53 protein-coding genes are annotated in these 49,248 nt (G+C 39.6%); 35 read left to right on the top strand and 18 right to left on the bottom strand.

Translation table 11 applies throughout. The features are described 5' to 3' along the window. Positions 1-196: 196 nt before the first annotated feature. Positions 197-961 (bottom strand): MBL fold metallo-hydrolase, encoded by a 765-nt coding sequence (locus tag DBR40_RS17755; RefSeq protein ID WP_199748378.1) that lies wholly within the window; start codon positions 959-961, stop codon positions 197-199. A 124-nt stretch (positions 962-1,085) separates the two neighbouring features. Here DBR40_RS17755 and DBR40_RS17750 point away from each other — a divergent pair, with 124 nt between their 5' ends. The 8 genes from DBR40_RS17750 to DBR40_RS17715 all read left to right on the top strand — a co-directional run bounded on the left by DBR40_RS17750 (position 1,086) and on the right by DBR40_RS17715 (position 8,850). After that, a complete protein-coding gene (locus tag DBR40_RS17750; protein WP_124561083.1) occupies positions 1,086-2,411 on the top strand; it encodes a sulfatase-like hydrolase/transferase in 1,326 nt (441 codons plus the stop codon). A 371-nt stretch (positions 2,412-2,782) separates the two neighbouring features. Then, complete coding sequence (gene recJ, locus DBR40_RS17745) at positions 2,783-4,483, top strand: single-stranded-DNA-specific exonuclease RecJ (RefSeq protein WP_124561082.1); 1,701 nt, start codon at positions 2,783-2,785, stop codon at positions 4,481-4,483. Between the two features lie 95 nt (positions 4,484-4,578). Continuing rightward, a complete protein-coding gene (lptB, locus tag DBR40_RS17740) occupies positions 4,579-5,319 on the top strand; it encodes an LPS export ABC transporter ATP-binding protein (RefSeq protein WP_124561081.1) in 741 nt (246 codons plus the stop codon). Positions 5,320-5,489: 170 nt separating this feature from the next. Beyond that, entirely contained in the window at positions 5,490-7,007 is a 1,518-nt protein-coding gene (locus DBR40_RS17735) for a GH3 auxin-responsive promoter family protein (protein WP_124561080.1), read from the top strand. 98 nt (positions 7,008-7,105) lie between these two features. Further along, positions 7,106-7,534 (top strand): YkvA family protein, encoded by a 429-nt coding sequence (locus DBR40_RS17730; protein ID WP_124561079.1) that lies wholly within the window; start codon positions 7,106-7,108, stop codon positions 7,532-7,534. After that, entirely contained in the window at positions 7,518-7,841 is a 324-nt protein-coding gene (locus DBR40_RS17725; protein ID WP_233603924.1) for a DUF2752 domain-containing protein, read from the top strand. The genes DBR40_RS17730 and DBR40_RS17725 overlap by 17 nt, the downstream gene beginning before the upstream one ends. A 10-nt stretch (positions 7,842-7,851) precedes the next feature. Further along, positions 7,852-8,337, top strand: coding sequence for a CCC motif membrane protein (locus DBR40_RS26895; protein WP_199748377.1), 486 nt, complete (start codon positions 7,852-7,854; stop codon positions 8,335-8,337). A gap of 102 nt (positions 8,338-8,439) precedes the next feature. Beyond that, on the top strand, positions 8,440-8,850 hold the full coding sequence (locus DBR40_RS17715) for a BrxA/BrxB family bacilliredoxin (protein ID WP_025145566.1): 411 nt from the start codon (positions 8,440-8,442) through the stop codon (positions 8,848-8,850). Between the two features lie 98 nt (positions 8,851-8,948). Here DBR40_RS17715 and cdaA read toward each other — a convergent pair whose 3' ends face one another. Then, positions 8,949-9,740, bottom strand: a complete 792-nt coding sequence (gene cdaA, locus DBR40_RS17710) for a diadenylate cyclase CdaA (RefSeq protein WP_124561077.1) — start codon at positions 9,738-9,740, stop codon at positions 8,949-8,951. 138 nt (positions 9,741-9,878) lie between these two features. After that, positions 9,879-10,730, bottom strand: coding sequence for a dihydropteroate synthase (folP, locus tag DBR40_RS17705; RefSeq protein ID WP_124561076.1), 852 nt, complete (start codon positions 10,728-10,730; stop codon positions 9,879-9,881). A 99-nt stretch (positions 10,731-10,829) separates the two neighbouring features. Here folP and DBR40_RS17700 point away from each other — a divergent pair, with 99 nt between their 5' ends. The 4 genes from DBR40_RS17700 to DBR40_RS17685 are packed head-to-tail and all read left to right on the top strand — an operon-like array spanning position 10,830 to position 14,215. Beyond that, positions 10,830-11,375 carry a DUF1599 domain-containing protein gene (locus DBR40_RS17700; protein ID WP_124561075.1) on the top strand — a complete coding sequence of 182 codons (546 nt, stop codon included), beginning with the start codon at positions 10,830-10,832 and terminating at the stop codon, positions 11,373-11,375. Positions 11,376-11,435: 60 nt separating this feature from the next. Beyond that, the gene (locus tag DBR40_RS17695; protein ID WP_124561074.1) at positions 11,436-12,587 is read left to right on the top strand and encodes a BT_3928 family protein; all 1,152 of its coding nucleotides are present in this window, start codon (positions 11,436-11,438) and stop codon (positions 12,585-12,587) included. A 2-nt stretch (positions 12,588-12,589) separates the two neighbouring features. Then, entirely contained in the window at positions 12,590-13,645 is a 1,056-nt protein-coding gene (locus DBR40_RS17690) for an ABC transporter permease (protein WP_124561073.1), read from the top strand. An 18-nt stretch (positions 13,646-13,663) separates the two neighbouring features. Continuing rightward, a complete protein-coding gene (locus tag DBR40_RS17685; protein ID WP_124561072.1) occupies positions 13,664-14,215 on the top strand; it encodes a shikimate kinase in 552 nt (183 codons plus the stop codon). Between the two features lie 70 nt (positions 14,216-14,285). Here DBR40_RS17685 and crtD read toward each other — a convergent pair whose 3' ends face one another. The 3 genes from crtD to DBR40_RS17670 are packed head-to-tail and all read right to left on the bottom strand — an operon-like array spanning position 14,286 to position 17,972. Then, the gene (gene crtD, locus DBR40_RS17680) at positions 14,286-15,761 is read right to left on the bottom strand and encodes a 1-hydroxycarotenoid 3,4-desaturase CrtD (protein WP_124561071.1); all 1,476 of its coding nucleotides are present in this window, start codon (positions 15,759-15,761) and stop codon (positions 14,286-14,288) included. A gap of 4 nt (positions 15,762-15,765) precedes the next feature. Then, on the bottom strand, positions 15,766-17,469 hold the full coding sequence (locus tag DBR40_RS17675) for a M28 family peptidase (protein ID WP_124561070.1): 1,704 nt from the start codon (positions 17,467-17,469) through the stop codon (positions 15,766-15,768). 44 nt (positions 17,470-17,513) lie between these two features. Continuing rightward, complete coding sequence (locus tag DBR40_RS17670) at positions 17,514-17,972, bottom strand: DoxX family protein (protein ID WP_039480698.1); 459 nt, start codon at positions 17,970-17,972, stop codon at positions 17,514-17,516. Between the two features lie 213 nt (positions 17,973-18,185). Here DBR40_RS17670 and DBR40_RS17665 point away from each other — a divergent pair, with 213 nt between their 5' ends. The 3 genes from DBR40_RS17665 (at position 18,186) to DBR40_RS17655 (ending at position 20,374) form a co-directional block, all read left to right on the top strand. Next, on the top strand, positions 18,186-18,296 hold the full coding sequence (locus DBR40_RS17665; RefSeq protein ID WP_025145553.1) for a hypothetical protein: 111 nt from the start codon (positions 18,186-18,188) through the stop codon (positions 18,294-18,296). Between the two features lie 167 nt (positions 18,297-18,463). Then, positions 18,464-19,873 (top strand): 23S rRNA (uracil(1939)-C(5))-methyltransferase RlmD, encoded by a 1,410-nt coding sequence (rlmD, locus tag DBR40_RS17660; protein WP_124561069.1) that lies wholly within the window; start codon positions 18,464-18,466, stop codon positions 19,871-19,873. Positions 19,874-19,966: 93 nt separating this feature from the next. Next, the gene (locus DBR40_RS17655) at positions 19,967-20,374 is read left to right on the top strand and encodes a hypothetical protein (protein ID WP_124561068.1); all 408 of its coding nucleotides are present in this window, start codon (positions 19,967-19,969) and stop codon (positions 20,372-20,374) included. A gap of 155 nt (positions 20,375-20,529) precedes the next feature. Here DBR40_RS17655 and DBR40_RS17650 read toward each other — a convergent pair whose 3' ends face one another. Further along, positions 20,530-21,234: a head GIN domain-containing protein gene (locus tag DBR40_RS17650; RefSeq protein WP_124561067.1), complete on the bottom strand. Its 705-nt coding sequence runs from the start codon at positions 21,232-21,234 to the stop codon at positions 20,530-20,532. A 188-nt stretch (positions 21,235-21,422) separates the two neighbouring features. Between DBR40_RS17650 and DBR40_RS17645 the strand changes: the two genes are divergently transcribed. The 9 genes from DBR40_RS17645 (at position 21,423) to DBR40_RS17605 (ending at position 28,390) form a co-directional block, all read left to right on the top strand. Continuing rightward, positions 21,423-21,932 (top strand): phosphoribosyltransferase family protein, encoded by a 510-nt coding sequence (locus DBR40_RS17645; RefSeq protein WP_124561066.1) that lies wholly within the window; start codon positions 21,423-21,425, stop codon positions 21,930-21,932. A 110-nt stretch (positions 21,933-22,042) separates the two neighbouring features. Next, positions 22,043-22,666 (top strand): 1-acyl-sn-glycerol-3-phosphate acyltransferase, encoded by a 624-nt coding sequence (locus tag DBR40_RS17640; RefSeq protein ID WP_124561065.1) that lies wholly within the window; start codon positions 22,043-22,045, stop codon positions 22,664-22,666. Further along, positions 22,663-23,760: a glycosyltransferase family 2 protein gene (locus DBR40_RS17635; protein ID WP_124561064.1), complete on the top strand. Its 1,098-nt coding sequence runs from the start codon at positions 22,663-22,665 to the stop codon at positions 23,758-23,760. The genes DBR40_RS17640 and DBR40_RS17635 overlap by 4 nt, the downstream gene beginning before the upstream one ends. Next, the gene (locus DBR40_RS17630) at positions 23,730-24,404 is read left to right on the top strand and encodes a carotenoid biosynthesis protein (RefSeq protein WP_124561063.1); all 675 of its coding nucleotides are present in this window, start codon (positions 23,730-23,732) and stop codon (positions 24,402-24,404) included. Before DBR40_RS17635 ends, DBR40_RS17630 begins: the two co-directional genes overlap by 31 nt. Before the next feature lie 12 nt (positions 24,405-24,416). After that, positions 24,417-25,265 (top strand): 4-hydroxy-3-methylbut-2-enyl diphosphate reductase, encoded by an 849-nt coding sequence (locus DBR40_RS17625; RefSeq protein WP_124561062.1) that lies wholly within the window; start codon positions 24,417-24,419, stop codon positions 25,263-25,265. Between the two features lie 34 nt (positions 25,266-25,299). After that, complete coding sequence (locus DBR40_RS17620; protein WP_124561061.1) at positions 25,300-25,833, top strand: cysteine hydrolase family protein; 534 nt, start codon at positions 25,300-25,302, stop codon at positions 25,831-25,833. 34 nt (positions 25,834-25,867) lie between these two features. Continuing rightward, the gene (locus DBR40_RS17615; protein WP_124561060.1) at positions 25,868-26,539 is read left to right on the top strand and encodes a fatty acid desaturase; all 672 of its coding nucleotides are present in this window, start codon (positions 25,868-25,870) and stop codon (positions 26,537-26,539) included. 327 nt (positions 26,540-26,866) lie between these two features. Further along, positions 26,867-27,877, top strand: coding sequence for a ferrochelatase (gene hemH / locus DBR40_RS17610; protein ID WP_124561059.1), 1,011 nt, complete (start codon positions 26,867-26,869; stop codon positions 27,875-27,877). A 6-nt stretch (positions 27,878-27,883) separates the two neighbouring features. Continuing rightward, on the top strand, positions 27,884-28,390 hold the full coding sequence (locus tag DBR40_RS17605) for a gluconokinase (protein WP_124561058.1): 507 nt from the start codon (positions 27,884-27,886) through the stop codon (positions 28,388-28,390). Here DBR40_RS17605 and DBR40_RS17600 read toward each other — a convergent pair. Next, on the bottom strand, positions 28,380-29,615 hold the full coding sequence (locus DBR40_RS17600) for a 3-deoxy-D-manno-octulosonic acid transferase (RefSeq protein ID WP_124561086.1): 1,236 nt from the start codon (positions 29,613-29,615) through the stop codon (positions 28,380-28,382). The genes DBR40_RS17605 and DBR40_RS17600 overlap by 11 nt on opposite strands. Before the next feature lie 150 nt (positions 29,616-29,765). Here DBR40_RS17600 and DBR40_RS17595 point away from each other — a divergent pair, with 150 nt between their 5' ends. Genes DBR40_RS17595 through DBR40_RS17575 form a run of 5 tightly spaced genes read left to right on the top strand, consistent with a single transcriptional unit; the run spans position 29,766 to position 34,404 of the window. Beyond that, positions 29,766-31,076, top strand: a complete 1,311-nt coding sequence (locus DBR40_RS17595) for a UDP-glucose dehydrogenase family protein (RefSeq protein WP_124561057.1) — start codon at positions 29,766-29,768, stop codon at positions 31,074-31,076. 1 nt (position 31,077) lies between these two features. Further along, positions 31,078-32,067 carry a UDP-glucuronic acid decarboxylase family protein gene (locus DBR40_RS17590; RefSeq protein WP_124561056.1) on the top strand — a complete coding sequence of 330 codons (990 nt, stop codon included), beginning with the start codon at positions 31,078-31,080 and terminating at the stop codon, positions 32,065-32,067. 1 nt (position 32,068) lies between these two features. Continuing rightward, a complete protein-coding gene (gene galE / locus DBR40_RS17585; protein WP_124561055.1) occupies positions 32,069-33,091 on the top strand; it encodes a UDP-glucose 4-epimerase GalE in 1,023 nt (340 codons plus the stop codon). Then, positions 33,092-33,649 (top strand): hypothetical protein, encoded by a 558-nt coding sequence (locus DBR40_RS17580; RefSeq protein WP_124561054.1) that lies wholly within the window; start codon positions 33,092-33,094, stop codon positions 33,647-33,649. A gap of 17 nt (positions 33,650-33,666) precedes the next feature. Continuing rightward, entirely contained in the window at positions 33,667-34,404 is a 738-nt protein-coding gene (locus DBR40_RS17575) for a tyrosine-protein phosphatase (protein WP_124561053.1), read from the top strand. A 121-nt stretch (positions 34,405-34,525) separates the two neighbouring features. On the opposite strand, the gene DBR40_RS17570 is transcribed toward DBR40_RS17575, so the two are convergent. Both DBR40_RS17570 and DBR40_RS17565 read right to left on the bottom strand, forming a co-directional pair. Further along, the gene (locus tag DBR40_RS17570) at positions 34,526-35,755 is read right to left on the bottom strand and encodes an ABC transporter permease (RefSeq protein WP_124561052.1); all 1,230 of its coding nucleotides are present in this window, start codon (positions 35,753-35,755) and stop codon (positions 34,526-34,528) included. 157 nt (positions 35,756-35,912) lie between these two features. Continuing rightward, a complete protein-coding gene (locus tag DBR40_RS17565) occupies positions 35,913-36,266 on the bottom strand; it encodes a HesB/IscA family protein (protein WP_124561051.1) in 354 nt (117 codons plus the stop codon). 93 nt (positions 36,267-36,359) lie between these two features. Here DBR40_RS17565 and DBR40_RS17560 point away from each other — a divergent pair, with 93 nt between their 5' ends. From DBR40_RS17560 to dnaA, 3 genes are all read left to right on the top strand, one after another. Next, a complete protein-coding gene (locus DBR40_RS17560; RefSeq protein WP_124561050.1) occupies positions 36,360-36,890 on the top strand; it encodes a hypothetical protein in 531 nt (176 codons plus the stop codon). Positions 36,891-37,056: 166 nt separating this feature from the next. After that, positions 37,057-38,604, top strand: coding sequence for a methylmalonyl-CoA mutase (locus tag DBR40_RS17555; protein WP_124561049.1), 1,548 nt, complete (start codon positions 37,057-37,059; stop codon positions 38,602-38,604). A gap of 509 nt (positions 38,605-39,113) precedes the next feature. After that, entirely contained in the window at positions 39,114-40,544 is a 1,431-nt protein-coding gene (dnaA, locus tag DBR40_RS17550) for a chromosomal replication initiator protein DnaA (RefSeq protein WP_124561048.1), read from the top strand. 111 nt (positions 40,545-40,655) lie between these two features. Here dnaA and DBR40_RS17545 read toward each other — a convergent pair whose 3' ends face one another. From DBR40_RS17545 to DBR40_RS17525, 5 genes are all read right to left on the bottom strand, one after another. Beyond that, positions 40,656-41,204: an NUDIX hydrolase gene (locus tag DBR40_RS17545; RefSeq protein ID WP_199748376.1), complete on the bottom strand. Its 549-nt coding sequence runs from the start codon at positions 41,202-41,204 to the stop codon at positions 40,656-40,658. Positions 41,205-41,252: 48 nt separating this feature from the next. Beyond that, positions 41,253-41,642, bottom strand: coding sequence for a hypothetical protein (locus DBR40_RS17540; protein ID WP_124561047.1), 390 nt, complete (start codon positions 41,640-41,642; stop codon positions 41,253-41,255). A 143-nt stretch (positions 41,643-41,785) separates the two neighbouring features. Continuing rightward, entirely contained in the window at positions 41,786-42,583 is a 798-nt protein-coding gene (locus tag DBR40_RS17535; protein WP_124561046.1) for a TPM domain-containing protein, read from the bottom strand. After that, on the bottom strand, positions 42,583-43,026 hold the full coding sequence (locus DBR40_RS17530) for a TPM domain-containing protein (RefSeq protein WP_124561045.1): 444 nt from the start codon (positions 43,024-43,026) through the stop codon (positions 42,583-42,585). Before DBR40_RS17530 ends, DBR40_RS17535 begins: the two co-directional genes overlap by 1 nt. A gap of 81 nt (positions 43,027-43,107) precedes the next feature. Beyond that, complete coding sequence (locus tag DBR40_RS17525; protein WP_029275651.1) at positions 43,108-43,689, bottom strand: LemA family protein; 582 nt, start codon at positions 43,687-43,689, stop codon at positions 43,108-43,110. A gap of 479 nt (positions 43,690-44,168) precedes the next feature. On the opposite strand from DBR40_RS17525, the gene DBR40_RS17520 reads away from it, so the two are divergent. Genes DBR40_RS17520 through DBR40_RS17510 form a run of 3 tightly spaced genes read left to right on the top strand, consistent with a single transcriptional unit; the run spans position 44,169 to position 46,606 of the window. Then, positions 44,169-45,710: an NAD(P)/FAD-dependent oxidoreductase gene (locus DBR40_RS17520; protein ID WP_124561044.1), complete on the top strand. Its 1,542-nt coding sequence runs from the start codon at positions 44,169-44,171 to the stop codon at positions 45,708-45,710. Positions 45,711-45,743: 33 nt separating this feature from the next. Then, on the top strand, positions 45,744-46,211 hold the full coding sequence (locus DBR40_RS17515) for a DinB family protein (protein WP_124561043.1): 468 nt from the start codon (positions 45,744-45,746) through the stop codon (positions 46,209-46,211). A gap of 35 nt (positions 46,212-46,246) precedes the next feature. Further along, the gene (locus DBR40_RS17510; protein WP_124561042.1) at positions 46,247-46,606 is read left to right on the top strand and encodes a CoA-binding protein; all 360 of its coding nucleotides are present in this window, start codon (positions 46,247-46,249) and stop codon (positions 46,604-46,606) included. Here the strand turns inward: DBR40_RS17510 and DBR40_RS17505 are convergent. The 3 genes from DBR40_RS17505 to DBR40_RS27135 form a co-directional block, all read right to left on the bottom strand. After that, the gene (locus DBR40_RS17505) at positions 46,603-47,712 is read right to left on the bottom strand and encodes an acyloxyacyl hydrolase (RefSeq protein ID WP_158674077.1); all 1,110 of its coding nucleotides are present in this window, start codon (positions 47,710-47,712) and stop codon (positions 46,603-46,605) included. The genes DBR40_RS17510 and DBR40_RS17505 overlap by 4 nt on opposite strands. A gap of 1 nt (position 47,713) precedes the next feature. Then, entirely contained in the window at positions 47,714-48,679 is a 966-nt protein-coding gene (locus DBR40_RS17500) for a lipid A deacylase LpxR family protein (protein ID WP_124561040.1), read from the bottom strand. A gap of 84 nt (positions 48,680-48,763) precedes the next feature. Beyond that, positions 48,764-48,898, bottom strand: coding sequence for a hypothetical protein (locus DBR40_RS27135; RefSeq protein ID WP_255420123.1), 135 nt, complete (start codon positions 48,896-48,898; stop codon positions 48,764-48,766). Between the last annotated feature and the right edge of the window lie 350 nt (positions 48,899-49,248).

Raw genomic sequence — 49,248 nt, 5'->3', positions numbered from 1 at the left:
CTTTTGGGTTCAGTCTATTGCCGGGGCTTTTTGTTTTACCACCAAAGACAGTGAGTTTTACACAGAGAATACTGTGGTATTATTGCTTTATGTGCTCTGTGCCTCTCTTTGTGTGCTTTGTGGTTAAAAAATAAGAGATTCTGGTCTGCGCCAGAATGACAGAACAGGAACTTTGCGATTAAAAATTAAGAAAATCTTACCTTATCTTAAATCCACCCTCTATTTCATCTACGAAGCCTGTTGCTGCACTTTTACTGTGGTAAAAAAGACACTCCCAGTTTTCTTCAGCTGCTCTTCTACCAAATTCTTTGCGGAGTTCCATTGCCTTACGACCATCGAAATCGTATTTCGCAATGAAGTTTTTAACCAGTTCTTCCGGTTCAGGTAGTACATCGCCTCCAAAAAATACCTTTTGTTTGCCTTCTGTTAAAAGAAAAATCTGGTGGTTAGGGCAGTGGGCACCCGTAAATTCGTAAGCAATGCTTTCATTAATTGCACCGTCGCCCTCTACAAAAGTTAACTGGGCATTGCGTTGTACAAATTCGAAAATATCAGCATGATACGAGGTTGATGTACTGCTAAATGCAGTTTCCCATTCACCACGGTTAATAATATGCTCCGCATCAGGGAAACTTAGCTCGGTTTTAGTACCCAACTGGTGGATCATACCACCCGAGTGATCGTAATGTAAATGCGACATTAAAACCTTAGTCACATCGGTAGGATCGAAGCCTGCATTTCTGATGTTTTTATGTAAAATGAGTTCGCCGTGATCGTCGCTAAACCCCAAACCCGTATCGAAAAGGACCAGGTCGTTTTTAAGTTCAACCAAAAAAGGTTGTACGTTGATAAACAGCGAGGCGGGTCTGTCTTTAAAATGGTGGATGGCAGGATCGAATGGCACAAATTTTTTTGTTGCATCAACTGAATAGGTGCCTTCGTAAAGGGTGTGGACTTGCAAAATGTAAATCTTTAATGTTTCTACAAAGGTAACAATCTAAATAACAGTATTTGTTTTAGTAAAAGCTTGGATACTTCCTTTTTTTGTAAAATATGATTGCTAAATTTCAGGCAAATTATTCTTTATGAGCATCCGTGTTTTGATTTTATTGCTGGTTTTTGGCTTTTCTAACCGTTTATTTGCCCAGCAGCGTCCAAATGTAATTATCGTGCTGGCCGATGATATGGGTTATGCTGATATTTCGTGCTACGGAAGCCCACTGATTAAAACGCCTTTTTTAGATGGGATGGCAGCAAAAGGAATAAAGGCAACCAATTTTGTAACTACTTCACCAACCTGTACCCCTTCGAGGGCATCGTTATTAACCGGAAGGTATTGCAGCCGGATGGATTTGCCGAGGCCAATAGGACCAGGTGAAAAAGCCGGAATGCCTGAAGACGAAATTACCATTGCACAAATGCTAAAACAATCGGGCTATGTAACTGCATTAGTTGGTAAATGGCACTTGGGCGATCATGGTGTTTCGTTGCCTAACAAAAAAGGTTTTGACGAGTTTTATGGTTTGTTATATAGTCACGATTACCGGGCACCTTATGTAAAAACCGATACCACCATTAAAATTTTCAGAAATACCAAACCCGAAATTTATAAACCGCACGATAGTATTTTAACCAGTTCTTACACACGCGAGTCGATTAATTTCATTAAGAAAAATGCAGCAGCTAAAAAGCCATTTTTTCTTTACCTGGCTCAGAATATGCCGCATTTACCGGTTGCCTTTGCTGCACAGAAAAGCCGCAAAACACCATCAGCAGGTGGTGAGCTGGGCGATGTGATTGAGGATATGGATGCTGGTTTGGCGCAAATCTGGAAACAGGTAGTAGCATCAGGACAGGCCGACAATACGATTTTTATTTTTACCAGCGATAATGGCCCATGGATTAATGCACCATCAAGAATGTACCAGGATGGTTTTACCAAATTTTACCATGTAGGTTCGGCTGGTGTTTTCAGGGGATCGAAAGGCATTTCTTACGAGGCTGGTCATCGGGTACCATTTATTGTATATTGGAAAGGCCATACGCTTACCGATACGCAATTAACAAAACCGATTTCGAATTTAGACGTTTTTCCTACGCTGGCCGATTGGACCAAAAGTAAACTTCCGCAACGGGTATATGATGGCGAATCTATTTCTGCTTTGCTAACCACTAAAAATTACAATAAGCCCCATCGTCCGATTTACTACCACAATTACGTTTTAGAAGGTGTAAAAGATGGAGATTGGAAATTGAGGATTACCAAAAACGATAATAAAGAACTAACGGAGTTGTATAATCTTTCATGGGATCCCGCTGAGCGTGTTAATCTGGCCGATGATGCGAAATATGCAGCTCAAAAAGAATATTTATTGAAACTTTACCAGGAATATCCGGGGAATTCGAAATAAGATATTATAATAATTTCTCCCGCAGATTTAAGGGATTGAAACACAGATATCATTAATGTAAGGCATTAATATTTTAAATCTGTGTTTTTTTGCGCCATCAGCGGGAAATAAGATACTGTGCTACTGTCTTTAAGTTTCTCCCACAGATTTAAGGGATTGAAGCACAGATATTATTGATGCAAGGCATTATTGTTTATAAATCTGCGTCTCTTTCTGTTTAATCAGTGGGAAATAATGAATCAGATAGTATTAGTTGCCGTACTCTTAAAGAGGTATCACACTACATTGGTGAGGTGAAAACTATTACTATGTAATGATTGCTGCCGTCGTATCCAATTAAAATGTATATTTACTGTTCGGAAACAGAATAAATGGAAAAAAGATGGGTGCTTGCGTCAAATTGTGATGATGCTACTATAACTACGATTGCAGAACAACTGAATATAGATCGCTCGTTGGCGCAGATATTGGTACAACGGAATATTTGCGATTTCGATCAGGCAAAAGATTTCTTCCGACCGGATTTAGACCATCTGCATAATCCTTTCATAATGAAGGATATGGATGCTGCAATATCCAGGATAGAAACTGCTCTGGCTACTCACGAAAAAATCCTGATTTATGGCGATTACGATGTAGATGGTACCACTTCGGTAGCATTAGCCTTCAGTTTCTTTTCTCAGTTAACTTCAAATATTGAATATTATATTCCAGATCGTTACCTGGAAGGGTATGGCATTTCTACTACTGGTATAGACTATGCCAGTGAAAATGGATTTACTTTAATTATTGCGCTTGATTGTGGGATAAAATCAATTGATAAAATTGATTATGCCAATACTTTAGGTATCGATTTTATTATTTGCGATCACCATTTACCTGGAGATGAATTACCTAAAGCCGTTGCTGTTTTAGATCCCAAACGATCAGATTGTGCATATCCTTTTAAAGAGCTTGCCGGCTGCGGTATTGGTTTCAAACTAGCGCAGGCATATGCACAAAAACACCAATTGCCTAAAGAAACGTATCTACGGTATCTAGATCTGGTGATGGTGAGTATCGCAGCGGATATTGTGCCCGTTGTTGGCGAGAACCGGATTTTAGCGCATTATGGTTTAAAAAAGTTAAACACCAATCCCTGCGAAGGCTTACGGGCTTTAATGGAAGTTTCGGGCAAGACCGAGAATTATACCATTACAGATGTTGTTTTTACGCTCGGGCCGCGGATTAATGCTGCGGGTAGGATCGATCATGCAAAACATGCAGTGGCTATGCTGCTTTGCCAGGTAGACGGAAATGCTTCAGAACAGAGCGAGCTGATTAATCTTAAAAATACAGAGCGTAAAACCTACGACCAGGACATTACCCGCGAAGCTCTGGCTTTAATTGGTGATAGTGAAATTCTGATTAACAAAAAAACCACTGTTGTATTTAATGAAAACTGGCACAAAGGTGTGATTGGGATTGTAGCCTCACGTTTAACTGAAAAATATTACCGTCCAACCATTGTGCTTACCAAATCAAACGGTCATGTTGCTGGTTCATGTCGTTCGGTAGTGGGTTTCGATTTATACGAAGCCTTGAGTGGCTGTGCAGACTTACTGGATCAGTACGGTGGTCATAAATTTGCAGCGGGTTTAACCATGCAGGAGCATAATGTTGGTGCTTTTGCGGATAAATTTGAAGAAATTGTATCAGCCAGCATTACTGAAGAGTTGCTAACCCCAATGATTAAGATCGATGCAGGAATAGAACTGGCACAGATTGATGGCAAATTTTACCGGGTTTTGGCACAAATGGGGCCATTTGGCCCCGAAAATATGGCGCCTATTTTTGTTACCCATGGGGTATACCTAGCACAACATGCCATGGCAGTTGGTGCAAATCACTTAAAAATTAATATAAAACAACAAAATTCGCCTATTTTTGAGGGCATCGCATTTGGGTTGGGAGAATTTCAAAACCTCCTGCAGCCAAGAGCTCCTTTCTCCATATGCTATACCATTGAAGAAAATGTATGGCGCGAGAAGAGGCGTTTGCAATTGAATATTAAAGGAATAAAAGTTAATTAAACAAAATCGTTATCCTGTCCCGATTTTATCATCGGGATCAGGATCTCTTGAGTGAGATGCTGAATCAAGTTCAGCAAGACGGAGTGGATCGATATATGATACTAAGAGCCGAAAATCTGGTTAAAAAATATAAACAGCGTACTGTTGTAAACAATGTTTCGTTCAATGTAAACCAAGGCGAGATTGTTGGTTTGCTGGGACCTAACGGAGCGGGTAAAACCACTTCCTTTTATATGATTGTAGGGTTAATTAAACCTAACGAAGGACGTATTTTTTTAGAAGAAGAAGATATTACCGAAGATCCAATGTACCGCAGGGCGCAGAAAGGAATTGGTTATCTGGCTCAGGAAGCTTCGGTTTTTAGGAAACTTACTGTAGAAGATAATATTCTTGCCATTTTGGAAATGAGCGACATGAGCAAGGAAGAACAGAAAGATAAACTCGAAGAGCTGATTAACGAGTTTAGCTTGCATAAAGTGCGCAAAAACCGTGGCGATTTATTGTCGGGAGGTGAGCGTCGCCGTACCGAAATTGCACGTGCTTTAGCAGCTAACCCCAATTTCATTTTACTCGATGAGCCCTTTGCTGGGGTAGACCCTATTGCGGTAGAAGAAATCCAGGGTATCGTGGCTAAGCTGAAACACAAAAATATCGGCATTCTGATAACCGACCACAACGTACAGGAAACCCTTTCTATTACTGACAGGGCTTACCTGCTTTTTGAAGGAAAAATTTTAGAGCAAGGCGTACCTGAGGTACTGGCCGAAAATGAAATGGTACGAAAAGTATATCTGGGATCGAATTTCGTATTAAAACGCAAGAAATTTGATGTTTAATCCACAGGTTGCTGATAGAATATTGTTAATCAAAACAAATTTTAATTTCGGGTGTTGCCTAAACTTTATGCTGAAACGAATTACTGTAAACCAGGGTGCTGTAAATAAAAGAATGTACATAGATGTAGAAACTTTTGATAAGATGATGTTCATTAATTTTAACCTTTAAGATGGCAATTGTAAATTCGATTTTTACCTGGTTAATGAAAAAGCGGATCCACCAGATCGAGCTTTTTATGAAATATCCACACGATGTTCAGGAAGAATGGTTCCACACGCTGGTTGATAGTGCCGAAAACACCGAATGGGGCAAACTGTACGATTACAAGACCATTTTAACCGTACAGCAATATCAGGAACGCGTTCCCATCCAAAATTACGATACTTTAAAGCCCTACATTGAGCGTATGTTGAATGGTGAGCAGAATATCCTTTGGCCGTCAGATATCAAGTGGTTTGCTAAATCATCAGGTACTACCAGCGACAGGAGCAAATTTATTCCTGTTTCGGAAGAAAGCCTTGAAGAATGCCATTTCAAAGGTGGTAAAGATATGCTTTCTATTTATTGCAATAACCGGCCCGATAACCAGATGTTTACCGGTAAGAGTTTGGTTTTAGGCGGAAGCCATCAGGTAAACCAATTAAACGAAGATTGCTTTTACGGCGATTTATCGGCTGTGCTGATTAAAAATCTGCCAATATGGGCTGAGTTTTACCGCACCCCAGATATGTCTATCGCTTTGATGGATAATTATGAAATAAAAATGGATAGGATGGCTGAGGCCACTATCAACGAAAATGTAACCAGTATTTCGGGAGTACCTACCTGGACCATCGTACTGGCCAAAAAAGTACTCGAACTAACAGGCAAAAGCAATTTACTAGAAGTTTGGCCCAATCTCGAAGTATATATTCACGGTGCGGTAAACTTTGCGCCTTACCGCGAACAGTTTAAACAACTCATCCCTTCTCCCGATATGTATTATCTGGAGACCTATAATGCCTCAGAAGGATTTTTTGGTATCCAGGATCAGGACGATTCAGATGAAATGCTGCTGATGCTGGATTATGGTATTTTCTACGAATTTGTGCCCATGGAGCATATTGGTGAAGAGAATCCTAAAGCATTGGTGCTGGGCGAAGTGGAGTTGCATAAAAACTATGCAATTGTAATTTCTACCAACGGAGGTTTATGGCGCTATATGATTGGCGACACCATTCAGTTTACCTCGCTGGCCCCCTACCGCATTAAAATTACTGGCCGTACCAAACACTTCATTAATGCGTTTGGCGAAGAGGTGATTATCGATAATGCCGAACAAGCCTTAACCAAAGCCTGCCAGGAAACCGGTGCCGAGATTAAAGATTATACTGCGGGACCAATTTATTTTAAAGGAGAGAAGGCAGGTGGTCACGAATGGATTATTGAGTTTGATAAACAACCTAACGATTTTGAAAAGTTTGTAGACATTATGGATCAAACGCTGCGCGAAGTAAATTCTGATTACGATGCCAAGCGCTTTAAGGATATGGCACTCTGCCGGCCTAAAGTACACAACGCACCGGTCCACACGTTCTACAACTGGTTAAAGGCAAAGGACAAGCTGGGTGGACAACACAAAGTACCGCGACTGGCTAACGAGAGGAAGTATGTTGATGATATTTTGGAGATGATGAAAAATGCTTAAATTCAATAAAAGATAAAAACATCTGGCATTTAGATTGTTTCATCAAATGAGCCGATACAATATGATGCTTTTGGCCGTTAATTTATAATACATCCAGCATGAAATTGAACAGGCAAAAAATATTAGATTTCTTTAAAAAATCTGAGGGCAAGGCAACGGTGATCTTGAATGATAAAACCAGGGCCAGCAAAACAATTAAGGATGCACTGGGCAAAGCTGTAACCAATAAAGGCGATTTAGAAGGCATTTGGGCTAAGCTGGTGCTGTTGTTTGCCGTTGCAAAAGATTATGTAAACGGTAGCTATACCGAAATTCCGAAACGATCGATCGTTGCCATTTTAGGTGGCCTGGTTTATTTTTTGTCGCCCGTTGATGTGATCCCGGATTTTGTACCCGCTTTAGGTTTTATTGATGATATATACATCTTAAACCTGGTGTACAGGCAGGTGCTTAAAGACCTCGAAAAGTATAAGGCCTGGAAAGATGCACAGGCAAAAATAATAGATGTATATGGCTCAACCAGATAAAAGTTTTTTAGATTGGTTAGGCGAACATCTTTTTAGCTGCCCTTTTAAAGCTTATTTTGGTGTCGATTGCCCTGGTTGTGGTTTACAGCGGTCGGTTGTTGCCTTGCTTAAAGGAAATTTCATCGATTCTTTTAAATTTTATCCCGCAACCCTTCCTTTAATTTTTGTATTGCTTTTTACACTTGTTCACCTAAAACTCGACTTTAAATTTGGTGCACAGTTGATTAAAATCGTTTTTGCAGGTGTTGCAGTAATTATCTTAATCAATTACATTTACAAAATATACAATCACCAACTACTAAGTTAAACACATACTCATGTCAGAAGAACAGGAAAACCCTCAGGAAAATAAACCTATCGATCTTTCAAAGAAAGAGGAACCGATTATAGAGCCAATAAATGAGGGGCCGGTAAGTCCACCACCATTTCAACAACCGCCGCCGTTTCAGCAGCCGCCTCCATTTGGGCAGTTTGGCGGAGGGTTTGGTCAGCAAAATTTACCTAATGCCACTGCGGCACTCGTTTTAGGTATTATTGCGCTACCAGCTTGCTGCTTTTATGGCATATTTGGGCTTATTTTCGGTGTTATTGCCTGGGTTTTAGGAGGTGGGGATGTTAAAAAATACCAGCTTAACCCTACACTTTATACCGAATCATCCTATAAAAATGCCAAAGCTGGAAAGATTTGCGGTATGATTGCTACAATTCTGAGTTTATTGTTTATTGTATTTGTTGTTTTAATTGTGGCAGGTGCCATTACGCATCCCGAAGCATACGACAGATTTTTTAAAGGACTAAATTAAGCGGCTATTTAATTTTACCTTAAAAATATAAACTGGATGGTGCATGCCATCTGATTTTCTTATTTTTGTAGCGTTCAAATTGTAAATCATAAACTCACGATAATGTATCCAGAATATTTAGTAGAACCAATGCGTAAGGAATTAACCAACGTAGGTTTTCAGGAATTAAAAAATGCAGCAGATGTAGATCAGGCCATTAAAGGCGAAGGAACTGTATTGGTTGTTGTAAACTCGGTTTGTGGTTGCGCGGCAGCAAATGCACGCCCGGCAGCGAGAGCAGCAGCAGCACACGAAAAACACCCCGATAAATTGGTTACCGTTTTTGCAGGTATGGAAAAAGAAGCTGTAGATCAGGCCAGAAACTATATGATGCCTTTCCCACCGTCATCGCCAGCTATGGCTTTGTTTAAAGATGGTAAATTGGTACACATGATCGAGCGCCATCAAATTGAAGGTAGACCAGCACAAATGATCGCTGATAACCTGATTGGTGCTTTCGAACAATATTGTTAAGAAAAGATTACGCAGATATTTAGATTACACTGATTAATGTTATACTAATCAGTGTAATCTCCTTAAATACCCAAAATCTGTGCTATAAATCGGTGTTGTTAAAAGTCTTTATTGAGCAGTTTCTCCAGCTCTCCGAACGAAACGTTCATTCTTACCCGACCTTGTTTAGCATACGAAATTTCTCCAGTCTCTTCCGAAATAATTACCGCAACAGCATCCGTAGTTTCAGAAACTCCAATACCTGCCCTGTGTCTTAAACCGAATTGCGAAGGCAACTGATCGTTATCAGTTAAAGGGAGGATACAACTCGCACTTTTAATCTTGTTTTCCGAAATAACCACAGCACCATCGTGCAGAGGGCTGTTTTTCTGGAAAATACTTTCGAGCAGGCGCTTAGATATTTTGGCATCGACCAGTTCACAGCTATTGGCAAAAAACTGTTCGTCGTAAAATTTAACAAACACAATCAGCGCGCCTGTCCTGGTTTTTTTCATGCTTTTGCAGGCATCAATAATCGGCTTTATTCGCGTTAAATTATTTCGCTCAATTTCTTTCCGGCCAAATAAATAACCCCACCAGGCCTTGTTTTTTTGTAGAAAGGCATTTTTACCAATGAGTAACAGAAAGCGCCTGATTTCGGGGTGAAAAATAACGATCAGGGCAATGATACCCACACTCATAAATTTCTCTATGATGGTGGTGAGCAGTTTCATGTTTAACGCATCTACTACCCGGTAAAAAATGGCAATGATGAGCATACCCACCAGCAGGTTTACGGCCAGGGTATTGCGGATCAGTGTATACACATAATAAATTAACAGTGCCACCAGCACAATATCTACCACATCGGTGATGGTAAATTTTACAAAGTCGAAATCCAATCCTTTCATTATGGGCAAGATAGTAAAACAGTTATAGAGAATTCGTCACCCTGAATTTATTTCAGGATCTCTAATTCATAAAGATACTGAACCAAGTTCAGTATGACGTTACGTTTATTTTTGTAATCAAAAAATAATAATCTAAGCTTAACCTAACATCCCCACCAACCTCACACACTCCACAGCTTCCTTAACATCATGTACCCTTAAAATCCCTGCGCCTTTTTGCAGTGCAATCGTGTTCAGTACCGAAGTTCCGTTTAAGGCTTCGGGTGCAGTAGTACCCAGTGTTTTATGAATCATTCCCTTGCGCGAGAAACCTACCAATATTGGCAGTTTAAAAATCTGGAAAGCCTCCATTTGGTTCAGCAATTCATAGTTATGGGCAATGGTTTTTCCGAAGCCAAAACCGGGGTCTATGATAACATCGTGGACATGCAACGCCTTCAGCTTGGCTAGTTTTTTAGCCAGGTAATCTACCACATCCAGGAGTACATTTTCGTAAACTGGGTTTTGTTGCATATTTTGTGGCGTTCCCTGCATGTGCATAATCATGTAAGGTACCTGCATTCTGGCAACCGTTTCGAACATCAGCTCATCCATATCACCCGAGGCGATATCGTTAACAATATGTGCACCCGCCAGTATAGTTGCTTCGGCTACTTTGGCTCTGAAAGTATCGATTGAAAAAATAGCTTCTGGAAATGCTGTCGATAGGCTGCTCACAACAGGCACGAGTCTATCTATCTCTTCTGCTTCCGAAATATCCTTCGCACCCGGTCTGGATGAATAACCACCAATATCGATAAATGTTGCGCCTTCGGTCAGGTGTTTTTCTGTTTTGGTTAAGGCCTCATCTATAGATTTTGTTCTGCTGTCGCTGTAAAAAGAATCGGGTGTGATGTTGAGAATTCCCATCACCTTCGGACTACTTAAATCAATAAGCTGACCTTTTATATTTAAGCTTTGTTTGGGCTCAAAAAAGTTTTTTTCTGCCATAATAAACCCTTTCGGGATTTGGGTTTCGCTTTAAAAATGTATCTTTAGCTTTTGTTTTTTCACGACAAAAATACACTAAAAACTAAATAAATATTGGCTTTGGCACAAACAAATACGGCTACAGAATTTGATGAGGTGATTGCAGTTTGCAGATCATTATTTTTAAAGAAAACGAAAGATTACGGCACGGCCTGGCGCATATTAAGACCAAGTTCGATCACCGATCAGATTTTTATCAAAGCTCAGCGCATTCGTACTTTAGAAGAAAAAAAAGTGAGCAAAGTGGGAGAGGGTGTCATATCCGAATACATTGGGATTGTTAACTATTGTGTTATTGCCATGATGCAGCTCGAACTTACAGATAACGATCCGAACGAAATGCCTTTCGAAACGGTTGAAAATTTGTTTGAAGAAAAAATTACTGAAACCAGGGATTTAATGTTTGCCAAAAACCACGATTATGGTGAGGCTTGGCGTGATATGCGTATCAGCTCGCTTACCGATCTGATTTTGATGAAAATTTTCAGGGTAAAACAAATCGAAGATAACGAAGGACAAACCCTGGCATCCGAAGGCGTAAAGGCAAATTACCAGGACATGCTGAACTACTCGGTTTTCGCCCTGATTAAACTGAGTGTTAAATAAATTTTTGCCACGAAATAGCCATTTAAATATTATAAAACGACTGAAAAACAGATTATACCGATGCAAAACGTACTTTTAAGATTCTCCAGATTTTTTGTTGGCGCTTTATTTATATTTTCTGGCTTAATCAAAGCCAACGATCCGCTTGGTTTTGGCTATAAATTGCAGGAGTATTTCGAAGTTTTTCACATGGGTTTCCTCAACGGAATGGCTACCGGTATAGCCATTTTATTGTGTACTCTCGAAATTGTTTTAGGCGCCTTGTTGCTGCTGGGTTTCTGGAGCAAAAAAGTAGTCTGGGGATTATTGTTGTTAATCATTTTCTTCACCCTGTTAACCTTTATTTCTGCCGCATTTAAAGTAGTAACAAGCTGCGGTTGTTTTGGCGATGCCATTCCGCTTACCCCTTGGCAATCGTTTACCAAAGATCTGATTTTGCTGGTGTTGATCATGATCATTTTCGCGAAAAAGGAATTAATTCAACCTTTATTTAAAAAGGAAGCCACTCAGCGCAATATCGCTTTAGCGGTAACGGTAGTTTCTTTAGGCTTTGGCTTATATACCTACAATGTGTTGCCTGTTATCGATTTCTTGCCTTATAAAGTTGGTGCGCATATTCCTTCATTAATGGTCATCCCTCCGGGAGAGAAGCCAGATGAGTTCGAAATCATGTACCACCTTAAAAATAAGAAAACCAATGCAGAGCAGGATATGAGTGATAAAGCTTATCTCAAAACCGAAATCTGGAAAGATAACAATTGGGAAATTATTGGTGAGCCTACGAAAAGGCTGGTAAAGAAAGGTTATGAGCCTAAAATCAAAGATTTAGTAATTACCGATGCTTCGGGAACCGATTATACTAAAGAATTGATTGAAAACCCTTATTACAGTTTGATTTTTGTGGCTTACGATTTGAAGAATACGAACGAAAGTGCAATTGGTAAATTAAATGCCATCGCGATAAATGCCACACAACAATTCAACATTCGTACGGTTTTGTTAACCTCCAATTCAGCACAGGATGCAGAAGTATTTATCAAAAAGAATAACCTGTTTTCGGAAGTTTTTTATGCTGATGCAGTACCGCTGAAAAGTATGGTAAGGGCTAATCCGGGTGTTTTGTTGTTGAAAAACGGAGTGGTTATCAATAAATGGCATTACCACAATGTGCCAACTTTTGACCAATTGAGCCGGAAATACTTCGATAAATAAACATGATTGGCTATGCACTAAAAAAACTGATGTACGGATTGCTGGTAATGGCCGGCGTTATACTCGTTGTTTTTGTGCTTTTTAATATCCTGCCCGGCGATCCTGCCCGAATGACGATGGGGCAGCGGGCTGATGTACAATCGCTCGAAGCGGTACGTAAAGAGTTTGGTTTAGACCGCTCAAAACCCGTTCAGTTTGTTTTATACCTGAATGATTTATCGCCGCTTAGTGTGCTCGGTAACGATAGTACCACGCAGCAGAAATATCATTACTCGAAATTAATCAGCTTTAATAAAAAGGCTTTGGTGGTTAAATGGCCTTATTTGCGCAGTTCATACCAAACCAGGCGCGATGTAACTGCAATTTTGGCTGAAACCGTTCCCAATACCTTTATACTGGCGCTTACAGCAATGATTTTTGCTACGCTGATAGGTGTGTTTTTAGGAGTGCTGTCGGCAGTTTATAAAGATTCGTGGATTGATAAATCAGCCAATGCATTTGCAATTTTGGGTATTTCGGCCCCTTCGTTTTTTGCGGGGATTATTATCGCCTGGCTTTTTGGTTTTGTGCTGAGCAATTACACTGGTTTGAAAATGAGTGGGAGTTTATATTCTTACGATCCTTTTAACGGGGAAGTGCTTACCTTGAGAAATTTATGGCTACCTATGATTACATTGGGCTTGAGGCCGCTGGCCATTATTGTGCAGCTTACCCGAAGTGCTATGCTCGATGTACTGGCACAGGATTACATCAGAACAGCAAGGGCAAAGGGCTTAAGCAGGAACAAAATTATTTACAAGCACGCCTTAAAAAATGCCTTAAATCCGGTAATAACCGCTATTTCTGGCTGGTTTGCTTCTTTACTTGCCGGTTCTTTTTTTGTAGAATATATTTTTGGCTACAACGGACTGGGCAGAACAACGGTAACGGCATTAGAAATGTCAGATTTCCCGGTAGTAATGGGATCGATATTATTTATTGCCTTTGTTTTCGTTGCAATTAATATATTGGTCGATATTTTGTACGCCTATATCGACCCGAGAGTGAAACTGGCGTAATGAAGAAATAAATATAGCATGAGTAATACGAACGATATAAACAGTGGAAATGTAACATCTCTTTCCGGGATCTTTTTTTTGGTAGGATACATGGGATGTGGTAAAAGTACCAAAGCCAAGCAACTGGCGCACCGTTTAAATTGTCCGGTAATTGATCTGGATGCTGAAATTGTTGCCAAAACAGGAAAAACAATTGCCGAATATTTCGGTGAGTTTGGCGAAAGTGGCTTTAGGGATTATGAAAGTGAGCTGCTTAAAACTTTCGATTATCCGGAAACCTGCGTGGTAGCCACAGGTGGTGGTTTACCCTGTTTCTTCGATAATATGGACTGGATGAATGCGCACGGCGAAACCGTTTATCTGCAAATGGAACCCGCTGCATTGGTATCGCGATTGCACAACCGCCAGAAACGACCTTTAATTAAAGATTTAGATGACGAACAGCTTTTAGTGTTTATAAAAGAAAAACTTCAGGAACGCGATCCATTTTATACCCAGGCAAAATTAATTGTTGACGCCTTTGATCTGGATGGCGAAAAACTGGAAGCGGCGTTACTAGCCAAGGTTTAACCCATCTTGCTACTTATCCATAAATAATACTTACTACTAAATACTTGATACTGCTTTAATTGATACTACTTTAATCAACACAATCACTCACAATTTTAGCCGATAGCAAAGCCAGGGGGATCCCTCCGCCGGGATGAACACTACCACCGCAAAAGAATAGATTTTTAACCTTCGAACTGAAATTAGGGTGTCTGAGAAAAGCAGCAAATTGATTGTTTGAGCTATTCCCGTACAATGAACCCTGATAAGAACCAGTTTTGCTTTCAATGCTCCGGGGATCTAAAACCTGTTCGCAAATAATATCTTTCTCAATGTTCCGGTTTAAAATACGGCTGATTTTTTGGATGATATTGGCTTTTGCTTCCTGTATAAGTTGATCCCAGTCTTGGCCATTATTCGCAGGGACATTAATCATGACAAACCAATTTTCGCTATCTAAAGGGGCATCAGTATGAAGGTGTTTACTGCTGATGTTGATGTAAACCGTTGGGTCGCAGCTAATGGTTTTATTCTTCCAGATGGCATTAAATTCTTTTTGGTAATCTGCAGCAAACAAGATATTGTGTAAGCCCAAATCGTTGTAATTGCCGTTCATGCCCCAATAAAAAATTAAAGCGGAGCTACTGCGTTCCTGGTTGAGTAGTTTTTTCGGGTGTAGTATGCCTTTAAGCAGGTTTTTATAGGTGAACCAGATATCCAGATTGGAGACCACTAGGTCAGCAGGGTGGATTTTATCCTTAACCATTATCCCTTTTATTTTCGGTTTACGGCTACCCGAATGCAGGATTTCTTCTGCCTTTTGGTTGTAATGAAATTGAACACCCAGTTCTTCTGCCAGTTTAACTAGACCACTTACAATACCATACATCCCATTTTTAGGGAGAAAGGCTCCAAAATGATACTCGAAATGTGGAATCACGTTTAAAGTTGCGGGAGCTTGATACGGGTCGGAACCATTGTAGGTAGCATAGCGGTTAAAGAGTTGTGCTATACGATGATCCTTAAAGAATTTGTTGTTGGCCTTTTGCTGCGTTCTGAAAGCATCAATTTGTCCAAACCTGAAAACTGATTTTAGCGTATCCCAATGGAGGTAACTTTTCAATTTGTGCAGGGTTCGTTCTAAAAACACTTTGTGGGTTACATCATAAATGGTAGCGCTTGTTTTTAAGAATTTTTCAACTTCCGATGCGGTAGATTGAGTTTTTGCTTCAATTTCTTGTGCAAATGTATTCAAATCAGCCTTTGCAGTCAACCTTAATCCGTCTTCGTAAAAGTAACGGCAAATTTCTTTTAACCGGATGTATTCAAAATAATCGTTTGGGTTCTTGCCAGCAAGTTGGAAAAGTTCATCCACATATTGCGGCATGGTAAACAGGCTGGGGCCAGCATCAAATCTAAAGCCACTCATGCTGATCTCTGCCAGTTTACCACCAGGTTCTGAGCCAGCTTCAAAAACACTTACCTCGTATCCTTTTACACTTAGGCGGATAGCTGATGCAATTCCCGCAATTCCGGCACCGATAACGATTGCTTTTGGTTTAGACATTAATCTATTTCAACTCCTCTAAATATACCTTCGTCTGTTTTTCAATCTCGCCTGTTGCAAATTTAATTGCCGAACCTACTCTTGTCGTTTGTGGTTTTACCGCCATTTTATTGATTGTAGCGAGCGCATCAGTGTACCACTTGCTCCAAACTTCAATAATATGCTTTTCTTCAGCTATGGGTTTACCTGTGGCTACTGCCTTTTTACTCAAATCGAATTCTGTTTTTAGGCGAATCAAAGCATCAGCTTTAACCTGAGTAACCGTAGCTGTGGCCGTATTTTCATCAGCAGAAATTAAGGTGTAGGCTGCAGTTAAACCGCTTATGCCTACATTTTTCATTTCCGTTGGTGAAACTTTATCAATCCTGTCGTTATCAGTGTGGTAAAAAACATCTGTAAAGTGCCACATTAACAAACCGGGGATTTTATTCTGCAAAAATGGAGTGTGGTCACTTCCACCCTCAAACGGATTGTAATTCACGGTCCAATTGGCAAATTTTCCCTGCGTTTTACAGATATCGAAAATGAAATCGTTAAAATAATGCGGAAAAAGATCTTTTTCGGCGACGTCGCCTGCTCCCCATTCGGTATGTTTATCAGTGCCTCTGGTCCAGATGGCCGATGGATCGGGCATTTTTTCTATTAAGAAAGAGCCGCCTGTCTTTTTGGTGTTTTCACCAACCATATCCAGACTCATTCCCCACATAATGCCCTTTGCGCGGGTAGTGTCTTCAGTAATGTATCTTCGGGTCGAAACAATCTCATCGCCCCACAAAAAAGTTAAACTGCGCTTAGGGTTTATTTTTTTTGTTCGGTACAATTCAGCTGTTAAGCGGGCCATTTCGGCTAAAGTGCCCACGCCACTGGCATTATCATTGGCTCCGGGTTCTTGTACGTGTGCGCTAAAAACAAAGCGTTCATCGGGACTAATACTTCCTCTCACATTGGCTACAATGGTTAATTCTTCTGATGGATAAATTTTGGTCTGGATATTTACTTTTAACTGTGTTACTCCTTTTAAACAAGCGGCCTTTAATTTTTCTTTGGCAGCATAGGATAAAAGTAATGTCCATACTTCACTATTCGCTTTCATACTGCCAAACTGAATGGAGGTTTGGTGGACTTCGGGTTGCGTGTATTTAGGCATAGCATACCCCAGTACTCCAATTGCCCCTGCTTTAGCTGCGGCCTGAAGCAAGCGTGAAGGGTGGCCTTCTGAAAAAAGGATTTTCCCTTTCAGATCCATTTTTTCAAGGTCAGCGGTATTTGCTTTGTCCAGATAAACCACCTGAGCAGTAACGCCGCCGGCTGGAGTTGAACTGCAATTGATTGGAATCATATTGCGGTTGGTTTCAAAAGAAATCAAAGGCTTTTCTTCGCCAACAATTGCAATGCTGGCATCAACAGGCTCCCAGGTATTGTTTTTCATCGCCCGTTTTTCGATGCGATAAGTTAAAGGTGTTTCAAATTCGTTTTGTTGCTGGGCCACAAAACCTGCTTTTTTCAATATACTTTCTACCTGATGAATGCTCGCATTGAACCCTGTATTACCGGGCACACGAAAGTACTTTTCTACAAAAGCAGTTGTTTCGTAAGCATTTTGTGCGTTGAAACCAGTACGGGTTAGTTTAAAATATTCATCTGTTGAGTTTTGTGCGTAAGTAGCCAGTCCCGCAAAAAGCAGTGTAAAAAGTATCTTCGTTTTCATAAGCGTTTATAAAAGCGAAAGATACTAAGAATATTTAAGCTAACTTAAGCGTAGCGCTTACCAGTTTTGCGTTTCATTTCCGCGTCAGCCGATAATGGTCCCGAGCCTACCACCCAAAACATAATGAGTAGGAATAAAACCAGTACCGAGAACCATAGTTCTGAGTTAGGAGAAGAGAAACCTGGAGTAAGATTAACGAAAAATACAGCAAACAGCAGAATCGGAATCTGGATGACCACAGCAAAGCGGGTTACCAGGCCCAGTGTAATTAAAACACCGCCAACCAGGTGAGCAAATGCTACCACATGTATGGCCATGCTGATTAACATACTGGAGAAACCAAAAATGTTGTTTTGTGTAATCATGTTTTGGAGCACAGAAGTGTCGCTAACAAAAGAAACACCTTTTCCAAAAATAACAAGGCCAAGGACAATGCGAAGATAATCCAGCCATTTCGAATGATGAACATCGCCCCAATGTTCAATTTTACGGATAACGTTCATAACGAACCTCCATTTTTATGTGAATGATACTTTAAGTTACGGAATTATATCTGATTATCAAATAAAGAATTGAAAATCAGCAGATGAGAAGTTGAAGGAAGAATAAATACAAGGTTTAACCTTTTGATGTAAAATTAACAAAAACTTAAACTATACTGTTTTGGTTTTCGGTCTGAATTTTGTATTATTGTTAAAGTTGAAAGGTTTTTTATCATGAGCAAAGAAATACTCGAATTTTCTGTACAGGTAGATGAAAAATTTGACCTGAAATTTAATTGGCTGGATGGTTTCTGGGGAGCCGCATTTAAATTTTTTGGAAAATAGTTTCTAATATCAAAAATATGCTGAATCAGTTATTATAAACTGAGCGGAAAAATATTGCCCGATCTTTCTTTCCAACTATTTATACTCATTCCAACTTTAGCTTTCAGTTTAGCTCTTTAACCTTTGGACTTTCCTCTTTCAGCTTTTAGCCTTATCTTTGCAAAATAATGAGTAGAAGAAAACCTGGTACGGTAACTATAGTTCCAAACGTACAAATAATCGATATTGCCGAAGAGGGAAAAGGTGTTGGTAAAGCCGATGAATTGGTGATTTTTGTTGATAAAGCAGTTCCCGGCGATGTGGTGGATGTGCGCTTAACAAAAAAGAAAAAGAATTTCGCTGAGGCGATAATTGAGCAACTCCATGAAAAATCTGATTTACGTACCGATCCGTTTTGCGCTCATTTTGGTACTTGTGGCGGTTGCAAATGGCAACACATGGGCTACGAATCTCAGTTGAAATTTAAACAGAAAAATGTAGAGGCTGCCTTGCAGCGCCTTGGTAAAATAGATACTTCGCATACTGAGCCTATTTTAGGCTCGGCAAAAGACCGCTATTACCGCAATAAATTGGAGTTTACTTTTTCGAACAAACGCTGGTTAGAAAAAACCGATGTAGAACGCGATGAAGATTTTGATATGAATGCCCTTGGTTTTCACGTGCCGTTGCGCTTTGATAAGATTTTAGATATAGAGCATTGCTATTTGCAGGCCGAACCTTCAAACACTATCAGAAATGCCGTACGTAAATATGCCTTGGATAACAGATTATCATTTTACGATCTGCGTAATCATGAAGGTGTACTGCGTAACCTCATTATCCGTACTTCTTCTACTGGTGAGGTAATGGTAGCCGTAGTGTTTGCTTATCCTGAACAGGAACAGGTAGATGGTTTGATGAATTTCCTTAAAGCTAAATTTCCGCAGATTACCTCGTTGTTATATATTGTTAACCAAAAGAAAAACGATACCATTTTCGATCAGGATGTGGTGGTATTTGCAGGCCGCGATCATATTTTTGAAGAGATGGACGGCATCCGCTTTAAAATCGGAGTAAAATCTTTTTATCAAACCAATTCTGAGCAAGCTTTCGAATTGTATAAAATTACCCGGGATTTTGCAGAATTTAAAGGCGACGAGCTAGTGTACGATTTATATACCGGTGCTGGAACCATTGCCAATTTTGTGGCCAAAAATGTAAAGCAGGTGGTAGGGGTAGAGTACGTGCCAACAGCTATTGAAGATGCTAAATTCAATTCGGAGTTAAACGGAATTGATAACACAATCTTTTATGCCGGAGATATGAAAGATATCCTTACCGCAGAGTTTATTGCAAGCCATGGTAAGCCTGATGTGGTAATTACCGATCCGCCAAGAGCCGGTATGCATGCCGATGTAGTGCAGCGCTTGTTGGAAATGGAGGCCGAAAAAATTGTTTATGTGAGCTGTAATGCTGCAACACAGGCCAGAGACCTTGAATTGTTAAATGAAAAATACGATGTGGCGCGTATTAAGCCAGTAGATATGTTCCCACACACGCAGCATGTAGAGAATGTTGTATTGTTAAGATTGAAATAAAAGAATGATAGAATAATTGAATGAGCGTGGGTTGAATGAATTAAGTTGCCTCCAACATTCATTCAACCATTCAAAATTCGATAATTAGTAGGTATGGATAGAGAAGAATTGTTAAGTGCAACACCCGAAGATGGTGGAGCGCCTCAAAAAAAGCAGGAAAGTCCGCTGGTAAGTTTAGAAAAAGACCTGGAACTTTACGCGGATGCAATTAAAGAAGTAGCAATAGAAATTATGGTTGAAGGAATTTCTGCTCACCCAATTTTTATTGCCCACCAGCATGAAGTTAATATTGGTGAATTGATTTTAAATAAAGAAGAACTCAACACTAATTGGACCATCCAGGCTTCTACCTTAGAAGAGTTTGTAGAAAAAGGCATCATTAGCAAAGAAAAAAAAGAACCGTTTTTAAAGGTTTATAAAAAACCAGAAGATTTTATGTGCGTATTCGTGATTGTTCCTGAAGGCGCAAACTTCATTTATTATCCGTACAAGAAAAGATAGTCTGAGTCCCCTGTAGTCTGGGGATAAATATAGAATAACAAAAATTGCAATTACCCATCTGTGTAATCCTGTAATCTGTGCAATCACCTTAAAAAAACAAACGCTGCTTTGTATCCACAAAGCAGCGAGTTATCATTAAACTAAACTAAAATTTTTTAATTCACGTGTCTTACATCTCCGCTTTTAGAGCTTGATGTTTTCTTCAGTGATGCGCTTCCTTTATAATGCACATCGCCACCGCCACTTGCTGATGCTTCTAAACCTTTATTCACGTAAATAGCTACATCCGAACCGCCCGATGCCTGCACTTTGGCATAGTTGGTAATAAAACCGTAAGCATCAATATCACTGCCACCGCTTGATTGAATGGTCATGTTTTCAGCTTTACCTTTTAAATCGATATCGCTACCACCGCTCGATTGGATCGATAAATCGTTACAAACTACATCCAGTTTCAGGTCTGAACCACCTGATGAACGGATGGCAAGTTTATCTGTTTTTAATTGATTTTGGGTAACCACATCCGAACCGCCTGATGCGGCAATTGCATTGAGGCTTTTATAAGTTACATAAGCTTTAATTACGCGGTTTTTAAACAGGCCACCCCAATTAATGCCATCTTTAAACTTGATGTTTACGTTGGCTCCGTTTTGCTCTACTACAATGTTTTTCAGGGTTTCGCTGTCCGACTGGATGCTTACACCTTCATTTCCACCTTGGGTAAGGTATAAATCTATTCCGCTGCTAATGCCAATGCTGTTAAAGTTTTTTACGGCAACATTTTTGGTTTCCTGTGCTTTAGCCATATAGCTGCTCACAATCACAAATAATATGGTTGCAGATTTGGTAAGGGTTTTCATAGTGCTCTTTGTTAAATGATTTTTAAAGCCATCAAACCTGGTTTTATGGTAATGACAGCCTGGGATTTTGTTTTTGGTATTAATAAGACGCAGTTGGAGCCAAAACGTTGCAGCCAATCGAAATTATTTTTCAAATAGTTTGAATTTCATGCTTAAAATCGTTCTTTTTGTATTCAACCTTTTATACAATGGCCGCATCACAATTACTTATCCTAAATAAGAAACAAATTCAGCAAAAGATAGATCGTATCGCTTATCAGATTTTAGAAGATAACCTGAACGAAAAGGAAATTGTACTTGCTGGAATTTGGGATCGTGGCTACAAGCTGGCTTTAAGGTTAGAAAAAGTACTTAAAAAAATCTCCGGCTTTAAAATAACTTTGTTGCGCATCGATCTTCAAAAGGAGAGTAGTAAACTGGTAGCCTCTACTGATTTGGATGAAAGCCATTGGAAAAACAAGGTGATCATTATTGTAGATGATGTACTGAACAGCGGTAAAACTCTGGCTTATGGCTTAGGTGTTTTCTTAAATACCCCCCATAAAAAAATTCGCACCGTGGTTTTAGTTGATCGAAGCCATAAAATATTCCCGATTGCAACCGATTTTGTTGGCCTTGAACTGGCAACCATTTTGAAAGAGCATGTAGATGTAGTGATGGATGTTGAGGGGGAAGAAGACCGGGTGTATTTGAGCTAGGATATAGGTAAGATTGAAGATGTATAATGGATTATTTTTCATCGTCGAATTATAGCTCTATTAAATAAACCATATTTGCATTTGAGCCCAAATTTTTGCAATTTCCCGAAATGTATCAACCTAGGAAAAATAATCTGATTTTTAGCTTTTTCTCCTGGTACATTCAGTTTATCATTAAAAAAGATTTCTCAGCCTTCCATTTCGATGGAATTGAAACCAAACCCAATGCTTCAATCCTTATTCTGGCCAATCATTTCAGCTGGTGGGATGGATTCTTTATTTTTTATCTCAATAAAAAGCTATTTAAAAAGCAATTTCATGTATTGGTTAATGCCGAGAACTACAATAAAATTGGCTTTTTGAAATATTTGGGAGCTTTTGCTGCGGAGGGCAAGGGTAAAGATGTTTTAGATACACTGAGCTATGCAGGTAAACTTTTAGACGGTGAAAATAATCTGGTACTCGTTTTTCCGCAGGGGAAATTGTATTCTAATCATTTAAAGAATATCAGCTTTGAAAAAGGGGTTATGCAAATGATTAATGCCAGTCAGAAAAAGATGAGTATTATTTTTGTTGCTACCTTTGTCGATTATTTTTCGAAAAGAAAGGCAAGGGCTTATGCTTATCTTCAAAATTGGGAAACAGAAGAATACGTGAGTTTGCAGTTATTAAAAAGTGCGTACAATAAACATTACGATCAATCAGTTATTAAACAAACACAGATTACTGAATGACGATTTTTATTTACGCAGTACTAATTTTTCTGGTCATCAGGTTTTCGGTTACTGTCTTTAATTTCCTATCTAATCCTAAATTATCAAGGGTAATTAAACATTATCAGGATAAGGTTTCCATTTTGATTCCGGCACGCAACGAAGCGGAGAATATAATTGACCTGTTAACTTCCATTCAGGAGCAGGACTATATTCATTATGAAGTAATTGTTTTAGATGACGGTAGTAGCGACAATACTTTTGCACTGGTAGAAGCGTTTTGTACACTTAACCCAAATTTTAGGGTAGTTAAAGGGAAAGAACTCCCAGCAGATTGGCTGGGGAAAAACTTTGCCTGCCATCAGCTTGCCGAAATGGCTACCGGAAAATACCTCTTGTTTATTGATGCTGATGAAACCATTAAGCGCGGACTAATTAACAGCTTAATTGCCCGTATGGAAATAGGAAATCTGGCTTTATTAAGTGTTTTTACCAATCAGATAATGTTATCAATTGGTGAACGGTTAACTGTTCCGTTGATGCATTTCATCTTATTAAATCTGCTGCCTCTGCGTCTGGTTAAACTTTCAAAAAATCCGGCATTTGCTGCAGCCAGCGGTCAATGTATGTTTTTTAATGCCCATAACTATAACGAAAACCAGTGGCACGAACGGGTGAAAAATCAGGTGGTTGAAGATGTAGAAATTATGAAACGCGTTAAACTGGAAAAATTTAATGCCGAAGCACTTTTAGCCAATAGCCTGATCTATTGCAGGATGTACAAAGGACTGAATGAAAGTATAGTCGGTTTTAGTAAAAATTTACTTGCAGGTTTTGGTAATAACATCTTAATCTTATTACTTTACCAGCTTTTGGTAACTATTGGCCCGGTAATTTTAATCTTAAACTTTAACATTACTTTACTGGTATTACCATTAACTTTAATAATTTTAAGTAGAATAATGATTTCCTATTTATCCGGACAGAATGTTTTGATAAATTTGATTTTGCATCCCTTTCAGATGTTGTTCTTCTTGATTATTTCATTGATTTCTATAAAAAAGCATATTTTTAAAACAGGCACATGGAAGGGCAGAACGATCAAAGCGATTTAAAGGTTAAAAGAGTTGCAGTTGTTGTAATTATCATTTTTCATTTGGTTGGTTTGCTCGGTTTTTTAATTCCTGTGGCTCAACCGTATTTCCTTAAGCTCGTTCCTTTCCATTTATTGCTGATGTTTGCCGTAATTGTTTTTGCTTATAATGCCGATGTTAAACGCTTGTTGCTATTTGTATCAGGAGTTTTTCTTTGCGGTTTTATGGTTGAGGTTTTGGGCGTACACACGGGTAAAATATTCGGGAGTTATTATTACGGACCTACACTGGGTTACAAAATTGCTGCAGTACCCTTACTTATGGGGGTAAACTGGGTAATCCTGATTTTTAGTGTAGGGCAGATGATGAAAGCAATAAAGATTAGAAACAGTATACTTGCTTCTGTTACAGGTGCGTTGGTGTTGGTGATTTTCGATTATTTTTTAGAACCTGTAGCTATGAAATTTAACTATTGGCAATGGGACTGGCACGAAATACCGGTTCAGAATTATGTAGCCTGGTTTATCGTTTCGGTTATTTTATTAAAGTTTTACTATGCGTTGGGCTTAAAGCAACAGAAATATTTAGGTACTGCGATGTTTGTGGCACAGTTTATCTTTTTTGTTGTCTTATACATGACAACCGGAACAAATATTTTTGCTTAATTTTGTATTGCAATGGGTTACAACTTACAGGTTAACATCGATAAATCATCAGGCTTTTGTTTTGGTGTAGTGTATGCAATAGAAATGGCAGAAGATATTTTAGATAACGAAGGTTATTTATACTGTTTGGGAGACATTGTACACAATGATGAAGAGGTTGAGCGCTTAACTAAACGCGGACTGAAAATCATCGATCACGAAATTTTAAAAGATTTGCGTGATGAGAAGGTTTTAATCAGGGCACATGGCGAAGCCCCCTCAACTTATCAGCTGGCATTAGAAAATAACCTCACTTTGATTGATGCATCTTGTCCGGTGGTTTTAAAGTTGCAGAATAGGATTAAAAACTCGCACGATGATGAAGAACAAGTGCTTATTTTTGGTAAACACGGCCATGCAGAGGTAATTGGTTTGCAGGGGCAAACTGATGGTAAAGCCATTGTTTTTCAGGATTTAGCCGAACTCGATAATGTGGAGCTTCCGGAAAAGTTTACTTTGTATAGTCAAACCACTAAAAGCACCGATAAATTTTACCACATTAAAGACGAATTGTTGAGTCGTGGCTACGATGTTAAGGCCAACGATACCATTTGCAGGCAAGTATCTAACCGGTATCAGGAGTTGGAAGATTTTGTGAGTCATTACAATAAGATTGTTTTTGTTTCTGGTAAAAAGTCATCTAACGGGAAAGTGCTTTACGATGTATGTAAGAAGTACAATGAAAATGCTTACTTCATTTCTAATGTTGAAGAATTGGAACAGACCTGGTTTGCCGAAAATGATAAAGTAGGTATATGTGGTGCAACCTCTACGCCAATGTGGTTGATGGAGGATGTAAAAGCTGCTTTAGAAAAATACTAACTATAAAATCTATCAGTTAATATTTGTTATTTAAATGAGAGCATTATTAATAATAGATATGCAGATTGGTAGCTTTAAACCCTATGATTTGCGACATGATACCAAAGGTGTAATTGAGCGAATTAATAAATTATCGGATTATTTCAGAATTAATGAGGATAAAGTAATTTTTGTCCAACATAATGGCACTAAGGAAAATAATTTTTTGCCCAACTCTCCAGATTGGAAGCTTTTACCTGAATTAATCAAATGCGATACTGATTATGTGGTTTCAAAATCAGCTAATGATGCTTTTTATAATACACAGCTAGAGGATACTCTTTCCAAACACAATATTTCCGAATTATTTATAACAGGTTGTGCGACTGATTTTTGTGTCGATTCTACGGTAAAATCGGCTATTGCTAAAGATTACAATGTAACAGTTGTTGGAGATGCTCATACTACTGCAGATAGACCACATTTAAGTGCAAATAAAGTGATTGAGTATTACAATTGGATTTGGGACGAGATGACACCAACTAACTTTAAAATCAAAGTTATTAAAACCAATGAGTTGGCTTTGTAGTTTGAAGAATCACAATCGATAATTATTTTAAACCATGGACAATAAAAAATCGTGGATTGGTTTAGGTGTTGCAACTCTGGTTATTTCCTGCTGGTTTATATCGCTTTATTGCTTGCTTACCTGGCATTTCTCCTGGAGCAACCCACTTGTTTATTTGATGGTTTTAGTCCAAATGCATTTATACACGGGTTTATTTATTACCGCGCACGATGCCATGCATGGTACAATTTCAAACAATAGAAAAGTAAACAATCTTTTCGGTTTCCTTGCTGTGTTTTTGTATGCAGGCTTTTTCTATAACAGCTTATATACCAAACACCATCAGCATCACAATCATGTACATACCGCTAACGATCCTGATTTTGCTCCACATGGTTTTTGGAAGTGGTATTTCAGGTTTATGCTAAATTATGTAACGGTAATACAACTGGTAATTATGGCCGTTACCTACAACATTTTGAAAATATGGGCGTCGGAAAAAAACCTGTTGTTATTCTGGGTACTACCATCCCTTTTAAGCACCTTTCAGTTATTTTATTTTGGTACTTATTTGCCGCATAAAGGTGAGCACGATAACGAATATCATTCTACTACACTAAAGAAGAACCATTTTATCGCTTTCATTACCTGTTACTTTTTTGGCTATCATTTAGAACATCACCAAAGACCAGCTATGCCCTGGTGGCAGTTGTATAAGGCAAAATAATGCATCTCCGCGGTGTCTGTGTTTGTCAGTGCATCCGCCTCAAAGTAAATTTTCCTGTTTTATAATGATTTATTGCTGCATATTGCACGAAGGTTTCTGATACTCATTATGGATTTTTGCTTCCTGCAGCCGGGTTTCTTTGCAAAACCATTTTTCTGCATCATCAGGGTTCATCCTTGAGTAGATCATGTTGCAGTTAAACAACTAAGGAATAAATTGCGGTTAATATTATTTTCTATTGACGAAAAAATGTTTTTCATCACTTTTTAACATAGGTTAAAAACAATAAATACGCGATATTTGCGCAAATAACATATTTTAATATCAATGAGCAAAAAGGGAATTTTACTGGTAAATTTAGGAACACCCGATAGTGCGGCAACAGCCGATGTCAAAAAATATCTTGATCAGTTTCTGATGGATGAAAGGGTAATTGATATTCCTAAATTAAACCGTACTCTTTTGGTTAAAGGGATAATTGTTCCTTTCCGTAGCCCTAAAACTGCTAAATTATACCGCGAAATATGGAATGAAAACGGTTCGCCACTTTTGTATTACAGTAAATTGCAGGCTAAAATGCTGCAAGAAAGATTAGGCGACGAGTACCAGGTAGAGCTAGCCATGCGCTATCAAAATCCTTCTATTGCATCAGTACTCGATAAACTGAAATTGGGTTTGGTAGAAAGTATTCAGGTTATTCCGATGTTTCCGCAGTATGCATCGGCCAGTACTGGTTCGGTAATGCAGCTGGTTATGGAACTGGTGAGTAAATGGCCAACTGTTCCGCCAATTTCCTTTGTTAACTCTTTCCATGATAACGAATTAATGATAAAGGTTTTTGCGGAAAATGCAAGAAAACATCAGATAGAGACTTACGATCATGTGTTGTTCAGTTTCCATGGTTTACCCGAACGTCAATTACTGAAGTGCGACCATACCGGCAGTTATTGCTTAAAAAGTAGTGATTGTTGCCAAACATTAAATGATACTAATAAGTTTTGCTATTCAGCACAAGGGCACCATACCGCCAGGCTAATTGCCAGTGAATTAAACCTGCCAGAAGAAAAATATACCGTTTGTTTTCAGTCGCGTTTAGGTAAAGAACCCTGGGTACAACCTTACACTACCGATGTACTTAAAAAATTAGCCGCAGAAGGTAAAAAGCGTTTGCTGGTTTTTAGTCCGGCTTTTGTGGCCGATTGCCTGGAAACGCTTTACGAAATTACGGTAGAATACCACGAAGAGTTTAGGGAGTTAGGCGGCGAGCATGTTCAGTTGGTAGAAAGCTTAAACGATAGTCCGGTGTTTATTGAGGCACTTGCCGGAATGATTAAATAATTAAAAATGGCAGGTTTTATCATTTTAATGGGGGTTTCGGGAAGTGGTAAAACCGTTATTGGGAAAGCGCTTGCACCGCGGATAAACGCTGAGTTTATTGATGGTGATAATCTCCACTCGCAGCGCAATGTGGATAAGATGGCTGCTGGCATTCCATTAACCGACGAAGATCGTTTGGATTGGCTTCAGCTGATTGCCAAAGTTGGCCGCGAGCATGTAGCGCACTGCACATCATGCATTATAGCCTGTTCTGCATTAAAAAAAGCCTACCGCGAACTGCTGCGGATTGATAATCCGAGCATCAGCTTTGTGTATTTAAAAGGAGGTTTTGATTTAATCCACGATCGGATTATGAAACGTTCGCATCAGTACATGCCCTCAAGCTTACTGAAGAGCCAGTTTGATACACTGGAGGAGCCACAAAATGACGAGCATGATATACTTACGATCTCTATCGATCAGTCTATTCAGGCAGTTGTCGAAGAAATCGCTCAGGCTAAGCTCATTTCGTAATTATCGAAATAATCTGATCTGTTGCCCCTTTCTTGCCGGCCACGTATGCTCTGGCTAAGTCGGTCGCATGCTGATTGCCTGCAAAGATATTAAAAGCATCAATTAGCTCTTCTGTAGATGATATACTTTTAGCTGCGCCAATGGTAATTAAATCTTTAGCTTCCTGGAATTTATCATATTTAGGTCCGAAAATTACAGGCAAACCAAAAGCGGCAGCTTCTAAGGTATTGTGTATACCGGCGCCAAAACCACCACCTATATAAGCCACTTTACCGTACTGGTACAAAGCAGAAAGCATACCAATGTTATCGATTATTAAGACTTGAGATTTGAGATTTGAGATTTGAGAATTGTTGGCTTCCAATTGCGCACTTAAAACTGAAAACCGCAAACTGCCAACCGGAAACTGTTTTTCAATACTTTCAATGTGGCCGCTATGAATTTCGTGTGGTGCAATAATAAATTTCCAGTCGGGGTATTTGGCAGGCAATGTAGCCAATAACTTTTCGTCTTCAGGCCAGGTGCTTCCGCAAATCAAAGTTGGTTTGCCATCAATAAACTTTTCAATCAAATGCAGTTGTTTAGGTGTTTGTGCATTTTCATAAACACGATCGAAACGGGTATCGCCATTGATGGTTACATTGTTTAAGCCAATTGATTTTAGCAGGTTTTCACTTTCTTCATTCTGAACAAAAAAGTAGGTTACTGCTTTAAGTATGTTGCGGTAAAAACCACCATACCATTTGAAAAAAGTCTGATTATCTCTAAAAATGCCCGATATTACATATAAAGGAATGTCACGATCTTTAAGCACCTTAAAATAAAAATGCCAGAATTCATATTTGGTAAAAATGGCCATCTCAGGGTTGATACTTTCGATAAAGCGTTTCGCATTCTTATTGCTGTCAATTGGCAGGTAAAAAACATCCGCTAAAGCATAATTTTTTCTGATTTCGTATCCCGATGGCGAAAAAAAAGTAACTACAATTTTTTTGGAAGGATAAAGTGTTTTCAGTTTTTCTAAAACCGGCCGGCCTTGTTCAAATTCGCCTAACGAAGCAAAATGGAACCACACATGTTTATCCTGAGGATTAATGCGCTGAGCAATTTGTGTATAGACGTTTTTACGCCCTTTTATAAACAGCCTTGCCTTAGGATTAAATATTGAAAAGATCCTTATAAGTAAAATGTAAACCCGAATTCCGATTATGTAAAGCAAAAGCATTAGTGTAATTTCATATCTTCGTGCCAAGATAAAAGGAATATATTTAAAAAGCTTAATAATATACGAAACCATTGGGATTTGGTCTATAAATCAAGGCAATTAGATGATTCAGGATCGTTTCGTTACAGACAAAAATAAATTATACTCTAAATGAAAATAGCCGTTATTGGTACAGGATACGTAGGTTTAGTTACCGGAACCTGTTTAGCAGAAACAGGAAATGATGTTATTTGTGTTGACATTAATGAAGCAAAGGTTAAACAGATGCAGGCGGGCGAAGTGCCTATTTATGAGCCTGGTTTAGACCTTCTGTTCCATAGAAATATTGAGCAGGAAAGATTAACTTTTACTACCAATCTTGCTGAAGCAGTGAAAGATGCGCAGATTATTTTTATGGCCTTGCCAACGCCTCCGGGTGGAGATGGTGCTGCCGATCTTTCTTACATTTTAGGCGCAGCTAAAGACGTTTCGAAGCTCATTACGGAGTATAAAGTAATCGTAAATAAATCAACAGTACCAGTGGGTACAGCCGATAAAGTAAAAGCTGTTTTTACCGAAAATACTTCAATTGAGGTGGATGTGGTTTCTAACCCTGAGTTTTTAAGAGAAGGTGTGGCTGTTGATGACTTTATGAAACCAGACCGTGTGGTTTTGGGTACCAAAAGCGAAAGAGCCAAAAAACTGATGACCGAGGTATATGCGCCTTATGTACGTCAGGGAAACCCGATCCTGTTTATGGATGAGCGTTCTTCTGAGCTGACCAAATACGCAGCAAACTCGTTTTTGGCCACCAAAATTACGTTCATGAACGAAATTGCAAACTTATGCGAGCTGGTAGGTGCAGATGTTGATGCCGTAAGACGCGGTATCGGATCAGACGACCGTATCGGAAAACGTTTCCTTTTTCCTGGTGTGGGTTACGGCGGTTCATGTTTCCCCAAAGATGTACAGGCCTTGGTTAAATCTTCTGATGATTATGCCTATAATTTCCAGATTTTGAAATCGGTAATGGAGGTTAACGAGAAGCAAAAAACAATCTTGGTAGATAAAGTATTAAAATATTACAAAGGCGACATTAAAGGTAAACATTTTGCACTTTGGGGGCTGGCGTTTAAACCTGAAACCGACGATATCCGCGAGGCACCTGCTTTGTATATTATCGATGAGCTGGTTAAGAATGGTGCTACCGTTACCGTATTTGATCCGGAAGCAATGGGTAATGTAAAAAATATTTTAGGCGATAAGATTAATTATGCCAAAAACCAGTACGAAGCATTGGAAGGTGCTGAAGCACTGTTAATTGCAACAGAATGGTCGGTTTTCCGTAACCCCGATTTTGATAAAATTGAGAGTATTTTGAAAAATAAAGTGGTTTTCGACGGTCGAAATTTGTATGATTTGCAAAAAATGATCGATCTTGGCTATTATTATAATAGCATAGGTAGAAAACTAATAGATTAAAATGGGTCGAAAAAGAATTTTGATTACAGGTGCAGCCGGATTTTTAGGTTCGCACCTTTGTGATCGCTTTGTGAAAGAGGGTTTTCATGTTATCGGAATGGATAACCTGATTACGGGCGACATGGCAAATATTGAGCATTTGTTTAAACTCGAAAATTTTGAGTTTTACAACCACGATGTTTCCAAGTTTGTACATATTCCGGGTAAGCTTCACTACATCTTGCACTTCGCTTCACCGGCAAGTCCGATCGATTACCTCAAAATCCCGATCCAGACCCTTAAAGTGGGGTCGTTAGGTACGCACAACCTGTTGGGCTTGGCCCGAAATAAAAGCGCAAGGATGCTTATCGCTTCAACTTCTGAAGTGTATGGAGACCCGAATGTAAATCCACAGCCAGAAGAATATTGGGGTAACGTAAATCCCGTTGGCCCACGCGGCGTTTACGATGAAGCCAAGCGTTTTCAGGAAGCCATTACCATGGCCTATCATACCTTTCACGGTGTAGAAACCCGGATTGTAAGAATCTTCAATACTTATGGCCCAAGAATGCGCTTAAACGATGGCCGTGTTTTACCAGCTTTTATCGGGCAGGCGTTAAGGGGCGAAGATTTAACTATCTTTGGGGATGGAAGCCAGACCCGCTCTTTCTGTTATGTTGATGATTTGATCGAAGGAATTTACCGTTTACTGATGAGTGATTACGCCCAGCCGGTAAACATTGGTAACCCGGATGAAATTACCATTAAACAGTTCTGCGAAGAGATTATCAAACTTACTGGTACCTCACAAAAAATCGTGTACAGGGAACTTCCTCAGGATGATCCAAAACAACGCAGGCCGGATATTACCAAAGCAAGAGAGATATTAGGCTGGGAGCCGAAGATAGATCGTGCTGAAGGATTAAAAATTACATACGAATATTTTAAATCATTGCCTCCAGAGGCTTTGGAAAAGATAGAACATAAAGATTTTACCACATTTAACCGTTAAAATGGCAAAAATATTAGTTACTGGTGGAACAGGATACATAGGTTCGCACACAGCAGTAGAATTACACAACGCAGGATACGAAGTTGTAATTGTTGATAACCTTTCTAACTCGAACATTAAAATTTTAACCCAGCTTCATGCAATTACTGGCAAATGGTTCGATTTTCACGAAATCGACCTTCAGGATGACAAAGCTGTACAGGAATTTGCAGAAAACCATACCGACATTGATGGAATTATCCACTTCGCAGCTTCAAAAGCAGTAGGCGAATCGGTTGAGCAACCCTTAAAATATTATAAAAACAACTTTTACGGATTAATTAACCTGTTAATCTCATTCAACAGAAAAATTAATTTCGTGTTCTCTTCTTCATGTACCGTTTATGGTCAGCCAGAAAGCTTACCAGTAACCGAAGCAGCACCTGTACAAAAAGCAGAATCGCCTTATGGTAACACCAAACAGATTGCTGAAGAAATTTTAGCTGAAACTGCTGCGGTAACACCTGATTTAAATATCATCGCTTTGCGTTACTTTAACCCGGTTGGAGCGCATGAAACAGCTTTAATTGGCGAGTTGCCAAACGGTGTTCCGGCAAACCTGGTTCCTTTTATCACCCAATCGGCTATTGGTAAACGTGGCCCGATTACGGTTCATGGCGATGATTACAATACTCCTGATGGTTCTGCGATCCGCGATTATATCCACGTAGTAGATTTGGCCAAAGCGCACGTTGCTGCTATTAAACTTTTAGAAGCAGGAAACCCAAATGGTAACTACGATGTTTTCAATATCGGTACCGGTACCGGTTCTTCGGTTTTAGAAATCATTACTGCTTTTGAAAAAGTAAATGGCGAAAAACTGGATTATAAAATTGGCCCAAGAAGAGCTGGTGATATTGTGCAGATTTATGGCGATGTACAGAAATCGAATGCGCAACTGGGTTGGAAAGCCAGTCTGGATATCAACGAAATGATGCGCTCGGCATGGGAGTGGGAAAAATACATTAAGGCCAACCCTTTTTAAATGAAATTATCGGAGCACAAAGATCTTAAAGAAGCAATTACCGGTTTACCTGTTAAAGAAAAAGACAAGTTATTACTGCGTTTAGTTGCAAAAGATAAAGTGCTTACCGAACATCTTCATTATAAATTGTTGGAAGATGAAACGGATTTAAACGACCGGAAAGAAAAGATTAAAGCCGATGTAGATGAACAGATTTTGGAAATACACAAGCTGAATGCGAAAGAAGCTTTGGTAAAAGTCCGGAAAATGATTACCACCGTAAATCATTTTTATAAGGTTACGAAAGATCCGTTAGGGGAGGTAGAACTGAAAGTGTTTATCCTCAATGCCGTTCCTTTCGACTATAAGAAATCAATTTTTGGTTACCGCGATTTTATGATATTATTTACAGCATTTTATCTGAAAACGACCGCGGTAACCTTAAATAAGTTTAAAAAACTTCACGAAGACCACCAATTCGACCTGAGCGAAGATTTTAATCATTTGCTCAATAAAATCTATTCCTCTAAATTTGCAGGTGCAGCCGAGGCAAGTAATCTGCCAAGGGAAATAAGTTAAAATCATGATCTACCATTATGTTCGGATTATTTAAAAAGAAAAAAATAGCACCCGAATTTAATTTCTCAAATATTGGGACCGATATGCACTCGCACATTATCCCAGGTATTGATGATGGTGCACAAACTATAAAAGATTCTTTACTGCTGGCCAAAAAGTTTAAGGCCCTGGGCTACCATAAACTGATTGCCACACCGCATATCATGGCCGATTATTACCGCAATACGCCCGATACCATTAACCGTGGTCTTGATGTGTTAAGAAAGGGATTAAAAGAAGCTGAGATAGATCTGGAGGTTCAGGCCGCGGCCGAATATTATCTGGATGAGACCCTGGAGAAAAAAATCAGGCAGAAAGAGGTATTAACTTTTGGGGCCGATTACCTGCTTTTCGAACTATCTTATATCAATGCGCCACAAAACCTGCTCGATTTTATAAAGATGATTCAGGATGCTGGCTATAAACCTGTTTTGGCCCATCCCGAAAGGTATCCCTATTACCACCAGACTTTCGAAAATTATCAACAGATTAGAGAAACGGGCTGCCTGCTACAGTTAAATACCATTGCCTTGACCGGCTATTACGGTGCTGGCGCAAAAAAAGTAGCCGAAGAAATGGTCGAAAACCACCTTGTCGATTTTATGGGTAGCGATATGCACCACTTAAAGCATGCCGCCGCATTAGAAGATAGCTTAAGCACACCTTTTATCGAAAATTTGCTAAGTCAGCACCAGTTGGGGAATGCCTCGCTTTAGGATTGTTTAACTGCTTGAATCGGTTAACTGTATTTCAATCTTCTAACTGTTCTAGTGTCTAAGCGCTGGAAGCCAGAGCTTTCTAAGTCTCATATTGCAATTATATTAACCGGTTAACCCTCTATTCATATCTCAGCGCTTCAACAGGATCTAATTTCGATGCTTTTTTAGCAGGATAATAGCCTGAAAGGATTCCAACCAATACGCATAGTACGAAACCCCCGATAATAAATAACCACGGAATAAGGAATGCGCCACCCATGGCCAGCGATATGATATTTCCGAGTACAATGCCTAAAAATATACCCAGCACACCGCCCATCAGGCAAATTACTACAGCTTCGATTAAAAACTGACGGCGTATTACCTGTGGATTGGCGCCGATAGCCTTACGGATTCCGATTTCGCGCGTACGCTCTGTAACCGAAACCAACATAATGTTCATTAAACCAATTGAAGCACCAATAAGTGTAATAATACCAATGGCTACACCACCAATGGCCACAAAAGCCAGGTTTTCGAAAAGCGTTTGTGCAATGGCATCACTCTTGGTAATTTCGAAGTTATTGGTTTCGTTAACCTTTACCTTACGAATATTTCTAAACAATGCTGTTGATTCTCCGATAATGTTCTCCTGCATTTCATTGCTGGGCACCATCACGGTAATGGTGTAAGATGGGTTGGCGTTTGCATTAATCTGTTTCGCTTTTACCAATGGAACATAAACAGCCCTGTCGCCGCTAAAACCCATACTCGATCCTTTTTTCTCCAATATGCCAACAATTTTAAGACGGTTGTTGCCTACATTAATGAGTTTATCAAGCGGATCAGCATCTTTAAAAAGTTTTTCTACTACCTCGCCACCTACAATACATACGTTGCTACCCAATTGAATTTCAGAAACACTAAAATTTCTTCCCTGTGATAGGTTTAAACCTTGCGAGGCGAGGCCATTTTCGTCAATTCCCTGTACATTAATATTAGGATTGGTTTTTAAACTGCCATATTTAACAGTAGAACCACCGCTTGCAAATACACTTACAGCTACTTTGGCTGGTGTATTTAAGCTGTCTTTAAATTTTACCGCATCTTCGTAACGGATAGCTTTAAAAGGTTTGGGCCTTTTGCCATTACCGATTCTGATACCTGTACCACGGTTACGGATGGTAAATGAATTGGCACCCATGCTACTAAAAGCATCAGTCATACTTTTCTTTACAGCATCAAGTGTGGTTAAAATCCCAACTAAAGCCATTAAACCAATGGCAATAATCAAGGCGGTAAGCATGGTGCGCAAGCGGTTACCTTTAATAGATTCTAATGCCAGTCTGATGTTTTCTCTGTAATTCATTTATAATAAGTATCAAGTCAAGTATCGGGTATTAAGTATGAATATGGGGTTAATCCTTATACCCTACACCTTTTGCCTTCAACCACTATGGGTAAAAATAAAAAAAGTCCCGGTGTTTAGACATCGGGACTATATTATATGTTACAATATATTTTATTTATGCCGAGAAACTCGTGCCACAGCCGCAAGTGCTGGTAGCATTAGGGTTAATGAAGGTAAAACCGCGCGAGTTTAATCCATCCTGCCAGTCAATCATCATTCCCATCAGGTACATTTGGTGGGCCTTGTTCATAAAAACCTTAATACCGTCTATAAAAAATTCCTGATCGCCATCTTTTTTCTGATCGAAACCCAGAATGTAGTTCATGCCTGCGCAACCGCCACCTTCCACGCCAACGCGTAAACCGTAATCTTCACCAATTTCCTGCTGATCTCTTAATTTATATAACTCTTTGGTTGCTCCTTCCGAAAAAGTAACTGGTGCAAATCCTGTATCAACTGTTGTGCTCATGTTATTTACAATTTTATCTGTTACAAATATAAATAATAATGCACATTTTTGCTTTTAACGGTCAGCTAATATTACCGTATTTAAACAATACTTATGAATACCCAACAGATTTTAATCGATGTAGTGATCTTATTTGCAGGCATTTTCGCTGCACTAATGGCAGTTTATTGTATTTTAAAGGGCGATATTCAGCGCTTTTTTAACTTAAAAGCCATTGAACTGAATAAAGAAACCAGGGCGCACCTGTTACCGTTAAGATTGCAGGCGCACGAGCGTTTAATTATTTTCGTCGATCGGATTAACCCTGCAAACCTGTTGGTTCGCCTTCATCAGCAAGGTATTGATTTGGCTACTTTACAAGCGGGTATCTTAAGTGAAATCCGTGCAGAGTACCAGCACAATATTACCCAGCAGCTGTATGTGGATCCTATAACCTGGGGTGTAGTACGTAAATTAAAAGATGATACCATCGGGATGATCACCAATGCGGTGCAGGGCTTGCAGGCAGGTTCGAACGGAATTGAACTTAGCAAAGCCATTTTGCAACACATGGCTACCATTGATGAAAATCCTTACGATTTAACATTAGAGTTGATCAAGAAAGATATTAACCAACTGTTTTAAGCGGTGATTAACTGGTTGAAAGTGTGTTAACTGGTTAATTGTTTAAATCGGTTAACTATTTAGGTGCCGCGATTAGTATTGGGCGCTAACAAGTTTGGAATTGATTGCTTGGAACCAATTAACCAGTTTGTACAATTAACCAAAAATTAACTAACTAACCCAATATATGAGCGCCAGGAAACATACCACTACATCAGGCATTGAAATAAAAGGGCTGTACAGCTCGGCTAGGCCAATGGAAGAGCAGCCGGGACAATATCCCTTTACCCGCGGCATACAAAAAGATATGTACCGTGGCCGCTTGTGGACCATGAGGCAGTATGCAGGTTTTTCTACTGCCGAAGAATCTAATAAGCGTTACCATTATTTATTGGCTCAGGGAACTACAGGCTTATCGGTTGCTTTCGATCTGCCCACGCAGATTGGTTATGATTCTGATCATGAAATGGCTGATGGTGAAGTTGGAAAAGTAGGAGTGGCTATTGATTCGCTCCAGGACATCGAAATTTTGTTCGATGGCATTAAGTTGCAGGATATTACCACTTCAATGACCATTAATGCTACCGCTTCTATTTTACTGGCCATGTACATTGCGTTGGCTAAAAAGCAGGGAACAGATTTAAAACAGATTTCAGGGACGATACAAAACGATATTTTAAAAGAATATGCTGCCAGGGGGACCTATATTTATCCCCCCAAGCAATCGATGCGCTTAATAACTGATATTTTTGAGTTTTGCAGTAAAGAAGTGCCCAAGTGGAATACGATTTCTATTTCCGGTTACCATATTCGTGAGGCCGGGTCGACCGCGGTACAAGAATTGGCTTTTACGCTTGCCAATGGCAAAACCTATTTAAAAGCAGCTTTAAATAAAGGTTTGGATATTAATGTTTTTGCCAAAAGGCTGTCATTCTTTTTTAACTGCCACAATAATTTTTTCGAAGAGATTGCAAAATTCAGAGCGGCACGGCGTATGTGGGCCAAAATTACCAAAGATTTGGGCGCTACCGATGAAAAGGCGCAGATGCTTAGGTTTCATACCCAGACCGGTGGTTCTACTTTAACGGCACAACAACCTTTAAATAATGTAATCAGGGTGAGCAATCAGGCTATGGCGGCGGTATTAGGCGGCACACAATCGTTGCATACCAATGGCTACGATGAAGCCCTGTCGCTCCCTACAGAATCGGCAGCTAAAATTGCTTTGCGTACACAGCAGATTATTGCCTTTGAAAGCGGCGTAACCGATACGGTTGATCCATTGGCAGGCTCTTTCTTTGTAGAAAGCTTAACTGATGATGTTGAAGCAGCCGCATGGGTATATATCGACCGGATTGATGCTATGGGCGGTTCGGTTAATGCCATTGAGAGCGATTATATGCAAAATGAAATTGCAGCTGCATCTTATCAGTATCAGAAAGAGATTGAAAGCGGCGAGCGGGTTTCGGTAGGAGTGAATAAATTTACTCAGGAAGAAGAAGGTTTAACCGAAGTTTTTAATGTCGATGATTCTATCCGCAAACTACAAACTGAAAAGCTGGAGCACCTAAGAGCAATGCGCGATCAGGCAGCGGTAGATGAAGCATTACGTATATTAAAAGAAGCCTCACAGGGCGACACCAATTTGATGCCTTTGATTATTGATGCTGTTGAAAAGTATGCTACCCTTGGTGAGATCGCTGATGTACTGAGAGCTACCTTCGGTGTTTATTAAAATCGTTTTCAGTCATGTTAATAAGCAGCTGATCTGACAGGTGATAGCGGGTTCAGTGCCTGGCGCAAAATGATCGGTTCGCTGTCGGATAATAGCTACAAAAAAAGTATTGCAGGGTTTAATCTGTCAGTAATACGAAGCGCGCGCTCAAACGACATATTATTTATACTTTATACTTGTTTGATTATCAGTGTTTTCGGGTGAGAAATGGAGTTGTATTCGAAAAAGAGGCTTAAAATGGCTTGGAATTTGCTTTTTAACGGTGATTTGAAATTAACCGGAGGCAATCGTGTTAAATAATTGTAAATGTGGAAAACCAGTGTTAATAAATAGTTATTAACATAAAAAATTGAGGTTAAGTAGGCTACTTAATTCCTTATCAGTGGGTTACGATTTATTTAAAATTTTTGTTTAAAATGTTGATAATTTTCTCAATATTCGTAGTCCCGAAACGGACCATCCCTTTATATCGAATCGGAACTGAAAATCAATAAATTATAGAAATCGCAATGGAAAAAACTTGTACAGAAGTATGGAAGAACTGTCTCCAAATTATTAAGGATAACATCCCGAACCAAAGTTTCAAAACCTGGTTCGAGCCAATAACAGCCCTTAAATTGGATGGCAAGGTTTTAACCATACAGGTGCCAAGTTTGTTCTTTTACGAATGGCTTGAAGAACATTATGTAGGCTTGCTACGCAAGACGGTAAAAAAACAACTTGGAGAGGATGGCAGGTTGGAATATAATATCGTTGTAGATAAATCATCGAACAGCGGTAATCCTTATACTACCAATATGCCCTCAAATGGAAATGGCGCGGAGGCAAAGGTACAATCGATGCCGATTCCGGTTTCCATTAATAAGGATATTAAAAACCCATTTATTATCCCTGGATTAAAGAAATTAAATGTTGATCCACAATTAAATTCAAACTATACTTTCGAAAATTACATTGAGGGAGATTGCAACCGTTTGGCACGTTCGGCAGGTTATGCTGTGGCTGCAAAACCAGGAGGTACATCTTTTAACCCCTTAATGATTTACGGTGGAGTAGGTTTGGGTAAAACCCACCTGGCGCAGGCAATCGGAAACGAGATTAAACGCAGCATGCCGGATAAGCTGGTAATTTATGTGAGTTGCGAGAAATTTTGCCAGCAGTTTGTTGATTCATTAAAAAACAACACCATTAACGATTTCGTTAACTTTTACCAGGCAATGGATGTAATCATTATGGATGATGTGCACAACTTTGCCGGAAAGGAAAAAACGCAGGATATTTTCTTCCACATCTTTAACCACTTACACCAATCGGGTAAACAGGTAATCTTAACATCTGATAAAGCGCCGAAAGATTTGGCTGGTTTGGAAGAGCGTTTGTTAAGTCGTTTTAAATGGGGCTTATCTGCTGATTTGCAAATTCCTGATCTGGAAACGCGTATTGCCATTTTAAGAAAGAAAATGTATGCCGATGGTATTGAATTGCCAGGCGAAGTGGTTGAGTATGTAGCACATAATATCGATAACAATGTGCGTGAGCTGGAGGGAGCCATGGTATCATTGCTGGCACAGGCTACTTTGAACAAAAAAGAAATCGATTTAGCATTGGCAAAACAAATGCTGAAGAATTTCATCAAAAATACCTCCAAAGAAATTTCAATGGAGTATATCCAGAAACTGGTTTGCGAGTATTTTGAAGTGCCGGTTGATATGGTTAAATCGCAAACACGTAAACGCGAGATTGTGCAGGCACGTCAGATTTCGATGTACCTTTCTAAGAGCCATACTAAATCATCACTAAAAACGATTGGTGCTTTCTTTGGTGGCCGCGATCACAGTACCGTAATTTATGCTTGTCAAACGGTAGAAGATCTGATCGATACCGATAAAAAGTTTAAAGCATATGTACACGATATCCAGAAAAAACTAAAAATGAGCTAAGTTTTATACAAACTTATTGTTCAATAAAAAAGCAGCCAGATGATTAAAATCTGGCTGCTTTTTTTACCCATAATTTTTGAGATAGGAATAAGGGGCCTATCTCAGATTTTATTAACCTTTGGCTATTTCTTCCAATCCATAAAACAACGCTGCAACGTGTAAAGCCTGTGCAATCTTGTTTTCTTTAATCAGCTGTTTTACTTCTTCAACAGTATATTCTTCAACATTTAAAATTTCGTGCTCATCTAAGTGTTGTTCGTGGGTTTTAATGCCTCCGGTTAAGATATAAGTAAAAGTAACGTTATTAGCTGTAGCTGGATTAGGATAAAGCTCTGCAATTAGTTTGCAGGTTTTAAAGCTGTAGCCCGTTTCTTCTAAAAGCTCGCGTTTAATGGCAAATTCTGGCGCTTCATCGCCATCAATTACACCTCCTGGCACTTCGAGCGAAACAATATCGGCTGCATGGCGGTACTGGCGCACCATAATTATTTTTCCTTCTTCGGTTAAGGCGATAGCGTTAACCCAGTTGGGGTATTCTAAAACGTAGTAATCGTCTTTAATAATGCCATCGGGCAATTTAACCTCGTCTACCCTTAAAGTAGCCCACTTTTCTCTTACTAAATATTTAGAGGCAATTTTCTGCCACTTTTCTATAATCATCTATTTTATGTTAATTGAAATTTACGCCAAACTAAAAACTGCCAGCTCCTAACCGAGGTATTGTTGTATTGTTTTCTGACGGTGCAGGTTAACCAAATGTACAATCTTATGCTTGTCTGATAAAAACTGGTACACTAGGTTTAATTTAGGAGCAATAACTGAATTCCTTTCGGCACTGATTCCTAATTCGTAATAAAGAAATTCGCTAAGCGAATCCAGCTTTTCGGGAGCAAGATTGCCTTCGTTAAGCCAGTTTTCAAAAGCTGGTAAGTCCTGACTTTCCAAAATACTAAGCGGTAACATGAAGCTTTTCTCCATGGTCTCATCAAAAAGCGACTGAGCTTCTTTAAACTTTCCCTCCAGTTTTAAGCCCATAATACAGGCCAGTACTTCGGCCAGTTTTTGTATTTCTGCTGTAATTAAATCTTTTCTGTACATTGTTGTAGGGTTATAAGCTGTTATGAGGCTCGTGTAACGTGCAACATTTAAGGCGTTCCTAACTTAGTTGTTGTAGTGTTAAAGGTTGTAAGGTTCATATAACTTTCAGCACTCAAAAAGTTCCAATTTATCAACTATTGAACCTACCAGCTTCCGCTAGAGCCGCCACCGCCAAAACTTCCGCCTCCAAATCCGCCGAAACCACCTCCGCCTCCGGAAGAACCTCCGCCCCAGCCACTATTGCCGCCCCAACCACTATTGCCGCCACGGCCACCGCCGCCACTGCCAAAAAGCATAGCCCAGAATAATGCATTAGAAGCACCACGACCACCAATAACCTCACTGCCACCACCTCCTCCTTTTCTCATGATGATCAGGATTACGATGACAATAATAATCACAATAATAATGCTACCACCGCCGCCACCGCTCTTTCTGTTCGCTACCCTGGGGTTGTCGTTCTTGTATTCGCCTTTGGTATATTTAATGATAGAGGTAGTTGCTGCATCCAGTCCGGCATAATAATTTCCGGCCCTGAATTCGGGCTTAATGTCATTATCGATAATCCGCTTGGCATAAACATCGGGTAGGGCACCTTCAACGCCGTAACCTGTTTGGATGGAGATTTTCCGATCACCAACAGCCACAACAATCATAATACCGTTGTTTTTGCCGCTATGGCCAACACCCCATTTTCTGCCCAGGTTTACTGCATATTCATTAATGTCATAGTCGCCTACCGATTTTAAGATCGCTATAGCAATTTGTGTTGATGAAGAATCATCGAAGGCTACCAGCTTACTTTCCAGTGCCTGTTTCTGCTCGGCAGACAGAACGCCCGAATAATCGTTAACCAGGGTGCCTGGTTTTTCTGGATAATCCTGTGCAAATGCAAAGTTGAATAATAAAGCCAGTAACGATAAAAGAAATATTTTTTTCATTACTTATTTTCTTGTTGATCCATAAAAACAATGTCATTTGGCAATTCATTAATATCGCCTTTTTGAGGTGGAAAAAACAAAGCCAGCTTTTCTCCTGCTAAAGTTACCCCGGCAATAATGCCTTCGGCTAAATCGCCTTTGGCAAAATGAGCGGTCATGGCAATTTTGGTGGTTTCCCAAAAATCATAAGGCACCAGTTTGTTAATCCCTACATCGCCGATAATGGCAAATTTATGGTCAACGTGCGCCAGATAAATCAATACACCATTTCTTCTGGCTGTTTTATCCATATCCAGTTTAACAAAATATTCAACGGCTTTTTCATACGGGTCAGCCTCACAATATTTATCAATAGCAATCCTGATTTCTCCCGAGGTAGCTTTTTCAGCTTGGGCAATGGCATTGGCTATTTTTTCTTGTTCAATATCCGAAAATAACGACATGTGCTTAATTTTTTGTGAAGTAAAAAGGGTAGTAAATGTTCAAATAAACATTTACTACCCTTAAATGTTATGGTTAAAAGATTAAAACTCTACTTTAGGTGCATCTTTGGCCGTAGCATCAGCTTCGAAATAACCTTTAGCTTTAAAGCCGAACATTCCGGCGGTTAAATTGGTTGGGAACGACCTGATTTTGCCGTTGTACTCCTGTACGGCATCGTTAAAATCTTTACGGGCAACCGTAATCCTGTTTTCTGTACTTTCTAACTGGGCAGATAAATCGCTAAACTGTTGGGTAGCCCTCAACTCAGGATAATTCTCAGTAATAGATAATAATTTACCCAAGGCCTGGCTCAACTGGCCTTGTGCAGCCTGGTATTTCTGAATATTTTCTGGTGTTAGTTCATCAGCCTTAACCGTCATTTGCGTAGCTTTTGCACGTGCTTCAGTTACTGCCGTTAAGGTTCCCTGTTCAAATTTAGCTGCACCTTTTACAGTTGCTACTAGATTCGGAATTAAATCTGCTCTCCGTTGATACTGGGTTTGTACCGTTCCCCATTTCGATTTTACGTTCTCATCTAGTTTAACCATGCTGTTATACCCACAAGAGCTTAAAGTGCTTACTGCAATAACTGCAGCTAAAATCCCAAATATTAATCTTTTCATTTTTATGGTTTTTGTGTTTTTAATCTAATTGATTTTGCTCAATTTACGAATTAGATATCAAATTGCATGCCTTTGTTACAGTTTACATTTTTATCTGACACGTTGGCAAATGCCTTCGCCAACCACATTGGAAAAAAAAGATTTAGTTTTTTGTGCTAAAGAATATTAACCGGAAACCATTTTTTGTTTGGAGCGCAGGGTTCTTTACTTTTTTTAACGGATGTTCCTGCTCTCCGCTTTATCCCGATGTAAAATCGGGATGCCCACTCTTAGAACAGTAACACGGAAAACCTGCAAAGTAGCAACAAAGCAACTGATTGAGTTGGTGTAGTAGTTTCCAATGAAATACTGCAATTGCTTTCTAAAAAAAATAAAGCGTCACATTATTCTGAGATAATTTTTAGTCGTCTTCCCAAGTCATCAAATGTGCTTTCAGATGCTTATCTTTGTACTGATTCGGGATAAAAACCTGACATGATATGCAAAAAGACATCGAAATTACTTTGCTCCCAAACCAGGTTGAGCAAACAGAAGTGATTAAGCAGAAGCTTGCCGACGCGCTAAAGCTACCTGTATTGCGAATTAAGGGCTACGAAATATTGAAAAGATCAATTGATGCCCGTTCCCGTAAAGTTATTTTCAGGCTACAGGTAAGGGCTTTTATTGATGAAGAAGCTATTCCGGAAGTTTATACAGTTAATTACCCCAATGTTACTTCGGCCAAACCGGTTATTATTATTGGCGCAGGCCCTGCTGGTTTGTTTGCAGCCTTGCAATGCATCGAAAACGGATTAAAACCGATTATTGTTGAGCGTGGTAAAGATGTAAAACAGCGCCGTAGGGATTTGGCTGCCATTAACAAACAGGGCGTTGTAAATACCGAATCCAATTATTGCTATGGGGAAGGGGGAGCCGGAACCTATTCAGATGGTAAATTATACACACGTTCTAACAAACGTGGCGACATTAATAAAGTGCTTCAGGTTTTTGTAAGCCATGGTGCTGAGCCCGACATTGCTATCGATGCCCGACCGCACATTGGTACCAATAAATTACCTCACATCATCACCGCCATAAAAGAAACTATTTTAAATGCTGGTGGTGAGGTAATGTTTGATAGTCAGATGACCGATATTTTAACCGAGCATGGAGCTGTAAAAGGGATCGAAATTAATTTTCAGGATAAATTTTTTGCAGATCGTGTTATTCTGGCAACCGGCCATTCGGCCCGGGATGTGTACGAATTGCTGAACAGGAAAAATATCCTTATTGAAGCAAAACCTTTCGCTTTAGGGGTTCGGATAGAACATCCGCAAGAAATTATCGATTCGGCCCAGTACCATTGCGATATCCGGTCAGAATTTTTACCGCCCGCTTATTACAGTCTGGTAGAACAGGTAGGCAGCCGGGGAGTGTTTTCTTTCTGCATGTGTCCGGGAGGTATTATAGCCCCCTGCGCAACAGGCGAGAATGAAATTGTAGTAAACGGCTGGTCGCCATCAAAGCGGAACAATCCTTACGCCAACTCAGGTACCGTGGTGCAAGTTACTTTAAACGATGTTCAGGGGTACGATCCGCTGCGGATGCTTAATTTTCAATCCGAAATAGAAAAAGTAGCTTTCGAGGCTGGTGGTGGTAATCTGGTTGCACCTGCGCAACGGATGGTCGATTTTGTAAATAATAAATTATCTATCGACCTGCCTAAGAATTCTTATCTGCCCGGTACAAAAAGCGCTATGCTTGATAATATTCTGCCAGATTTTGTATCCGATAGCTTGCGTGCCGCATTGCCTTTGTTCGGAAAAAAAATCAGGGGCTATTATACCAATGAAGCCATTTTAGTGGGGGTTGAGAGCAGGACCTCTTCGCCGGTGCGTATTCCGAGAGATAAGGAAACCTATCAGCATCCACAGATAAAAGGGCTCTATCCTTGTGCCGAAGGGGCAGGTTATGCCGGTGGAATTGTTTCGGCTGCAATTGATGGTATTAACTGTGCAAATGCGATATTGACGGTATCTTAACAAACTTTATAATACACAGGTTGTTGTTTGATTATGTTTAATATTACAAACGAAATTAAAAAAGCTTTTAATGGCGATGCATGGCATGGTAATCATGTAATGCAGACCTTAAATAATGTTAACCCCGAAAGTGCGTTTAAGCATTTTATTCCAGGAGCGCATTCTGTTGCCGAAATTGCCCTGCATTTAACTGCCTGGACAGAAGAAGTAACTTTGAGGTTAACGGGCAAACCAGCCAGAGAGCCAGAACGGGGCGATTGGCCATTACCCGAAAGTAAAACATCTCAGGGGTGGGAGCGGATCATCTTTAATTTTAAAGTGGCCAATGAAGAATTGATTCGCATTTGCGAGAATTTAAAAGCCGGCCACTGGGAAGATGAGGTAAAAGACGAAAGGAATCCGGCTTTAGGAACAGGTGTAACTAATACCGAGCTTTTAAGTGGTTTGGCCCAACACCATGCTTACCATTCAGGTCAAATAGCATTGCTTTCTAAGTTCTAGGCAAGAATCTGTTTAATTATTTAATCTGTTCAACAATGAATAAAACACTCATTATAGGCGCATCGCCCAATCCATCAAGGTATTCGTATAAGGCAGCACACATGCTTAAGCGTTTCAATCACGATATTATCAATGTGGGTATTAAGCAAGGGTCAGTTGCCGGCGTTGAAATTGAAAAACCTGGTCAGATCCATACCGATATCGATACCATCACTTTGTATATCGGTCCTGCCTTGCAAGCACAATATCACGACTATATTGTGGCTACCAAACCTAAAAGGGTTATTTTTAACCCGGGTACAGAGAATGCGGAACTCGAAGAACTATTGATTGAACATAATATCGAACCTGTTGAAGCCTGTACTTTGGTATTGTTAAGCACCGGACAATATTAAAAACGGTATACTACTCCCCAGTTTACATAATCGGCTTGTGCAAAGTGCATGTAGGTTTTGGCTTGTAAACCAATGTGTGGAGTGATGTTAAAAGTAGGTCCAAATGTCCAGTACCAGGTTGCTTTTTCCATTAACCTGTTGTAGTGAATGTATTTTCCAATCTGCGCCGCTACAGTAACGCGCCATAAATTAATATCGGCACCTATGCTTAAGCCGGTACGCCATCTGTCGTAAGAAGTGCCATAATTTTGATAGGTTTCTCCATTACGATTTGGGTCATATACAGTAAAATAATAAACGGCATCAGCCCCGGCCTTTAGCGACATGATATCGTTTAAATAGAAATTATAGCCTGCATACAGCCCACTTTTATAAAGGCTTTTGGTGTTATCGCCAAATACGCCTCTGGCGCCTATACCAGCATTAACTTCAATAGCGTTTCGCTGCAAAGTGGTATAAGTGCTTTTTCTTTCGGCAGTAAGTTGCTTTGGGTTGCCAAGTTTCAGCCCGATATATACATTTCCGGTATTTAATCCGCCGTTTGGCACAGTAGCTCCACCGTTCGATACGTGCAGGAAGCCAAAGCCAGCCAATAAATCAGTGTATTTGCCCAGAGGCAGTTCCATACCCAGGTCTGCTTTAATTGTTTCGTTAATCGGACTGCCCAGAAATCTGTTTTTGGTGTTATTAAAGTAGTATTTATTGGTGTAGCCCAAACCTACCCCCGGCGTAAAGTTAAATTTAGCCTTTCCAATTTTGAATAACTGGAAATCCATCTGTAATACGGCGCCGTAAACCTGACCGAATGCATGGGCTGAAGTGTCCTTAGTTCCTTTTAGCTTGCTCAGGTCTCTGAAAATAAAGCCAATGCCATATGATTTTGCACCACTAAATCCAATCCATTTATCGCTATTCTGGCTAATATCCTTAAAATATGCGGCATCAAAGCCTGTTATCTGGTCCTGAAACAAATGCCCCTGATCGTTATTTACATGCGTACCAAATATCGGTTTAATAATAATGGCGTGATTTTCTGGCGCTATTTGCGCTTTAGTAAAAGATAAACCTGTAAAAAGTAAGGCAAAAGAGAGTAATTGTTTTTTCATATTAACTTTTACTAAAACGGTAAGCAAGACTGTAAAAAGCATATCGGTATCCCGTTGCGCTGTTTTTAACTTCGTTTGAAGTAAATGTAGCCGTGTAATTGGCTGTCCAGCGGGCAATGGCAAAGGTTAAACCAACCTGTGTGGTAAAAACCATGGGTTTTGGTTTAAAGGTAACGGGGCCTTTATCGTTTAAGAACAGGCCACCTTGTAAGCTTGAATCGAAGGCTACAGCATGTAACTGAGGTGCAACCGAAAGGAAAAGCTCATATTTTCGTTTAGCATTGCTTTTGTTGTGGTTGCTTACTAAACTATTAAAGGCAGCCGAACCATCCATTTCATTAAATTTTCCTAACCTGAGTATGGCGCCAACATTTGCTTTCGTTATTACATTGCCCACAGCTGCAGATGCAGTTCCGGTAACATCAAATATTTCATTAGGGGTAGCCAGCAGGCGTTTGTTGTATTCTATGCCGAGGTTTAAGGTTGGTTCGCTGTTTAATCCATACTCCCAGCCCTCAATTTGGTTCTGGCCAACCAGTTTATGAAAAGCCTTTTGAAACTCCTCGCCCAAAGCATCTTTACCTGTAAGGCCTACCTGTGCTGTAACCTTTAATAACTGTTTGTTTTCGTAAAACCTGCTGTAATTGGCCTCGCCATATAAATACGCTGTAAATGGCCGGTCGTGCAATGCAGGGTTTGGAACAAAACTATAATAAGGGTTGTATATTTTTTGGCCAAGTTCAAACCCGATTATCTCTTTGCTTCTACCTGGTTTTAAGCTTGCGCCATTTAAAGCATGCCTGTATTTAATAAAAAAACCATTGGTGTAGTAACGATCGCTGGTAATATCTATATAGGCATCGTTTTCCGAAATAACTACGATTTCGTTTTTATAGTTTTGAGCATGGCTCAACTTTGCAACGAAAATAAAGAGCAAAGGCAAGTATATTTTAAGCGTTGATTTCATTAATAATAAGGATCACATAATAAAGCGGTAAAAGTATTAATTATTGTTCAATATCCCGATAGTTATACCATTCACTAATAATACTTAGCTTTCATCAGCAAAGCCTGTTACTTTTCCATATGTGTTTTTAGTCTCTCTTTTTGATGCAAGCGCTACAAAAGAAGAATCCTCATAGCCCCCAAAAATTAAAAAACCAGCTTCCAGCCTTAATTTTCTCAACTGCTTAATGGTTTCAAAGCGCCATCAAGGCGCTTTGAAACCATCTAAAGTGCCAATTGTTTACAACAGGTACGATTATTTCCTGCTGTAAACCATTAAGTTAGCATAAACTCCATAAAAAATAGATAAAAGGATTTGTGCGGGTTATAATTTTTCCTACCTTTGCAACCCGCTCGGAAGGAGAGGGGATCAGTTGAAAAACGTACAATGGTGAGGATGGGGCGAGATTTATTTTAAAATAAAGCTTGCAGGAAGGAAAAAGATTGTTACCTTTGCAGCCCGCTCCGGAATTTCGCGCACATTGCCAACGCAATTTAAGTACAGTAGCGGCAACCAAAAACGGATCTTAA

The organism is Pedobacter sp. KBW01 (genome assembly GCF_003852395.1).
Lineage (GTDB): Bacteria > Bacteroidota > Bacteroidia > Sphingobacteriales > Sphingobacteriaceae > Pedobacter.
Note: the sequence above shows the minus strand (reverse complement) of the source record. Positions and strands in the feature narration are given on the sequence as shown.

Coding starts and splice junctions, on each gene's coding strand:
- DBR40_RS17575 (WP_124561053.1), top strand. CDS start 33,667: ATGTTCGGATTATTTAAAAAGAAAAAAATAGCACCCGAATTTAATTTC.
- crtD (WP_124561071.1), bottom strand. CDS start 15,761: ATGTCTAAACCAAAAGCAATCGTTATCGGTGCCGGAATTGCGGGAATT.
- DBR40_RS17655 (WP_124561068.1), top strand. CDS start 19,967: ATGGATAGAGAAGAATTGTTAAGTGCAACACCCGAAGATGGTGGAGCG.
- DBR40_RS17670 (WP_039480698.1), bottom strand. CDS start 17,972: ATGAACGTTATCCGTAAAATTGAACATTGGGGCGATGTTCATCATTCG.
- DBR40_RS17725 (WP_233603924.1), top strand. CDS start 7,518: ATGGCTCAACCAGATAAAAGTTTTTTAGATTGGTTAGGCGAACATCTT.
- DBR40_RS17625 (WP_124561062.1), top strand. CDS start 24,417: ATGGGTTACAACTTACAGGTTAACATCGATAAATCATCAGGCTTTTGT.
- DBR40_RS17615 (WP_124561060.1), top strand. CDS start 25,868: ATGGACAATAAAAAATCGTGGATTGGTTTAGGTGTTGCAACTCTGGTT.
- DBR40_RS17605 (WP_124561058.1), top strand. CDS start 27,884: ATGGCAGGTTTTATCATTTTAATGGGGGTTTCGGGAAGTGGTAAAACC.
- DBR40_RS17675 (WP_124561070.1), bottom strand. CDS start 17,469: ATGAAAACGAAGATACTTTTTACACTGCTTTTTGCGGGACTGGCTACT.
- galE (WP_124561055.1), top strand. CDS start 32,069: ATGGCAAAAATATTAGTTACTGGTGGAACAGGATACATAGGTTCGCAC.
- DBR40_RS17500 (WP_124561040.1), bottom strand. CDS start 48,679: ATGAAATCAACGCTTAAAATATACTTGCCTTTGCTCTTTATTTTCGTT.
- DBR40_RS17520 (WP_124561044.1), top strand. CDS start 44,169: ATGCAAAAAGACATCGAAATTACTTTGCTCCCAAACCAGGTTGAGCAA.
- DBR40_RS17555 (WP_124561049.1), top strand. CDS start 37,057: ATGAGCGCCAGGAAACATACCACTACATCAGGCATTGAAATAAAAGGG.
- DBR40_RS17695 (WP_124561074.1), top strand. CDS start 11,436: ATGCAAAACGTACTTTTAAGATTCTCCAGATTTTTTGTTGGCGCTTTA.
- rlmD (WP_124561069.1), top strand. CDS start 18,464: ATGAGTAGAAGAAAACCTGGTACGGTAACTATAGTTCCAAACGTACAA.
- hemH (WP_124561059.1), top strand. CDS start 26,867: ATGAGCAAAAAGGGAATTTTACTGGTAAATTTAGGAACACCCGATAGT.
- DBR40_RS17590 (WP_124561056.1), top strand. CDS start 31,078: ATGGGTCGAAAAAGAATTTTGATTACAGGTGCAGCCGGATTTTTAGGT.
- DBR40_RS17645 (WP_124561066.1), top strand. CDS start 21,423: ATGGCCGCATCACAATTACTTATCCTAAATAAGAAACAAATTCAGCAA.
- dnaA (WP_124561048.1), top strand. CDS start 39,114: ATGGAAAAAACTTGTACAGAAGTATGGAAGAACTGTCTCCAAATTATT.
- lptB (WP_124561081.1), top strand. CDS start 4,579: ATGATACTAAGAGCCGAAAATCTGGTTAAAAAATATAAACAGCGTACT.
- DBR40_RS17730 (WP_124561079.1), top strand. CDS start 7,106: ATGAAATTGAACAGGCAAAAAATATTAGATTTCTTTAAAAAATCTGAG.
- DBR40_RS17735 (WP_124561080.1), top strand. CDS start 5,490: ATGGCAATTGTAAATTCGATTTTTACCTGGTTAATGAAAAAGCGGATC.
- DBR40_RS17715 (WP_025145566.1), top strand. CDS start 8,440: ATGTATCCAGAATATTTAGTAGAACCAATGCGTAAGGAATTAACCAAC.
- DBR40_RS17685 (WP_124561072.1), top strand. CDS start 13,664: ATGAGTAATACGAACGATATAAACAGTGGAAATGTAACATCTCTTTCC.
- DBR40_RS17635 (WP_124561064.1), top strand. CDS start 22,663: ATGACGATTTTTATTTACGCAGTACTAATTTTTCTGGTCATCAGGTTT.
- cdaA (WP_124561077.1), bottom strand. CDS start 9,740: ATGAAAGGATTGGATTTCGACTTTGTAAAATTTACCATCACCGATGTG.
- DBR40_RS17570 (WP_124561052.1), bottom strand. CDS start 35,755: ATGAATTACAGAGAAAACATCAGACTGGCATTAGAATCTATTAAAGGT.
- DBR40_RS17630 (WP_124561063.1), top strand. CDS start 23,730: ATGGAAGGGCAGAACGATCAAAGCGATTTAAAGGTTAAAAGAGTTGCA.
- DBR40_RS17640 (WP_124561065.1), top strand. CDS start 22,043: ATGTATCAACCTAGGAAAAATAATCTGATTTTTAGCTTTTTCTCCTGG.
- DBR40_RS26895 (WP_199748377.1), top strand. CDS start 7,852: ATGTCAGAAGAACAGGAAAACCCTCAGGAAAATAAACCTATCGATCTT.
- DBR40_RS17530 (WP_124561045.1), bottom strand. CDS start 43,026: ATGTCGTTATTTTCGGATATTGAACAAGAAAAAATAGCCAATGCCATT.
- DBR40_RS17515 (WP_124561043.1), top strand. CDS start 45,744: ATGTTTAATATTACAAACGAAATTAAAAAAGCTTTTAATGGCGATGCA.
- DBR40_RS17535 (WP_124561046.1), bottom strand. CDS start 42,583: ATGAAAAAAATATTTCTTTTATCGTTACTGGCTTTATTATTCAACTTT.
- DBR40_RS17750 (WP_124561083.1), top strand. CDS start 1,086: ATGAGCATCCGTGTTTTGATTTTATTGCTGGTTTTTGGCTTTTCTAAC.
- DBR40_RS17580 (WP_124561054.1), top strand. CDS start 33,092: ATGAAATTATCGGAGCACAAAGATCTTAAAGAAGCAATTACCGGTTTA.
- DBR40_RS17690 (WP_124561073.1), top strand. CDS start 12,590: ATGATTGGCTATGCACTAAAAAAACTGATGTACGGATTGCTGGTAATG.
- recJ (WP_124561082.1), top strand. CDS start 2,783: ATGGAAAAAAGATGGGTGCTTGCGTCAAATTGTGATGATGCTACTATA.
- DBR40_RS17620 (WP_124561061.1), top strand. CDS start 25,300: ATGAGAGCATTATTAATAATAGATATGCAGATTGGTAGCTTTAAACCC.
- DBR40_RS17540 (WP_124561047.1), bottom strand. CDS start 41,642: ATGTACAGAAAAGATTTAATTACAGCAGAAATACAAAAACTGGCCGAA.
- DBR40_RS17665 (WP_025145553.1), top strand. CDS start 18,186: ATGAGCAAAGAAATACTCGAATTTTCTGTACAGGTAGATGAAAAATTT.
- DBR40_RS17600 (WP_124561086.1), bottom strand. CDS start 29,615: ATGCTTTTGCTTTACATAATCGGAATTCGGGTTTACATTTTACTTATA.
- DBR40_RS17650 (WP_124561067.1), bottom strand. CDS start 21,234: ATGAAAACCCTTACCAAATCTGCAACCATATTATTTGTGATTGTGAGC.
- DBR40_RS17525 (WP_029275651.1), bottom strand. CDS start 43,689: ATGAAAAGATTAATATTTGGGATTTTAGCTGCAGTTATTGCAGTAAGC.
- DBR40_RS17560 (WP_124561050.1), top strand. CDS start 36,360: ATGAATACCCAACAGATTTTAATCGATGTAGTGATCTTATTTGCAGGC.
- DBR40_RS17565 (WP_124561051.1), bottom strand. CDS start 36,266: ATGAGCACAACAGTTGATACAGGATTTGCACCAGTTACTTTTTCGGAA.
- DBR40_RS17595 (WP_124561057.1), top strand. CDS start 29,766: ATGAAAATAGCCGTTATTGGTACAGGATACGTAGGTTTAGTTACCGGA.
- DBR40_RS17545 (WP_199748376.1), bottom strand. CDS start 41,204: ATGATTATAGAAAAGTGGCAGAAAATTGCCTCTAAATATTTAGTAAGA.
- DBR40_RS17510 (WP_124561042.1), top strand. CDS start 46,247: ATGAATAAAACACTCATTATAGGCGCATCGCCCAATCCATCAAGGTAT.
- DBR40_RS17505 (WP_158674077.1), bottom strand. CDS start 47,712: ATGAAAAAACAATTACTCTCTTTTGCCTTACTTTTTACAGGTTTATCT.
- folP (WP_124561076.1), bottom strand. CDS start 10,730: ATGGCAGAAAAAAACTTTTTTGAGCCCAAACAAAGCTTAAATATAAAA.